The sequence below is a fragment of the Thermoflavimicrobium dichotomicum genome (assembly GCF_900114055.1).
Lineage (GTDB): Bacteria > Bacillota > Bacilli > Thermoactinomycetales > Thermoactinomycetaceae > Thermoflavimicrobium > Thermoflavimicrobium dichotomicum.
Window position 1 is genome coordinate 1 of the sequence record NZ_FORR01000025.1, and the last position, 42,109, is coordinate 42,109.

The 42,109-nt window shown below is 41.7% G+C and carries 55 protein-coding genes; 50 read left to right on the plus strand and 5 right to left on the minus strand.

Going from position 1 to position 42,109, the window contains the following annotated elements; all coding sequences use genetic code 11:
* Window positions 1-104: 104 nt before the first annotated feature.
* A complete protein-coding gene (locus BMZ78_RS16445; protein WP_093231497.1) occupies window positions 105-1,190 on the plus strand; it encodes an RNA-guided endonuclease InsQ/TnpB family protein in 1,086 nt (361 codons plus the stop codon).
* A gap of 90 nt (window positions 1,191-1,280) precedes the next feature.
* On the opposite strand, the gene BMZ78_RS16450 is transcribed toward BMZ78_RS16445, so the two are convergent.
* Window positions 1,281-2,822, minus strand: a complete 1,542-nt coding sequence (locus tag BMZ78_RS16450) for a recombinase family protein (protein ID WP_093231498.1) — start codon at window positions 2,820-2,822, stop codon at window positions 1,281-1,283.
* A gap of 75 nt (window positions 2,823-2,897) precedes the next feature.
* Here BMZ78_RS16450 and BMZ78_RS16455 point away from each other — a divergent pair, with 75 nt between their 5' ends.
* The 3 genes from BMZ78_RS16455 (at window position 2,898) to BMZ78_RS16465 (ending at window position 6,146) form a co-directional block, all read left to right on the plus strand.
* A complete protein-coding gene (locus BMZ78_RS16455) occupies window positions 2,898-3,098 on the plus strand; it encodes a hypothetical protein (protein WP_093231499.1) in 201 nt (66 codons plus the stop codon).
* Between the two features lie 287 nt (window positions 3,099-3,385).
* Complete coding sequence (locus BMZ78_RS19650; protein WP_425263946.1) at window positions 3,386-4,681, plus strand: hypothetical protein; 1,296 nt, start codon at window positions 3,386-3,388, stop codon at window positions 4,679-4,681.
* Between the two features lie 613 nt (window positions 4,682-5,294).
* Window positions 5,295-6,146 carry an ATP-dependent DNA ligase gene (locus BMZ78_RS16465; RefSeq protein WP_093231500.1) on the plus strand — a complete coding sequence of 284 codons (852 nt, stop codon included), beginning with the start codon at window positions 5,295-5,297 and terminating at the stop codon, window positions 6,144-6,146.
* Window positions 6,147-6,590: 444 nt separating this feature from the next.
* On the opposite strand, the gene BMZ78_RS16470 is transcribed toward BMZ78_RS16465, so the two are convergent.
* Window positions 6,591-7,955 (minus strand): helix-turn-helix domain-containing protein, encoded by a 1,365-nt coding sequence (locus tag BMZ78_RS16470; RefSeq protein ID WP_093231501.1) that lies wholly within the window; start codon window positions 7,953-7,955, stop codon window positions 6,591-6,593.
* Window positions 7,956-8,291: 336 nt separating this feature from the next.
* Between BMZ78_RS16470 and BMZ78_RS16475 the strand changes: the two genes are divergently transcribed.
* Window positions 8,292-8,612, plus strand: a complete 321-nt coding sequence (locus BMZ78_RS16475; protein ID WP_093231502.1) for a hypothetical protein — start codon at window positions 8,292-8,294, stop codon at window positions 8,610-8,612.
* Window positions 8,613-8,622: 10 nt separating this feature from the next.
* Here BMZ78_RS16475 and BMZ78_RS16480 read toward each other — a convergent pair whose 3' ends face one another.
* On the minus strand, window positions 8,623-9,003 hold the full coding sequence (locus tag BMZ78_RS16480; protein WP_093231503.1) for a helix-turn-helix domain-containing protein: 381 nt from the start codon (window positions 9,001-9,003) through the stop codon (window positions 8,623-8,625).
* 178 nt (window positions 9,004-9,181) lie between these two features.
* Here BMZ78_RS16480 and BMZ78_RS16485 point away from each other — a divergent pair, with 178 nt between their 5' ends.
* From BMZ78_RS16485 to BMZ78_RS16695, 45 genes are all read left to right on the plus strand, one after another.
* Complete coding sequence (locus BMZ78_RS16485; protein ID WP_425263947.1) at window positions 9,182-9,436, plus strand: helix-turn-helix transcriptional regulator; 255 nt, start codon at window positions 9,182-9,184, stop codon at window positions 9,434-9,436.
* Window positions 9,433-10,206, plus strand: a complete 774-nt coding sequence (locus tag BMZ78_RS16490; protein ID WP_093231504.1) for an ORF6N domain-containing protein — start codon at window positions 9,433-9,435, stop codon at window positions 10,204-10,206. Before BMZ78_RS16485 ends, BMZ78_RS16490 begins: the two co-directional genes overlap by 4 nt.
* Window positions 10,196-10,402: a hypothetical protein gene (locus BMZ78_RS16495; protein ID WP_093231505.1), complete on the plus strand. Its 207-nt coding sequence runs from the start codon at window positions 10,196-10,198 to the stop codon at window positions 10,400-10,402. Before BMZ78_RS16490 ends, BMZ78_RS16495 begins: the two co-directional genes overlap by 11 nt.
* A 92-nt stretch (window positions 10,403-10,494) precedes the next feature.
* Window positions 10,495-10,647 (plus strand): hypothetical protein, encoded by a 153-nt coding sequence (locus BMZ78_RS18905; RefSeq protein ID WP_175482527.1) that lies wholly within the window; start codon window positions 10,495-10,497, stop codon window positions 10,645-10,647.
* Window positions 10,648-10,712: 65 nt separating this feature from the next.
* On the plus strand, window positions 10,713-10,877 hold the full coding sequence (locus tag BMZ78_RS18910; RefSeq protein WP_175482528.1) for a hypothetical protein: 165 nt from the start codon (window positions 10,713-10,715) through the stop codon (window positions 10,875-10,877).
* A gap of 46 nt (window positions 10,878-10,923) precedes the next feature.
* Window positions 10,924-11,274 (plus strand): hypothetical protein, encoded by a 351-nt coding sequence (locus BMZ78_RS16500; RefSeq protein WP_093231506.1) that lies wholly within the window; start codon window positions 10,924-10,926, stop codon window positions 11,272-11,274.
* Window positions 11,274-11,819: a host-nuclease inhibitor Gam family protein gene (locus BMZ78_RS16505; protein WP_093231507.1), complete on the plus strand. Its 546-nt coding sequence runs from the start codon at window positions 11,274-11,276 to the stop codon at window positions 11,817-11,819. The genes BMZ78_RS16500 and BMZ78_RS16505 overlap by 1 nt, the downstream gene beginning before the upstream one ends.
* Complete coding sequence (locus tag BMZ78_RS16510; RefSeq protein WP_093231508.1) at window positions 11,819-12,667, plus strand: ERF family protein; 849 nt, start codon at window positions 11,819-11,821, stop codon at window positions 12,665-12,667. The genes BMZ78_RS16505 and BMZ78_RS16510 overlap by 1 nt, the downstream gene beginning before the upstream one ends.
* A 2-nt stretch (window positions 12,668-12,669) precedes the next feature.
* On the plus strand, window positions 12,670-12,864 hold the full coding sequence (locus tag BMZ78_RS16515; protein WP_093231509.1) for a hypothetical protein: 195 nt from the start codon (window positions 12,670-12,672) through the stop codon (window positions 12,862-12,864).
* A gap of 72 nt (window positions 12,865-12,936) precedes the next feature.
* Window positions 12,937-13,191: a hypothetical protein gene (locus BMZ78_RS16520; RefSeq protein ID WP_093231510.1), complete on the plus strand. Its 255-nt coding sequence runs from the start codon at window positions 12,937-12,939 to the stop codon at window positions 13,189-13,191.
* Window positions 13,178-13,396 carry a hypothetical protein gene (locus BMZ78_RS16525; RefSeq protein ID WP_093231511.1) on the plus strand — a complete coding sequence of 73 codons (219 nt, stop codon included), beginning with the start codon at window positions 13,178-13,180 and terminating at the stop codon, window positions 13,394-13,396. Before BMZ78_RS16520 ends, BMZ78_RS16525 begins: the two co-directional genes overlap by 14 nt.
* Complete coding sequence (locus BMZ78_RS16530; protein WP_093231512.1) at window positions 13,396-13,614, plus strand: hypothetical protein; 219 nt, start codon at window positions 13,396-13,398, stop codon at window positions 13,612-13,614. Before BMZ78_RS16525 ends, BMZ78_RS16530 begins: the two co-directional genes overlap by 1 nt.
* Window positions 13,615-13,905: 291 nt before the next feature.
* Window positions 13,906-14,631 carry a hypothetical protein gene (locus BMZ78_RS16535; RefSeq protein WP_139203351.1) on the plus strand — a complete coding sequence of 242 codons (726 nt, stop codon included), beginning with the start codon at window positions 13,906-13,908 and terminating at the stop codon, window positions 14,629-14,631.
* Window positions 14,516-15,391, plus strand: a complete 876-nt coding sequence (locus tag BMZ78_RS16540) for an ATP-binding protein (RefSeq protein ID WP_245739890.1) — start codon at window positions 14,516-14,518, stop codon at window positions 15,389-15,391. Before BMZ78_RS16535 ends, BMZ78_RS16540 begins: the two co-directional genes overlap by 116 nt.
* Entirely contained in the window at window positions 15,392-15,712 is a 321-nt protein-coding gene (locus BMZ78_RS16545) for a hypothetical protein (RefSeq protein ID WP_093231515.1), read from the plus strand. It begins immediately after the preceding gene.
* A 129-nt stretch (window positions 15,713-15,841) separates the two neighbouring features.
* Window positions 15,842-16,027, plus strand: a complete 186-nt coding sequence (locus BMZ78_RS16550) for a hypothetical protein (protein WP_093231516.1) — start codon at window positions 15,842-15,844, stop codon at window positions 16,025-16,027.
* Window positions 16,021-16,977 carry a 3'-5' exoribonuclease YhaM family protein gene (locus BMZ78_RS16555; RefSeq protein WP_093231517.1) on the plus strand — a complete coding sequence of 319 codons (957 nt, stop codon included), beginning with the start codon at window positions 16,021-16,023 and terminating at the stop codon, window positions 16,975-16,977. Before BMZ78_RS16550 ends, BMZ78_RS16555 begins: the two co-directional genes overlap by 7 nt.
* A 31-nt stretch (window positions 16,978-17,008) precedes the next feature.
* Window positions 17,009-17,410 carry an ArpU family phage packaging/lysis transcriptional regulator gene (locus tag BMZ78_RS16560; RefSeq protein ID WP_093231518.1) on the plus strand — a complete coding sequence of 134 codons (402 nt, stop codon included), beginning with the start codon at window positions 17,009-17,011 and terminating at the stop codon, window positions 17,408-17,410.
* Window positions 17,411-19,766: 2,356 nt separating this feature from the next.
* Window positions 19,767-20,276 carry a sigma factor-like helix-turn-helix DNA-binding protein gene (locus BMZ78_RS16570; RefSeq protein ID WP_093231520.1) on the plus strand — a complete coding sequence of 170 codons (510 nt, stop codon included), beginning with the start codon at window positions 19,767-19,769 and terminating at the stop codon, window positions 20,274-20,276.
* Window positions 20,277-20,332: 56 nt separating this feature from the next.
* Entirely contained in the window at window positions 20,333-21,133 is an 801-nt protein-coding gene (locus BMZ78_RS16575; RefSeq protein ID WP_093231521.1) for a hypothetical protein, read from the plus strand.
* A 443-nt stretch (window positions 21,134-21,576) separates the two neighbouring features.
* On the plus strand, window positions 21,577-21,981 hold the full coding sequence (locus tag BMZ78_RS16580; protein WP_093231522.1) for a hypothetical protein: 405 nt from the start codon (window positions 21,577-21,579) through the stop codon (window positions 21,979-21,981).
* 60 nt (window positions 21,982-22,041) lie between these two features.
* Window positions 22,042-22,275 carry a hypothetical protein gene (locus BMZ78_RS16585; RefSeq protein ID WP_093231523.1) on the plus strand — a complete coding sequence of 78 codons (234 nt, stop codon included), beginning with the start codon at window positions 22,042-22,044 and terminating at the stop codon, window positions 22,273-22,275.
* Between the two features lie 110 nt (window positions 22,276-22,385).
* The gene (locus BMZ78_RS16590) at window positions 22,386-22,601 is read left to right on the plus strand and encodes a hypothetical protein (RefSeq protein WP_093231524.1); all 216 of its coding nucleotides are present in this window, start codon (window positions 22,386-22,388) and stop codon (window positions 22,599-22,601) included.
* A 413-nt stretch (window positions 22,602-23,014) separates the two neighbouring features.
* The gene (locus BMZ78_RS16600) at window positions 23,015-23,380 is read left to right on the plus strand and encodes a phBC6A51 family helix-turn-helix protein (RefSeq protein ID WP_093231526.1); all 366 of its coding nucleotides are present in this window, start codon (window positions 23,015-23,017) and stop codon (window positions 23,378-23,380) included.
* A complete protein-coding gene (locus tag BMZ78_RS16605; RefSeq protein ID WP_093231527.1) occupies window positions 23,377-24,609 on the plus strand; it encodes a PBSX family phage terminase large subunit in 1,233 nt (410 codons plus the stop codon). The genes BMZ78_RS16600 and BMZ78_RS16605 overlap by 4 nt, the downstream gene beginning before the upstream one ends.
* Window positions 24,610-24,621: 12 nt before the next feature.
* Window positions 24,622-26,052 carry a phage portal protein gene (locus tag BMZ78_RS16610; protein WP_093231528.1) on the plus strand — a complete coding sequence of 477 codons (1,431 nt, stop codon included), beginning with the start codon at window positions 24,622-24,624 and terminating at the stop codon, window positions 26,050-26,052.
* Window positions 25,973-26,878 (plus strand): phage minor head protein, encoded by a 906-nt coding sequence (locus BMZ78_RS16615; protein ID WP_093231529.1) that lies wholly within the window; start codon window positions 25,973-25,975, stop codon window positions 26,876-26,878. Before BMZ78_RS16610 ends, BMZ78_RS16615 begins: the two co-directional genes overlap by 80 nt.
* A complete protein-coding gene (locus BMZ78_RS18915) occupies window positions 26,878-27,027 on the plus strand; it encodes a hypothetical protein (RefSeq protein WP_175482530.1) in 150 nt (49 codons plus the stop codon). Before BMZ78_RS16615 ends, BMZ78_RS18915 begins: the two co-directional genes overlap by 1 nt.
* A 50-nt stretch (window positions 27,028-27,077) precedes the next feature.
* Complete coding sequence (locus BMZ78_RS16620; protein ID WP_093231530.1) at window positions 27,078-27,719, plus strand: DUF4355 domain-containing protein; 642 nt, start codon at window positions 27,078-27,080, stop codon at window positions 27,717-27,719.
* Between the two features lie 15 nt (window positions 27,720-27,734).
* Complete coding sequence (locus BMZ78_RS16625; protein WP_093231531.1) at window positions 27,735-28,697, plus strand: major capsid protein; 963 nt, start codon at window positions 27,735-27,737, stop codon at window positions 28,695-28,697.
* Window positions 28,698-28,740: 43 nt separating this feature from the next.
* Entirely contained in the window at window positions 28,741-28,872 is a 132-nt protein-coding gene (locus BMZ78_RS19420) for a hypothetical protein (RefSeq protein ID WP_281244588.1), read from the plus strand.
* Between the two features lie 14 nt (window positions 28,873-28,886).
* Window positions 28,887-29,198 carry a head-tail connector protein gene (locus BMZ78_RS16630; protein WP_093231532.1) on the plus strand — a complete coding sequence of 104 codons (312 nt, stop codon included), beginning with the start codon at window positions 28,887-28,889 and terminating at the stop codon, window positions 29,196-29,198.
* Window positions 29,195-29,515 carry a phage head closure protein gene (locus tag BMZ78_RS16635; protein ID WP_093231547.1) on the plus strand — a complete coding sequence of 107 codons (321 nt, stop codon included), beginning with the start codon at window positions 29,195-29,197 and terminating at the stop codon, window positions 29,513-29,515. Before BMZ78_RS16630 ends, BMZ78_RS16635 begins: the two co-directional genes overlap by 4 nt.
* Complete coding sequence (locus tag BMZ78_RS16640; protein WP_175482531.1) at window positions 29,512-29,934, plus strand: HK97-gp10 family putative phage morphogenesis protein; 423 nt, start codon at window positions 29,512-29,514, stop codon at window positions 29,932-29,934. The genes BMZ78_RS16635 and BMZ78_RS16640 overlap by 4 nt, the downstream gene beginning before the upstream one ends.
* Window positions 29,931-30,305 (plus strand): tail completion protein gp17, encoded by a 375-nt coding sequence (gene gp17, locus BMZ78_RS16645; protein ID WP_093231534.1) that lies wholly within the window; start codon window positions 29,931-29,933, stop codon window positions 30,303-30,305. Before BMZ78_RS16640 ends, gp17 begins: the two co-directional genes overlap by 4 nt.
* Window position 30,306: 1 nt before the next feature.
* Window positions 30,307-30,894, plus strand: coding sequence for a hypothetical protein (locus tag BMZ78_RS16650; protein ID WP_093231535.1), 588 nt, complete (start codon window positions 30,307-30,309; stop codon window positions 30,892-30,894).
* Window positions 30,891-31,208: a hypothetical protein gene (locus tag BMZ78_RS16655; protein ID WP_093231536.1), complete on the plus strand. Its 318-nt coding sequence runs from the start codon at window positions 30,891-30,893 to the stop codon at window positions 31,206-31,208. The genes BMZ78_RS16650 and BMZ78_RS16655 overlap by 4 nt, the downstream gene beginning before the upstream one ends.
* Window positions 31,209-31,216: 8 nt before the next feature.
* The gene (locus tag BMZ78_RS16660; RefSeq protein WP_093231537.1) at window positions 31,217-31,489 is read left to right on the plus strand and encodes a hypothetical protein; all 273 of its coding nucleotides are present in this window, start codon (window positions 31,217-31,219) and stop codon (window positions 31,487-31,489) included.
* A 4-nt stretch (window positions 31,490-31,493) separates the two neighbouring features.
* The gene (locus BMZ78_RS16665; RefSeq protein ID WP_093231538.1) at window positions 31,494-33,776 is read left to right on the plus strand and encodes a phage tail protein; all 2,283 of its coding nucleotides are present in this window, start codon (window positions 31,494-31,496) and stop codon (window positions 33,774-33,776) included.
* Complete coding sequence (locus BMZ78_RS16670; protein ID WP_093231539.1) at window positions 33,773-36,244, plus strand: distal tail protein Dit; 2,472 nt, start codon at window positions 33,773-33,775, stop codon at window positions 36,242-36,244. The genes BMZ78_RS16665 and BMZ78_RS16670 overlap by 4 nt, the downstream gene beginning before the upstream one ends.
* A complete protein-coding gene (locus BMZ78_RS16675; protein WP_175482532.1) occupies window positions 36,241-38,655 on the plus strand; it encodes a phage tail protein in 2,415 nt (804 codons plus the stop codon). Before BMZ78_RS16670 ends, BMZ78_RS16675 begins: the two co-directional genes overlap by 4 nt.
* A gap of 21 nt (window positions 38,656-38,676) precedes the next feature.
* The gene (locus tag BMZ78_RS16680; protein WP_093231541.1) at window positions 38,677-38,982 is read left to right on the plus strand and encodes a hypothetical protein; all 306 of its coding nucleotides are present in this window, start codon (window positions 38,677-38,679) and stop codon (window positions 38,980-38,982) included.
* A 15-nt stretch (window positions 38,983-38,997) separates the two neighbouring features.
* On the plus strand, window positions 38,998-39,228 hold the full coding sequence (locus BMZ78_RS16685) for a hypothetical protein (protein WP_093231542.1): 231 nt from the start codon (window positions 38,998-39,000) through the stop codon (window positions 39,226-39,228).
* Window positions 39,229-39,281: 53 nt separating this feature from the next.
* Window positions 39,282-39,995 (plus strand): poly-gamma-glutamate hydrolase family protein, encoded by a 714-nt coding sequence (locus BMZ78_RS16690; protein ID WP_175482533.1) that lies wholly within the window; start codon window positions 39,282-39,284, stop codon window positions 39,993-39,995.
* A 51-nt stretch (window positions 39,996-40,046) separates the two neighbouring features.
* Complete coding sequence (locus BMZ78_RS16695) at window positions 40,047-41,273, plus strand: N-acetylmuramoyl-L-alanine amidase (RefSeq protein WP_093231544.1); 1,227 nt, start codon at window positions 40,047-40,049, stop codon at window positions 41,271-41,273.
* A gap of 148 nt (window positions 41,274-41,421) precedes the next feature.
* On the opposite strand, the gene BMZ78_RS16700 is transcribed toward BMZ78_RS16695, so the two are convergent.
* Complete coding sequence (locus BMZ78_RS16700) at window positions 41,422-41,679, minus strand: WGxxGxxG family protein (RefSeq protein ID WP_093231545.1); 258 nt, start codon at window positions 41,677-41,679, stop codon at window positions 41,422-41,424.
* A gap of 301 nt (window positions 41,680-41,980) precedes the next feature.
* The coding region (locus tag BMZ78_RS16705; protein ID WP_139203352.1) for a DUF3231 family protein at window positions 41,981-42,109 on the minus strand (129 nt) is incomplete at its 5' end.

Here is a 42,109-nt window from a genome sequence, read left to right on the forward strand (position 1 = left end):
AATGAATTAACCTTAAGTTCTTATCTGTTAAAAAAAACACCCTAGATTTTTGTACGTGAATATATTGTATAATTCAAGTGTAAAAACAAGGAGGTGAAAAACAAATGTTAAAAACATACAAGTTCAAGCTGGAACCAACAGTGCAACAGATAGAAATAATCGAACAGACACTATACCTATGCCGTTGGCTCTATAATTCGATGCTGGAACAGAGAAAGCTTGCCTACAAACTGCGGGATATTTCTTTGACTTTCTACACACAGAATAAAGAGTTACCGAAAGTAAAAGAAGAATTTCCAGAGTTTAAGCAAGTAAACGCACAAGTACTACAGGATGTTTGTCAACGACTTGATAAAACATTCAAATCGTTTTTCCGTCGCTTAAAAAATGGTGAAAAAGCTGGTTTTCCTCGCTTTAAAGGTAAGAACAGATATGATAGCATTACTTACCCACAACCTTATCCTAAAGGTGGTTTCAAGATCGAAGGGAAATATTTGAAACTATCAAAGATTGGTAATGTACGTATCAAGCTACATAGACAAATTGAAGGCAAGATTAAAACCTGTACCATCAAAAGGAAGAATGGCAAATACTATGCTTGCTTCGCTTGTGAGATTGAACCAGAACCACAAACGACAGAAAAGCAAGTAGGCGTTGATCTAGGCGTGAAACATCTTGCTATAACATCAGAAGGTGAATTCTTTGAACATCCCAAATACCTGCGTAAAGCAGAAAAGCGTCTAAAATACCTTCAACGGATGGTATCACGTAGAAAAAAAGGATCAAACCGTAGGCGTAAAGCTGTAGCCATGTTGGCGAAATGTCATGAGTATATAGCGAATCAAAGAAGAGATACAGCACATAAAATCAGCCGTTATCTAGTGAATCATTATGATTTAATCGCATTTGAAGACTTGAACATCAAAGGAATGGTAAAAAACCATCACCTAGCAAAAAGCATTGCGGATGCTGGTTGGAGGATGCTTATCCAATTCACTACTTACAAAGCAGAGTACGCTGGTAAGAAAGTGGTATTGGTTGATCCCCACAACACATCGCAAGCGTGTTCTGAATGTGGCCAAATAGTGAAAAAGACTCTAAATGAAAGAACCCATAAATGTCCTTGCGGCTATATAGCAGACAGAGACGTAAACGCCGCAAGGAACATCTTGAAAAAAGCACTTGCTTAATATCTCAGGCATGGAACATGCCTTCGTGGATGGGTGCAGGTTACTGCGCCAGATGAAACGAGAAGCTCGCCATTTCAATGGCGATGTAGTTCACAGTTTAGGGTGGATGACAAGTGTAAATTCATCGTTACGTTGGTGCTTTTCTTTTCTATATGTACAGTGATCCAAAATGCTTTTTAGCAAGGCATTTTTTTGTTTGGGATCGTCGAGCTTTGGATAGAGATCCAGAACATGCTCCACTCTGGGAATGATGTTGACTTGTGCTTGCTCTTTTAATCTTTCTTTTTCTAGATCTTGGAGAGCTTGTTCGATTTTTTCGCGAAGCTCGGTCATTCGGTTTGCGATATGTTTGGAGCGCTCCAGGAAAGTTTCTTCATCATAAATACCTCGTTCAAGCAAATCATGCAATCTCAATTTTTGTGATTCGAGATTTTTCAATTCTTGTTGGTGATTTTTAATTGTGACCTCTAACAATTCTATTTTGAAGTTATTTTGGGGCGGTGTGTCTGCAATGTCGAATTGCATCTTGTACTGATCCAACCAATCCCGCAATGATTCGAGCAAGCGTGCTTCTATATATTCGAATCGTGAACTTTTATTCGAGCAATATGCATTGTAACAAATTAAATGTGGTTTTTGTCTCCCGTAAGGTCGATAGATCATGGTTCCGCCGCACATATCGCATCGGATCAAACCGGCCAACGGATTTCTAATCCCGCGCTCGTGATAGTAGGGGACGTGGTATCTGGTCTTTAGTATTTCCTGGGCTTTTTGAAACAACTGTTCAGAGATAATAGCTTCGTGTTTTCCCTCTACATCAATCCATTCTGATCGTGGACGGGTCTCTGTTTCTCGCTTTTTTGATAAATCTGTTGGCTTTTTATATACTTTTTTTCTCCACTGAATTCTACCTGTATAGACTTCATTTTTTATGATATTGAGCACTAACATATCATTCCAGCGCTTGCCTGTATATGTACGGATCCCCAATTCATTAAGTTTATGTGCGATCTTGTTGGTTCCAAGTCTTTGATCAGGATCATCATGAGTATACCATTCGAAAATCATCCTTACTACCGGCGCTTGATCCGGATGGGGGATTAGGAAACGTCCATTTTTATCTTCGGCAATTTGATAGCCATATGGAGGGCGAGTGCCAATATAGTTTCCTTCCTCAATAGATCTAATTCTACCTCTTTGTAGCCGTCGATTGATTATTTTGTATTCCTTCCTGGCCATGAAGGCCTCAAATTCACTATATTCTTCATCAAACTCATCTTCCAGGTCGTACACTTTTCGTGGTGTGATAATCTTCGTCCGGGATCTCTTAAAGGTTTCAAGGATCAGCCCTTGTTCCTGCATATTTCCGCGTCCAAGCCGATCCATATCCATAACGAGAACGGCATCATATAGGCCAATTTCCACTTCCTTCAGTAGCTTCATCATTTCAGGTCTATGTATCAAGCTTTCACCGGATGCAATTTCTTCATAGATCTTCACAATATTCAATTTTTGTTGTTTGGCTACTTCCAGTAACATCTTTTTATGTTTGGTAAGTGTTTCACCTTCCCCGCGTGCCTCGGCTTCCAGATCAGCACGGCTTTTACGCAAATACATAGCTACTCTTTCCATAAATGATCCCTCCTTCTCTAAAATAATATGCTTGTCCGCTAATGATTCCTGCATAGGATTTAATGAGGTGATATCATGCAGGAGAGACGGGAGCATGTTCAATATGATAAAACTTATCGTATAGGGGGATCAATTGTTCATATAGTTGCGCCGAGGATCTCAGATGAGGAACGGGAAAAACGGTTGGAAGAAGTCGCTCGAGTCATCTGGATGCTCTTAGATCAGGTTGGGAAAACAAAGAAAGATGATTCTCAAGATGAGAAACCAGCTCCTTAGTAACGAAAGCAGTCCTGGAAACAGGGCTTTTTTGTTTGCATGAAAAAAGCCGATCTTCCCAGTCAGTTCAGTTTGGGAATCTCGGCTTTTTCTTTGACGACCATCCAATCACCTTTTTCAATTTTGAACAGGTGATGGGTTTTTAGTTTGGTTTTTATTGCAAGAGATTTTCCAATGTTCCATAGGGGCTTTTTGGAAGATGTGGTTGCCTTTAGCAATACCAATTTTGAATAAAGTTACAGTTTTAAGGGATGTTAATTAAAAAGAAAGGAAGGGTGAAGAAATTTATGAGCCATCCATATTTATGCCCGTCATGTCAAACTAACCGGACTCGTTTTGCAATTATTGACCAAACTCCCGTTTATGTAAAATTGGACCCACAGAGTGGAGAAATCGTTCAGCAGTATAAGGAAGATGAACTTGAACCACTCCATATGCCATACAATGGGAGCACACGCCATATTCATTGTGGAACATGTGGATTAACAGAAGATGAGCAAAGATTTATCTCAATGGCTCAATACTTCAAGAAAAATCGGCCTATATCACAACCTACAGCACAGCCTCAGGCATCTACTGGTCAACCTCAGGCAGCAAATCCTATTCAGCAATTTCGTGCACTGGGTCAGCCTCAAGAATCGAATCATACTGGTCAACCTCAGGCAGTAAATCCTATTCAGCAATTTCGTGCACTGGGTCAGCCTCAAGAATCGAATCATACTGGTCAACCTCAGGCAGCAAATTCTATTCAGCAATTTCGTGCACTGGGTCAGCCTCAAGAATCGAATCATACTGGTCAACCTCAGGCAGCAAATTCTATTCAGCAATTTCGTGCACTGGGTCAGCCTCAAGAATCGAATCATACTGGTCAACCTCAGGCAGCAAATTCTATTCAGCAATTTCGTGCACTGGGTCAGCCTCAAGAATCGAATCATACTGGTCAACCTCAGGCAGCAAATTCTATTCAGCAATTTCGTGCACTGGGTCAGCCTCAAGAATCGAATCATACTGGTCAACCTCAGGCAGTAAATCCTATTCAGCAATTTCGTGCACTGGGTCAGTCTCAAGAATCGAATCATACTGGTCAACCTCAGGCAGTAAATCCTATTCAGCAATTTCGTGCACTGGGTCAGTCTCAAGAATCGAATCATACTGGTCAACCTCAGGCAGTAAATCCTATTCAGCAATTTCGTGCACTGGGTCAGTCTCAAGAATCGAATCATACTGGTCAACCTCAGGCAGTAAATCCTATTCAGCAATTTCGTGCACTGGGTCAGCCTCAGGCATCTACTGGTCAACCTCAGGCAGTAAATCCTATTCAGCAATTTCGTGCACTGGGTCAGCCTCAGGCATCTACTGGTCAACCTCAGGCAGTAAATCCTATTCAGCAATTTCGTGCACTGGGTCAGCCTCAAGAATCGAATCATACTGGTCAACCTCAGGCAGTAAATCCTATTCAGCAATTTCGTGCACTAGGTCAGCCTCAAGAATCGAATCCTACTGTTCAATCTCAGGCAGTAAATCCTATTCAGCAATTTCGTGCACTAGGTCAGCCTCGTGAATTCACGCCACCTCTACACTAAAGAATCAGTTGAACTTACTGGATACAGCGCCCTATAAAACCGGGCGCTTTTTTAGTAGGCTAAACGTTAAATCCCCCAGCTCAGTGAGAAAAAGATAAGGGAGTTTTAACTAACACCGCGTGATGCGGCGCACTTGTGGGAGGGGAGCTTAGCGTGGTAAATCCGCGAAAAAACGGCGGGACCCCACTAGTCCTGCTGACCTAAATGGCAATAAGTATTCCAATCAAACTGATTTTTATTTTTACCAAATAACATTTAATTCTCCTTTCAACCGTAGCCGGCCGTTGCACGTTCTTCTGCTCGATCCCTCGCGCCAGAGCCACGGCACGGCCGGGCGGTTTATTTTTTAATTTTTTGCAAGTGATTTTTCGAATGATTTACGGCTGGCTGGCGATCCCTTCCCCTAATGCCTTTTTCGCTTGAATCTCTCTATCGGCCTGCATTAAGGCTGTGTAACAATCATCCAAAGACAAGCCAAACTCAAAAACAATTTTGGCTACTTGCTCAGGTTTCAAAGGTCAGGTGGCTTTTTGATTTTATAGGGGTCTTCTAGGAAACATCTGCCACCGAAGTTCTAACTCAACAATGATAGAATGATAGATAGGTGATGTAGATGTTTATAACTCCTATGTTACTTCAAAAAAGCGACAAAGCGTTTCATAACGCTGAATATATATCTGAAATGAAATACGATGGAATCCGGTTGATTTTATCGACTGTAGATGGGATCCACGCTTACACACGACATGAGACCCTCTGTACCAAGCAATTTCCTGAGCTTCAATCCGTTCATTTGCCATCAGACTCGATCTTGGACGGGGAGTTAATCGTGACGAATAAACATGGCCATCCTGATTTTGAATCCATCATAAAACGATTCCAGACCACAAATGAACGAAAGATCCAATCGTTTCAAGTGACTCTTCCAGTACAATACTGTGTCTTCGATATCCTTCGCTATGAAGGGAAGGACCTTACCAAGTTACCCTTAATTGAAAGAAAAGCGATTCTAGATGAAGTAATAGAAGATAACGAGGTTATCACAAGAGTTCCTTATATCGAAGGGAACGGGAAACAACTTTTTAACCTGGTTCAGCAGCAGGGATTAGAAGGTATCGTACTCAAGAAAAAGGATTCCATCTATGAAGTAGGTAAACGCTCATGGAACTGGCAAAAGGTCATCAATTATCAGCACTATGATGTGGTCATTACAGGCTATCGAAAAGGAGAATTTGGTCTACTGATTGGATTCGAGGATGGGAGACCAGCAGGACTGATTGAGTTTCCACCACCTCGAAATGTCAGAAAAGCCCTGTTTCCGATTATGAATCAGGCAAAGGTGAAGGAAGATGAGCGGTTTGTGTATGTCAGACCTAAGATTCGATGTCGGGTGAAATCGAGGGGACTCACTTCAAATGGGTTGATTCGGATTCCAGTTTTCAAGGAGTTCTTGTTTGCTTCATAAGGTTAAAAACACCTGGTCTCAATGATCAGGTGTTTTAATTAACAGACATGAAAGATACCAAGCAAGCTGCTTAAAGAATGGCATCTTGAAAACGCTTTTTAATTCTATCACTAAGCTTCCCAAAACGTCAGATATGGCGAAATGACATCTCGTATTTAAAAACGCTTAAAAATAAACAAATAACCTGTTGTCAATCAAGATAGTCGTTCATAAGATGTCATGTAAAAATAACCAACAAACTTGAATATATTTTGGTTTAATCCTTTGGAAAAAATTAAAAGCCGATCTTCCCATATTCAGTTTGGGATCTCGGCTTTTTTCCTTACCGGTTTAAGACCTTATGACATACTCTTTATGGACCGATGGGATCGCTGTAAGTAACAGGAGTATCAGGATCAACGGTAGATGTGTTATTCGCAAAGATTCCCGTCATGAAAAATAAAATCAAGACAAACGATACGCATTTTTTAAACATGATTGTATTTCCTCCTCTTTCATTTTTGACAGTATTTCATCTAATTTGATTCTCTTTTCCATATACATGACAAATTTTTTCTGTTCATTTTTGTAGCAACATTTTGCGAGTAAATGAACTATTTCCCTTTGAGTTTCTATTAACTCTTCATGTTGTTCGGCAATTAAAAGTGAATCTTCTAGGTATTCGATTGCTTTAAATTTATTATTTGTTTGCATTTCGAGTTTTCCCAAAGTCATGAGCGTTTTCATTATGTCCAGATTATTTTTGGATCCTTTCCCCAGCTCTATTGCTTTGTTTAATGCTTCTCTAGACAAAGAGTACTTTTTCAGCTGCATGTACAACTTGCCCAGTTGGGTGTAAGTGTTTATAAGCAGGCTTTTCGGTTGTACATTTCCTTCCATTTGCAAAGCAGTCAAAAAACAGCGCTCTGCGAAATTTAGTTTTTCCATCTCAAAATAGATATTGCCCAGAATCGACCACAGATCGAACGCCCGGCTGTGTTCTTTATTTAACTGTGCAATCTTGATTCCTGCTTTTGCGTAATTTTCGGCCTTTTTATATTCCTTAAACTTTAAGTAAATTTTGCTTTTAAGCTCGTAGATATGTAGCCTTGTTTTTAAGGTTTCAATTTCTCCTTTATTCCGCCATAAATATTGTAGTAAAGATAACGCCTCATCATTTTTCTCGAGCTTTTCAAGATAAATCGCTTTGTTAGCGATTAGCATAAACTTTAATTCTTTGCTTTCATCATCGCTGTCACCAATAGCATCTAACCCTTGCTCATTATACTCAAGAGCAGATTTCAGATCGTCTTGATAGTAATGGATCATCCCCAGGTAACAGTATGACATGGCTCTAAGCAAATGCAAATGTTGATCTTCTTCGCTTTCCTCTATTGCTTGAAGTAAGTGCTTTACTGCTTTGGGGTAATTTTTCTTTAAAAAGTAGCATTTTCCCTTATAATATGATATTTCTGCGAGCGCTTTTTTGGAGTAATCGCTTAAATCTAATCTTCTGATTTCTCTTAACGTCTGGTTTGGTCCGGCGTGGTCAATCGAACTGTTGATTGAAAAGAGCTCAAGTTTTATTTCCTCCTGCCTCACCTCCACCTCAGATTTGAGGTTTTTTATGTCTTCGATGGTTAAACCAAGTTTGGAAAGATAGCGCTCGATTTTTTTTGGCGAAACACTCGGATCGCCTCTTTCAATCCGGCTAATAGCACTTCGAGATAACCCTTTATCTACTAACTCATTACTTCTGTATCCTCGCTTCTTTCTATACTTTCTCAATATGTCCCCAAACTTGGTGATGTTTTTTTTAAGCTCCAACATCTTTGCGCCATCCCCTTTATGAAAAAAAATATCTTAAATTCGCTAGTGGTGCAAATTGTGAACTTTGCGTAATTCTCATAAAATCATGGGAATTTTACCAAAAGAGGATTATGTAAGTATATTTTTTGTGCATATTCCCACAGAATCCGTGAGAATTTCGCCAAAAACGCAAAATTTGCCAATCTATGAAAAAAAGTTTATCTTATAGTTAGTTATTACACACATAAAGAATATTCTGTTTTACCAATTGTTTACATAAAGAGAGTAAAATTTGATTAGGAATATTTGTTTGTGTCCGGGTTGATTGTGATAAAATAACATCGAAGAGGTGAGAAGATGAATTTATCAAAGTCTATAAAAAAGGCTAATTTTGATAAGAGAGGATCAATGATTCAGAGGATAAATGATTCTCACCTGGATAAAAGAGAAAAACCATCCGATGTTATGGATGGTGTTTTAGAGTCGGAAAGTGAAGGTTGTGAAAAGAATAACAAAATAGATTATCTTAGGGAATTGATGTTTGACATTGAAAACCTTCTTGGTTTGGAAGCAACATTGAATTGGTCAGTACTTAGCAATGAACTATCAAAAACAGAATATACTACTTCTTATGAACTACATATAGTACAAGAAAAAGTAAGAGATAGATTGTATTAACTAACTTGCATTAATTATTATTTGCCTTTTCTCCCTTTAGGATACGTTGTTTGATTAACTCTAAATAATCTATGAGAAATTCTGCTTGCTCTTCTGTGATCGGAACCCCATCTATATGGGGTTTTTCTTTGTCTGGATTTTGAAGTATTTCTTTTAGGTTAATACCAGTTTTACCTGATTTATTTTCTTTTGGTGTTGGATCGTCTGTACGTCCGAGCAAGTAGTCTGTGGTTACATTGTATAGATCTGCTAATTTTTGTAGCATCTCGGCATCTGGTTCACTTCTTCCATTCTCATAATGAGAATATCTAGCTCTAGATATACCTAGTTTATGAGCAATTTCATCTTGAGTTCTTTTTCCTCGAAGCATCTTTAATCTTTGACCTAGCATATTTAACTCACACCTTATTTGCACTTATTTGTTCTCGTTTGTACTTATTAGTAATTATAGATACAAAATTTATCAGTTAAAATACGTGATAAAAAATGTATCAAAAAACTATTGACGATAAATTTTTTATCGCTTATTATTTAATTAGTGATACAAAATGTATCGAGGAGGTGGTCAAGTGATTAGGAAGCGATTAGTACGAGAGAGAGTTAAAAAAGGTCTTACTCAAAAGCAAGTTGCTGAAATTCTTGGCATATCAGAAGTTTTCGTGAGAAAGATTGAAAAAGGAACTGCTAATCCTGGCCGGAAAACCATGCTTAAGTTTGAACTGTTATATGGTATAAGTGATCGTGAACTATTCCCAGATCTTTTTTATGTAGATGATGATACAATTTGTATCAAAACTAAATTCGCTTTGGAGGTAAGTAGATGACCCGAATTGTTCATCTGAACGTGTCAGACCGACAGCATGAGCTGATTGTTAAAGAGTTTCGTGGAAAAAGAGTAGTCACATTTAAGGATATTGATGCTCTGCACCAACGCCCAGAAGGAACTGCTAGGAAGCGTTTCAATGATAATAAAAAACGCTTTATTGAAGGCGAAGATTACTTCGTCCGAAATTCGGACGAAGCAAAAACTGAGTTTGGGATTGTAGCACCGAATGGTTTAGTTCTTCTTACTGAGTCAGGTTACTTGATGCTAGTCAAGTCTTTTACGGATGACCTAGCCTGGGAAGTGCAGCGGCAACTAGTGAATGTTTATTTCAGAGCTAAAGATCTAGCAGCTGATCTCCAAGCTAAACAGCTGGAGCTGGAGCAAGAAAAACTGAAATTGGCCAAGTCGGAGTTTCTTCTAAGAATCAGTGAGAAGTTTCCGAATCTATCGACCGAGTCGCACCAATTGCTTGCAGCCCAGGCGGCGAAAGAGCTCACTGGTCAGGATCTGCTTCCTTTACCAAAGGTTGAAAAAACTTATACAGCTGGTGAAATTGGTGCGATGTTCGGAAAGTCCGCAAATTATGTAGGTCGGTTAGCTAACAAGTACAATCTGAAAACGCCAGAATATGGCTACTATGTATTGGATAAAGCGAAGCACAACGCAAAACAAGTAGAGTCCTTCCGATACAACGAGAAGGGTCTTAAGCGATTGTCTGAACTCATGCAGGAAGAAACCGAGAAAAGAGGTCGATCTAATGATGAGTAAAACAGTGAATGTTTCTCTTTCAAAGAAAGAACTCGAAGATTTGGTTGCAGTCCTAGAGTTCAGTATAGACGACTTACTTTACGAACGTGGCAAGCACCCACAAATGTGGACGAACTGGGATGAACAATTTTTAAGTAGCGTCAACGATCTATATCAGCGATTTAAAGAGTTCTTAAAAGATGAGCAATTTAAATGATAACAATTCTTATCTACCAAAGAAGTACCGATTTGTAAAGAGCCAATATTTCTAATTAATCAAAGTTTCACAATTAGGGAGGAGCAACCAGGATGACACCTAAGACATACAAGCTCGGCAACACTACGGTGAAGATCATTCCACCTGAAATCTCGGAAGAAGAGCGTCAAAAACGATTGAAAGCGATTGAAGACACGATTCGGACTTTGTTGATTAACAAATACCTTAAAAAGGATGTGATCTAAGTGAATTACAACCCATTCTTGATCTCCGATGGAACAAAAATATCCACTTGAAAGGGGGTGATAGCGTGAAAGGTATCCGAATAGTTGGCTTTGTGGATCGTGGGACCCTAAAATTTCGGGTCTACCGAGACGGACAGTTGATCGGATTCATGACGCTGATGGGGCTACTGGAATGGTTTGAACAAATAGAAGAAGCCCACCAGCTGGCAACTGGTGAGCAACAAGCTTAAAAAACTTATCGGATTCATTCTACCAAACATTAAGGAGGAAATCAAAGTGGAACAATCCAGCCTGGTGCAAGAAATGCCGGTGGAGCAAATAGAGCAAGGCTTGCAAGTGTTGCGGGCTCTCTTGAAAGGCAAAGCAGTCGAAGAGGTTCAGGCAACGGAGTCGGAGCAAGTGAAAGGGGACAAGCAGGGGGCTACTCAGTCCCCGTCCCTGGATCCTGTCAAGTTTGGGGTAGTTGACCAGGATCATCTTGGATCCCAATTTTTCGGGGGCGAGATTGGAATCTCACCAATCAAGCCAGTCAAGTGGCACTATGACGATCAGTACCGTTTTGATCGTGATCATTCAATGTCCAGGGTACAGAGAACTTCATATTTCATCTACGGGGTGAGCGTATAATGGCTAAACAAATCAGCTTGGAAGAATTCCTGGAGCAGCAAGAGCAAGTCAATGAGCGTTTTGTGGTTGATAGTGATGAAAAAGCCAATTGGGTTCTCCGGAAGCTGAAACACTTGCAAAAGAAGAAGCAGGAAAACATTGCTCTAGCGGAAGCGGAGATTGCGAAAATAAATGCCTGGTTGGAGCATGTCAACGGCGATTTAGACAGTCAGATCCAATTTTTTGAGGATCATTTAGCGGAATATGCGGAACGGCTACGTCAGAAAGATTCAAAGTTCAAGAGTATGAAGCTTCCAAACGGTCGCTTCGGATTCCGCAAGCAACCAGCAAAATGGCACTATGACGAGAAGGTACTACTGAATCAGCTGAAAGAGAACGGGCGAAATGATCTGATACGAATCAAAGAAGAAATCGACAAGCAAGCAATCAAAAAGCAGTTCAAGGTGATTGATGGTCGCGTGATCGATCCGGAGACAGGCGAAGTGATCAATGGTGTCACAGTTGAAGAGCAAGGTGAAAAGCTCAAGATCGAGGTGAGCGAGTAATGAAAAGAAGCGAAAGTATCGCCAACTTAGCAGCGGCATTGTGTAAGTTTCAGGCCAATCTACCACCAATAAAAAAGAACAAGAAAGTCGAGGTTCAAACGGAGAAAGGAACATCATATAGTTACAGCTATGCTGATCTGGCCGAAATCGTTGAAACGATTAAGCCTATTTTAAAAGAATGCGGCCTGTGCTTTCGCCAGGAACCAGTCCAAGATTCAAATGGGAATATCATAGGGGTTTATACTGAGCTTTACCATGAGTCAGGAGAGTTTATTTTCAGTGAACCAGTGACCTTTGGGGCAGTTTCAACTAAACCACAAGGAGTTGGATCAATACTCACATATGCCCGACGTTATTCTCTTTGCCTGGCGTTGGGGATAGCAGCCGAAGAAGATGATGATGCAAACATAGCCCAAGATAATGAATTTACCAACAAGAAACAACCACAACAACAACCGCCAAGTAATCAACAGCAAACACAACAGCCCCAACAACGCAACCAACCACCACAGCAGAAACAACAGCAGGCACAGGCACAACAAACTCAGTATCGATCCGCACCACAACCGCAACAACAAACACCATATAAACCACTGAAAGGCATGGCAACAAAACCGCAAATAGGGAAAATCAAACAACTCACGGAAAAATGGCCTGATGAAGAATACCGCTTAATATTGACTTTCTTCACTGGAAAACAGAGTTCAACTGAACTAACCAAGCAGGAAGCCAGCGATTTTATTACCTTGTTACAACAGAAGCCAAAAGAAAAGCTGTTAGAAGAAATAAATAACACCCAGAATCTTTCATTCCCATGGGATGAAGAGGGGTATCCGGAGGTTGTCTAAAAATGGCAGTCAATCCTAAGTATCTTTCCCGGTACCAGCCAACCGCGGATGAACGATTGTATCAGCCGGAGCACTACCTAATGCAAATAAAACAAGTCCTCAACAGTGATTATCCTGCTGAGGACTTGAAGCAAGCAGTTCTTCAATTGGTAGAGATGGTTGAGTTTGAGATTAATGAACTGAAAGATCATTGCTAAATCAATTCGTTGCTGGGCGTTCCTGGCCAAAGGTTTCCGCCCAGCAACAATCCCCAAAAGGAGATGAGAAAATTGTATAACAATGAGCAAGAAAAAGCAATGTTGGAATTATTGCGCACACAACTGAAGGCAACGTGGTATTCTGTATACCTTTTGATTGGTCGTCAACCCGCCAGGAACGATCAATGGAAGTTTGACGGGAAAAATGTCTGGCTCAACGGGCAATTGATAGACAATCCGGATATTGTTGAACTCTTTAAGAATATCTCTCAACTCAAGAAAGAGATCAATTATTTGGAGGGAGGTGACGACAATGGCGCGGTATAAAGCGCGTCTGATTCTGTCACCTACCTTCGTAGATAAGAAAAAAGCCCTACGGTTAAACAAAGGGGATCAGGTAGAAATCAAGGGGCGTATTTACAACGTGGTGGATACCTTTGTGTGGGGCACAGTTCGGGTATACATGTTGGATGGCTTTGGTTTAGTTTACGAGGGCGAGCTGATCGCCTCGCCGATCGAGGGGGGACAGTAATGGGAGTTTACTTCGACTTAAAATTTGCTCCAAATTACTGTCCCAAATGCGGAAATAAAATTAGCTATCTTCGAAATCCCTATATGCTTCAAGACTATATGAATCAGGAGCCCCTGTCTTGCCTGGAATGTACCTTGGGATTCATTCAAGTGAAGCGCGAGCAGGTGGATCAAAAGGTCATGAAAGTGTTTGTAGCTTTTCATCCGAAAGAGAAATAGAATGGGCGGCCGCGCGTCGCCCTTCTAAGGGGAGTGGAATGAATGGCAGTATTCAGACAAATACATGTTGATTTTTGGCAGGATGCATTTGTATTAGACCTTACGCCGGAAGAAAAGTATTTTTATCTCTACCTTATGACCAATAGCAAAACAAGCCAATGCGGTATTTATGAGTTGCCACTCCGGATCATCGAAACGGAAACGGGTTATAACCGAGAAACTGTTGAGAAGCTGCTTCAACGGTTTATACAGTACGGAAAGATCTATTACGACGATTCTACAAAAGAGATCATGATCAAAAACTGGATCAAATACAACAAAATCAATAGTCCAAAGGTTAAATCCTGTATCCTTAAGGAACTGAAAAACGTCAAGAACCAAGATTTCGTGAAAGAGTTCTATAAGCTATGCGAACGGTACGGATACAGTATCGATACCCTATCTAAAGACTATAGGGAAGAAAAAGAAAAAGAAGAAGAAAAAGAAGAAGAAAAAGAAGAAGAAAAAGAAAAAACTAAACCCCCGAAAAAACGAAGCCGATCAAAGGAAAATCTCTGTTCTACAGAAGATGTCCAATCTTTTGTTGAAAGCCAACAGGCTTCCAACCCTTTAAATGGTGTTCCAAACAAACTGATAATCAAATACATTGACTGTTTAAGGCTTACTAGAAAAACAGCTCGGATATCTAAAAATATCCTGCTTAATCTTTGGGAGAAATGGCAAAAGTTCAGGCCATCAGTTGTCACTTATGCCATGTGGGTGCATGTACTGAAGCATGATGATAAGCGAGAAGAATATACCCTGGGGATTATGCGAAATACCAAAGAGCATCAAGCGAATAGAGAACTTATCATCTTAAAGAATAAAAATCATCAAGAGAGGGAGAGATTCAAAGATGGCAGTGCAAACAATGTCACCTTTGATGGCGGAAATCAAGAAACGGATCCAGATACTCAAACAGAAACAGAAATCGGCAATGGCTACTATGACCAATTCCCTGGACTCTTCGCAAACTAAATATAAGTGCGATAAGTGCAAGGATACAGGTTACATTATCAAGTCCTGGGAAGGTGGTGGACTTGCAGCAGAATGCAGTTGTTTGGAGATGAAACGCTTGATGAGACGTTTTAAGAGCGCCATGATCCCGGATGAGTTCAAGCAAGCTACATTCCAGGACTACAAGATCCGTTGTGAAGCACATGAAATTTTGCTAAATGCCGCTAAGAAGTATGTTGAAGAGTTTGACCAAATCAAAGGAACATCAGCCAATAGCCTGGGATTTATCGCCATTTTCGGTGAGCAAAGGATGAAGGAGATGCCAAAAGACCAGAGAGCAATCATGAAGAGGAAACACAACAACTATGGCCTGGGCAAAACTCACTTGCAAGTGGCAATTGCAAAAGAATTGCTCCGCAAAGGTGAGCAGGTTCTGATTGTAGCCGATGTAGCACTTATGGACGAGCTCATGAACCTTCGCCGGTCAGATAATCAGCAAACTTTTAATGAACGGATCCATCAGCTGATCACCGTCCCCGTATTGGTTTGGGATGACATTGGGAAAGCAAACCCGACAGAAGCAAAGCAATCGATGTATTTCCAGATTATCAACGAACGATACAGAGCGCAACGCCCGATCATCTACAGTTCAAACGAAGATGCTGAAACCTTGTCTGATCGGATTGGACCCGCGGCTACTTCTCGATTGCTTGGAATGTCAAAAGGTCGGATCTATCGGGTAGAAGGTCCGGACTATCGACTGACAGGGGAGGCGGAATAAATGGGAGCTATTAAAAAAACACAACCCGTGATCATCTGGAAAGAAACAGAGCCGAAGTCGAAACCAGGGATTGGGCCGCTACCGAGCGACGATGAAATTATTATTGCTTGCGAGGACGTGCCGATTGAGTTCAAATGGCACGGTAGAGATGTCCGGGAGTTTATCCATATGTGGGAACAGGGGCTTTCTCTTCTAGATATTGCGCGGTCGTGGGAGGATCGCAATCCGGATGATGTCATCTTTCTCTGGGAGCATGCGCTCTATAAAGGTTGGATCAAAGATCGGCCGGGTGGAATTTGGGGAAGGAGGCGGAAAGATTGAAGAGACGATCACCGTTGAGCAAATGAAAAAGACAGGGTGGAGCGAACATCCACTCTGTCACAGCTCAATACAGGCCTAACCAAATTGAAACATAAAATAGATGATTTTTCAAAGGGGAGGCTGCCTAAGTTGTGGTGGACTAAGGAATGGTGGGAAAAGAATATAAAGCTTGATCCGGATCCGCCATCACTGCCAAAGCATCCATGCGGTGGATGTGTCTGGCGGATGGGAAAGAAACATTGTATGCTCCCTCGGTGTGTGAAACAGGATGGTTGGAGCTATGAAAATAAAGAAAAGGAGAAATCAGCGTGTTAAAAGTCGGCGATCATGTGAATCACTGCTTTTTGGTGGTAGATTGTCAGGAGCTGAAAACAAAATACGGGAAGTTATACTTATCTCTTAATGTGAAAAATAGGTTGCTTGAATGTGGCGTAAAGATCTGGGACTGGGAATCTATCAAGTCTACTCTGTCCAAGCATCCAACAACCGGCTGTTTTGTAAAAATAACCGGTACTGTAGAGAGTTATCAGGGTATGATCCAGATAAAAACCGAACAGATTGAAGTGATAGAAGAGGGCGAAGTGGATCCGAGCGAGATTTATGCAACACCAGGTATCGCACTTGAGGAGATGGAGAACCGATTAAAGCAGTACCTGGGCATGATTAAAAATCCCGTCCTCAAAGATCTATGCCAAGCAGTAATTACTAACAAGGAGTTATATCAGTTGCTAATCACAAGACCAGCAGCCATAAGGAACCACCACGAAACATATCATGGATTGCTTAGTCATATTGTTTCCATGATGGGAGCTGCGGTTGCACTACAAGCTCATTATCACTTTCTATCACTGGATCTGCTATTGGCCGGGGCATTATTCCATGATCTAGGAAAGGTGGTAGAAATAAACGATATCAAAGAAGGCGGATATTCCACTAAGGGACGATTGCTGGGACATATGGATATTGGAACTGCATTGATTGATAGATTCGCAGAGAAAACGGGGCACAAAGGGAAAGAAGAAGTTGATTTGCTCAAACACTTGGTTCTATCCCACCACGGCAAGCTAGAATGGGGATCCCCGATTGAACCACGGATCCCCGAAGCGATGGCACTACATATGATCGATTATATGGATGCACAGTTCTACAACATATTCAAGCAATTGAAAGAGACCCCGCCTGGGGAGTGGACAAGCAATCGATCACAATCACTATTCAAACATAGCTTGTCACCGGTTGATCAATTGGATCACTACCACAAATAAGATTAACTAAGTATAAAAGGGGTGCAGGAGAATGGGACGGAAAAAATATCGGAAGCCAGACTATAGGAGAAAAGTCGAGAGATTGCTTAGACAGTATCCACTACTCAAGGTTGCGGTGGAACAGCTTGAAAAAGAATACCCCTCCTGCATCCCAATGTATGAGTTAGAGAGGGTGCAAGGAGGGGATCTATCCAATAGCACACAATCATATGCGACAAGACGGGCAGAAAAGAAAATATTATTAGAGCGGATCGAAAAGGCATTAGAAGTGCTGAATCTTGACGAGCGGTTCTTGATAGAAGAAAAATATTTTGATCTGAATTGTCCACCAGATGATATTATTTGTCATCGTTTAGGATGGAGCCAAAGAACATATTACCGTATCAAGCAACAAGCTATTGAAAAATTGGCGTTTGTGTTAGATCTGAAATGAAGTTTTTTCTTTATCTTGATTTGGCAACTTTTTGGCAGGAATATGGCAACAATTGTTCGGTATAACGTGTTAAGATGATAGTGTATCAAAAAACTATTGCTCGGTGATTCACCTTCTATTCAATAGCGCAGGTGCAATACCTCTTCCAGGGTTCGGCGTTAGACCGAACGACAGACGGTTGTCTGTTTGGTTTAGGGTTCGGGGGTAAGCCCGGACGATGTGACATATAAAAAGGGCTATCGGTTTATCCGAAGCCCTTTTTGCCTTATGCATAGAGTTCACTTTCGGATATGAAATCTGGATCTTTCAGAGGTTTGTGGAAAATCAGATACAGTTATTAGATTTTATAGTTGGAAATTCCATTTTATCCATAGAATTTCCAGAGATAAATTGGATGAATAGACGCAAAAAATCGTGTTTTTTGACAGATAGGGTGGTAAGTGTTATAATAATAAAATAAATGATTTGGCTAGTCACTTAGGATTTTCCACGAACCCCCCATGATTTTGCCCGTTCCAGAGGTTTATGGATGACGAAAAATCAAGGGATTTCAGGGACAAAAACTTTCAGAAACCAGTAATGACGGAGGGTTCCATTGAATCCATTTTGGAATTAGAACATAGACATTGACGGCTTGATGGAATACTGTGAAACGAAACACGTTCCATTGAATCCATTTTGGAATTAGAACATAGACATCCATAAGGTAGCCCCCAAAGTAACCGATCCAGCCGCATACGTTCCATTGAATCCATTTTGGAATTAGAACTTCCACTGGCAACTTTTTTCACAAAGTATGGCTTCACTACATTTGGAGTATCATTGAATCCATTTTGAATGGTTTGGTCAGATGTTCCCGATTTTCCACGAACCCCCCCATATTTTGCCCGTTCCAGAGGTTTATGGATCACGAAAAATCAAGGGGTTTCGGGGATAAAAACTCTCAGAAACCAGTAATGACGGAGGGTATCATTGAACCCATTTTGGAATTAGAACTTAAACCTGTTTATGCAGCTGCTAAAAGAAGAAATGAAAGTGATCGTTTCATTGTATCCATTTTGGAATTAGAACTTAGACTGAGGTGATATGTCCATAAGCATCTAAGCAAAAAGACCAGTATCATTGAATCCATATTGGAATAAACAAAAGGCAACGACTTGGTCTCAAGGACTCAGGCTCGTTGCCTTTTTTGGCTTTCTATTGTTTAGTTATAGAGTTCGTTTCGGGTATGAAATCTGGATCTTTTTGATGTATTCATCCGTTCCAGAGGTTTGTGGAAAATCAGATACATTTATTATATTTTATAGTTGGAAATTCCATTTTATCTAGATAATTTCCAGGTATAAATTGGATGAATAGATATAAAAGATTATGTTTTTTGACAAATGATGTGGTCGATGTTATAATAAAAAAATAAATAATTTGTCCATATGTTCTCGATTTTCCATGAACCCCCCATGATTTTGACCACTCCAGAGGTTTATGGATGACGAAAAATCAAGGGGTTTCGGGGTCAAAAACTCTCAGAAACCAGTAATGACGGAGGGTATCATTGAATCCATTTTGGAATTAGAACCAAGACCAGCGTAAACGCTCCAATATAGCCGCTTTTGGAAAAACGGTATCATTGAATCCATTTTGGAATTAGAACTTCCACGAGCCGTGATGACTTGGTATCTACCAATGCCAAAGTCATGCGTGGTATCATTGAATCCATTTTGAATGGTTTGGTCAGATGTTCCCGATTTTCCACGAACCCCCCATGATTTTGCCCGTTCCAGAGGTTTATGGATGACGAAAAATCAAGGGGTTTCGGGGTCAAAAACTCTCAGAAACCAGTAATGACGGAGGGTATCATTGAATCCATTTTGGAATAAACAAAAGGCAACGCCTTGGCTCATTGCCTTTTTTTGGCTTCCTATCGTTTAGTCATAGAGTTCGTTTTCGATGATAAATGTACATATCGTTGCCACCGCTGTTAGGCCATGACTTTTCGGCTGTGTGTCAGTGATCAGCGGGGCGGCGTTTTATGTGATACATACGTGTGATACGATGAATATTTATTGTCATGCATACATGTGATACATCCGCTACCTTTCGGTGGCGGATTTTCTTTTTACATAGATAGATCAATTTGGAGAAAGTTAATGCTTCAAATGTATTTCATATATCGTCCAGCCACTAGGGATTATCTACAGTTCTATGACCAAAAAGAACTACATACAGCTTGGGGACCGAAAGAGGTGCATCCGTAAAATAGAAATCCCCGATCTAAAAACCAGATCGGGGTAAGATCCAATTTCTTCGAATGGGTGTTCCTATCTCTAATATATTCAATAAATGGAGGTAGGACAAGGTGAAGGATCTTCTTAAAGGGTACAAGCGATCTTTACAACAAGTAAGAAAGGCAAAGAAAGAGATTGAAAATAAGGTTAGGAAATCAAGTGATGATTTAAATGATCTAAGTTTATTAAACAGTATGGAACGAGATCTTAGATGGACTATCGAATGGTTGGAGATGGGTCACCAACCTCCTAATAGAAGAGGAGTTGAACGGTTAGCTGGATATCAAAGAGAATATCCAATCGATCCAAGGGATATTGATTTCTACAGTTATGAATCTGTTTTTGACCATCAAGGAGATGTATCCATTGAGGACTGGGAAATGTTTAGAATAGAGAATGCTTTAAGTGTACTCTCGCCTTTGGAGAGAGAAGTATATGTAATGAGTAAAGGTTATTTATTATCATACTTAGAGATTGCGGTTATGTTGAATGTTGCAAAAGGAACTGTTCAAAAAATGATGGAAAGAGCAGAAAATAAAATAAAGAATCAAAAAGAAACTAGCCTATTCTTTGTTGGATAGGCTGGTTTTATTATATTTGTTAGGATAGAAATCAATCAAATTTAAGAAGGGATGCTATGATGAATGAGTTTGAAATGAGCTTATTTGAAAATGCATTAGACTCTATAGATCACGGTCTAGAACATTTTGACCAATATCAGCTAACCAATAGACTTAGAGATGCTAAACAATGCGTAATAAACCTTATATCTGGTATTGATTTATTAATCTTACAAGCAGTTGAAAAGAATCTAGGAGAAGATGAAATTTATAAAAAGAAAAAAAATGGGGAGCCAGATTATAATCGTACTATAGATCCAATAGACGGGCTGAAAAAGCTTAATATTTCAAAAAGTAGATATGGACCCGATGATCAGGAAAAGAGTTCATATTCGGACTTAAAACGCTTAAGGAATTTTGCGATACATCATTCTAAACAAAAGTATAAGATGGCATTCTTTGAGTTTGATGTATCGTATTTGGTACTTTATATGGTGCGTTTTACTAAGGAGTTTTTGAATTCAGATATTAGGATTTACTTACCTGAGCACACACAGGAGTTGATATTAGAACTAATTAAAGATAAAGACTGGTTTCAACTAGTTGAACGGGAAGAAATTCTAAGTAACTTTCGTTTTATGCAGTATGAAAGTATTACAGATGGTTGTCAGTCACCAGTATCTGTGGAGCCATGTCTAAATTGTCATGAATATATGATTAGTATCGATGAGAACTTGTTTAAGGTTGGATACTGTATTAATTGCTTTACTAAGTATCAAATGGCACGCTGTCTAAGATGTGATTGTTTAGTTCCTTCATATGATATGGAATTTTGCTTATGTGATTCATGTCAAGTTTATTTTAGGGATTATTATTGATTTTTTGTCTTACGAAAGCCACCTATAAGTGAAGGGATTTTTCCCTAATAAATCTATTACCCTTTACGATGCAATCACTCTATTGGATTGTGCATTTCCAACCTCATCGAAGATGCAAGGTTTCCATTTTAATAGGGATTCGGGGATAAGCCCGAAAGCCTGGCTATCGAGACGGTTTCCTAAAACGTCGCCACTGCTGTTAGGCCATGACCTCTGGGATTGTGTGTCAGTGATCAGCGGGGCGGCGTTCAATTGTAAATAACGAGAAGTGGGTATCATGAAAAAATAAAGGGGATTTACCTTTAAGAATAATTAGTAAAGAGTGGTTTAATTATGTATTACAATAAGTATATTTAGAGTAATAAGTGTATTTACATTTGCTAGAACCTAAATTAGAATTTATGTGTGTTATATTTTATTTAATATATGAAAGGTAAGATGTTATGAGGGTTTTTAATGTAAAGAAAGAACATATTTTATCGGCCTTTAACGCTGTAAAACATTTAAGCGATTCTGATAGGATTACTTTGCTTACTAATTTCGGATATGTTGTAGCATCGATAGCCGAAATAGAGGAATTAGACTTTAGTACTGAAGAAAATATAATAAACACTTTTAAAACTAAGAATGTAGATATGCTTTCTTTTATTGCTAATTTTAATCGAGAAATGATTAGACGAATTAGAGAAGAAGAAAATTGGGAAATTACAGACCGAGATAAGGTAATATATCTTAAAGATGCAATCATTTATTCGCACGATAGTAATCAAGTTGTAAACGTTCCTATGATGAGTTTATTTGTTGATCAAATAGTAGGAGTTATACCCGGAGAATTTAAAAAAGACTGATTAAAACAGCACCTATGCGGTGCTTTTTTTATTGGAGATGAGAAGAAAGGAAGAAGTATAGTGATTCATCTTTATTATATCTATCTGCCTGCTACTCGAGAGTACTTACAGTATTTTGATCAGTCAGGACCACATACAGTATGGGGGCAGTTGCAGTTTGCCCAACCGTTTATGAACCGTAAGCAAGCTGAAAGGATTGCAGAACTTATAAGTAAAGCAGATCAGATAACAACTCAAATTATCACTATTCGAGAAGCAGGGAGAAATACAGTTGAGTATGCAGGAGTGAGATGATCTTATGTGTGCCTATTGAGAAAAATGTATCAAAGAATACTTTGAACGAGAGAGGAAGCGCTGGCTTAGGAGAAGATTAGAAGGTAAGAGTAGACGAGGTGATGAGTAATATGAGTGAAAAAATCAAGGGACTAACAATCGCTTTTGAAAAGGATATTAGTCGTGAGGAAGCGGAATTTCTAAAGGCTATTCTTAGCATGTGCCGGGGTATTGCCAGCGTGACTCTTAAAGAAGTTAGTGCGGATGACTGGATTAATCGTGAGCAAATAAGATATGAATTCAAAAGCAAAATTTTGGAAATGATTAAGCCAGAGCAAGAGAAGTGAAAAATCGGGGGTATAAACATGGTTGAGGTATTTATTCAGCCAAAGGATTATGTGAGCTATGCGACAGGCTATCGAATATTTGCTTTCGGTGATCCGTGTACAAAATTTAGATACCGTCTAAGAGTTAATCCAGACAATATTAGGCGGGTAGATCGAACACCTAAAGGCGTGCTTTATGTGCTTAAGGTGTGTAAAACAGCCAAATAAAAAAGTCCCGAAATCGGGACTTATGTAAAGATATATAGAGAGAGTGAGAAAGTGGGGAGTGTCGGGTTGGAAGAAGATTACATATCCTCTTCTGCTTACATTTTATCCATAATAGCGGTCTTTTATTTGCGCAGAGAGAGGTGATGCTGTGCGCCGAGTAAGTGTTAATTTTTATTAAATTATGTTAACTACGGAGGTGATGTCATTTGCTAAGTCAGAAGCAAATAAAGGCTGCTAGGTTGCTGGCGGAAGGTGATCTGCAACAGCGGGAAATCGCCCGGCAGCTTAACATCACCCCACAGACTTTATCTCGTTGGAAACAAAATGAAAAGTTTATGGAGCTTGTTGAAGAGTTTTTAAATGAGATAGTCCAAGAACAATATAGCGATATAAAACGGCTTTCGCGGAAAGCAACAAAGACGCTGGATAAACTGTTAAACGCTCGAAGTGAAATGGTTCGATATCATGTGGCTAAGGACATTCTTGATAGGGTAGGTCTCAAACCTATTGAAACACCACAAAACAATAACACCAACATCATGATAAATATCAAGGGGTCTAGGGACCAATGATTGTAGATGTGGTAGTCAATCAGGTTTATCTTCCATTCTTGAAAGATGAAACCAGATACCAAATTTTCTTCGGCGGATCATCCAGCGGGAAAAGCTATTTTTTGGCTCAAAGAGCGGTTTTAGACGTTTTAGAAGGTCATAGAAATTATTTGATTGTGCGGAATGTCCTAAGAACCGTAAAAAAATCAGTATTCAACGAGGTTATCAAGTCGATCCGAAACATGGGGCTTTCGGATCTTTTTGTTATTAACCAATCAGATCTTGTCATTACCTACAAACCTACGCTTAAGCAGATTCTTTTTGCTGGGCTAGACGATCCAGAAAAGATTAAATCGATTACTCCGATTGATGGAGTCATTACAGATATATGGGTGGAGGAAGCAACGGAGACCAAATATGAAGCGATCAAGCAATTAGACAAACGCTTGCGCGGGCAATCGAAGGTAAAGAAACGCTTGACTCTCTCTTTCAACCCGATTCTCAAGACTCATTGGATTTACCGCGAATATTTTGGTGGTTGGGATGATACAAAGCGGTTTTATCGGGATGAAAACCTAATCATCCTGAAAACCACTTACAAGGACAATGACTTTTTAGAGCCCGATGATATTGCAGCACTGGAGAACGAGACAGACCGTTATTATTATGAGGTCTACACACTTGGGAACTGGGGCATTCTCGGGAATGTCATCTTTACAAACTGGGAAGTGCAGGATCTATCAGAGATCCGACAAACATTTGATAGATTCAACAATGGGTTAGACTTTGGCTTCGCTGAAGATCCGTCTGCGCTTGCTCATATGCACTATGACCGAAAGCGTAGCACTCTTTACATTTTGGATGAGCTATACGAACGAGAATTGACCAATGACCAATTGGCCAAGAAACTCAAACGAATGATCGGGGATCAGATAGTAGTTTGTGACAGTTCGGAGCCAAAGAGTATCAAAGAGCTTCGAAATTTTGGTGTTCGAGCGATCCCAGCGAAAAAGGGTAAGGATTCGGTCAACTTTGGAATCGATTGGCTCAAGCGTCAAAAGATTGTCATTGACATTCGATGCCATAACGCAAAAGAAGAGTTCCAAAAGTACAAATGGAAAGAGGACAAAGATGGGAATGTCTTGCCCGTGCCAGTGGATCGAGACAATCACTTGATCGATGCGATCCGCTATGGGTGCGAGGAATTGATGGATATGAAACCAAAACTCAAAGCAGCAATCCGTTTCTAAGGGGGTGAAAGAATGGATGATAGGGAACTCGAAAGGATCAACGGACAGGTCACAAGTCAGATCATCAAGGATCTGATCGCTGAGCATACACCAACAAGACAACGAATGATCAGCCTATACGAGCGATACAAAGCATCGATCGAAGGCGTGCCGATCTTCAGCCGCAAGGTTCCTGATTACGAAAAAGTCAACAACAAGCTGAACAATGACTTTTTTAGTGAAATTGTCGATACCAAAGTAGGCTATTTCATGGGGAAACCAATCGTTTATAGTGTGGATCGAGAAGCGCCAGAGTATGAGGTCGCAAACCAAACACTCCAGGACTTCAACATCCGAAATAATATAGAGGATCTAGACAGCGAAACGGCAAAGATGGCCGCGATTTGTGGATTAGGGGCTAGACTGCTCTATATCGACCGAGAAGGCAGTGAGCGGGTCATGAATGTGGATCCGTGGGAATGTATTTTCGTCTATGACAGGAGCATAAACGAGCCACAATATGCGCTACGATACTACACCATGAAAGTCCAAGAGGGTGACAGATTCCATGATCGAACTAGAGTTGAATGGTACGATCAGGAAAATGTCACATTTTTTATTGAGGATGGAAAAGGGATGTATATTCTCGACGAAACCGAGCCTAAGAATCCACTTCCTCATATGTTTGATGGTATTCCACTACTGGCTTTCCCGAACAACGAGGAACAGCAGGGAGACGTTGAAAAAGCTCTTTCCCTGATCGATGCCTATGACCGAACATTATCAGATGTAAATAGTGAAATCGAGGCTTTTCGTTTGGCTTATATGGTGTTCTACGGCTTTGAACCAGACAAAGAGACGATCGAACAAGCCAAGCAAACGGGAGCTTTTGGGATCAACAATCCAGAAGACGGGGCAAAAATCGAGTTCCTGACCAAGCAAATGAGCGATACCATTATCGAAAATCACCTGAACCGGTTGGAACAAAATATCTTACGTTTTGCCAAATCGGTGAACTTTGGCGATGAACAGTTTGCAGGGAATCTTTCCGGTGTGAGTATGCGTTTTAAGCTGTTTGCACTGGAAAGCAAGTGCATCACTGCCGAGCGGAAATTTACCGCCGCTTTGCGTCAACAATTCAAGCTACTGGCCAGCGCATGGCAGAAAAAAGGGATCCCAATCGATTACAAAAATATTTGGTTCCAGTTTAAACGGAATTTCCCACTTAATCTGCTCGATGAAGCCCAAACCAGCGCGACGCTCAAGGGTCTGGTTTCCGAGCGCACTCGATTGTCTTTGTTGTCTTTTATTGATGATGTGGAAGCCGAGATCATGGAAATGGAAAGAGATGCCCTAGACCTTGATATGGAGGGAGGTCTAGAGGATGAGATTCCAGGAGAATCAGCAGAAGATGGAGAAGCGGATGGATCGGATTCTGGCCAAGACGGAGAAGACGCTGCTTAAGGAATATAGGAATGCTTTAAAGAAAATCCGGGCTGAACTGGCTCAACTCTATGGCACTTTCCCCCTTACGGGTGCCAAGAGTTTGGAAGCAAGACGGCTTAGGAATCTGGAAATATTTATTTTGAATGAGATCAACCGGATCTATCGCAATAATCAATCGACGCTATACGATTCTTTATCTGAGATGTATAATATGACCGGTTGGGCGATTGAAATGGAAATAGGAGGGGCACAGATGGCATGGGGTGTGATCAATCCGGATGTGATCCGACGAGCGGTTATGGCTCCGATTGATAAGCTGACACTAAATGACCGGCTTGAAAGAAACCGGAGAAAAATTATTGCTGAAATCAAACACCAGCTGACGCAAGGTTTAATTATGGGGAATTCCTACGAGAAAATAGCACAACGAATAAAAAATGTTTTGGAGCAAGACGTAAGAAAAGCAAGGGTCATTGCTCGCACAGAGGGGCATCGAATCCGAAACACCGGCAAATTTGACAGTGCCAAACGAGCCGCCGAATTAGGGCTTGAGATGGTGAAGGTATGGGACGCAACCCTAGATCATCGGACCAGACCGGCACATCGCAAGCTCGATGGAAAAAAGGTCGGCGTGAACGAGAATTTTATCAGTCCTGCCGGTGGGATTGGTCCGGGACCAGGGATGATGAACCATCCAAAAGATGACATACAATGCAGATGTATATTCCGCTTAGAGTTCCCTGGATTCGAACCACAAAAAAGGCGGATCCGGGGCGAAGGAGTCCAACCATATACCACATACGAGCGATGGGCAAAGGCTCGTGGGTTTAAGGTGGGAATGTGATGATAAAGGAACAAATACTCGACGTTTACTGGGGCGCTATACGCGCGTTGATCCGGTTTGCACATAGAAAAGGCTGGATCATGGCCGAAGAAGGTCAAAAAATCACTTGGAAATCGGTTTATCGTTGGTGGAAAAACGCTAGGAAATAAACCTTGCACTCCCAGGCGCGTACTGGTGAGGGCACAAAGGAGGAACAAGAATGACCATTGATTTACAACAAATCCGTGAGTTTCTTACTCAGAACGCGGACAATGAAGAGGTTAGAGCTTTCCTTAATGAACTCAGAACCCCTTCATTGGACGACATAAAACGATTGGCCGAGGAAAACGAAGAAGTCAAAACATGGCTCCAAAGCGAAAAGGATCGCCACTTTTCCAAAGGACTGGAGACATGGAAACAAAAAACGCTTCCCTCGATCATCGAGGAAGAGATTAAAAAACGCTATCCGGAGGAGACACCGGAGCAACGAGAATTGAAAAAGCTCAGAGCGGAAATCGAGCAGATGAGAAGGGAGAAAGAGCGAGAAGCCTTGCGAGCAAAAGCAAAGGATCTCGCAATCGAGAAAAAACTCCCTTCCAACTTGGTCGATTTTTTTGTTGCCGATACCGAAGAAAAGACCCTGGAAAATCTCAACATTTTAGAGCAAGTGTGGACTCAATCGTTACAAAACGTTGTGGGTGAAACCTTTAAACAACACGGTCGAGAACCACACAAACCACAGCAAACCCAATCAATCGAAAATCCTTGGAGGAAAGAAACCTTTAACCTTACCAAGCAAGCTCAGATTCTCAAAGAAAATCCTGAGCTGGCAAAACAACTGATGAATCAAGCAAAGGAATAAAAAGGAGTGTTTTAAATGGCAGTTACTCGAATTGCTGATATCATTGTCCCCGAAGTATTTAACCCGTATGTGATCAATCGGACGATGGAATTAAGCGCACTAGTACAAAGTGGTATTATGCAAAATAGTGAAGAATTTGACCGGTTAGCAAGTGCCGCAGCCCGAACCGTAAACATGCCATTCTGGAACGATCTGACTGGAGATGATGAAGTTCTTACTGATAACGGCGCTCTGACTCCTGGAAAAATCACCGCTGGTCAAGATCAAGCTGTCATTTTGCGCCGTGGTCGTGCTTGGGGGGCAAATGATCTAGCAGCGAATCTCGCCGGTGATGATCCGATGCGTGCCATCGGTGACCTGGTTGCAAGCTACTGGGCACGGATGCTCCAAAAAGCATTGATCGCTACACTTGAGGGTGTATTCGCTTCTGCTTCAATGGCCAGCAATGTTCACGATATTTCTGGAGAAACCGGCGATGCCGCAACGATCTCTGGTGCCACCTTTATTGATGCAGTCCAAAAATTAGGTGACGCAAAAACTCAGCTATCTGGGGTTATGATACACTCGGCAGTTGAGGCAGCATTGGCCAAAAAAGAATTGATTCAATATATCAGACCATCTGAGGGATCGACCGAAGTACCGTTCTATATGGGCAAACGGGTTATTGTTGATGATTCTTTGCCGGTGAACGGTGGCGTATATACAACCTACATCTTTGGTCAAGGAGCGATCGCATACGGAAATGGAAACCCGGTTGGCTTTGTTGCGACCGAGACCGACCGTGACAGCCTGGCTGGTGAAGACTATCTCATCAACCGCAAAACCTATATCCTGCATCCTCGTGGGGTAGCGTTCACCTCTGCGGCTGTTACCGGATCCAGCCCGACCAATGCAGAGCTGGCGAATGGCGCAAACTGGAACCGTGTCTATGAGCCTAAACAAATTCGTATCGTGAAGTTTGTACACAAAATAGCATGAGGGGAGCATTGGCTCTCCTCTAATTCTTTTTTGGGGTGAGATCATGAGTGTCACTGCTTTTAATCGGAGACGTCGGGAGTTAGCAAAACAACAGGAAGAATCAAAAACCAAAGCACAGGAACAAGAAGAGCAAAAGCAAGAGGTAAAAGAGACCAAGCGCAAAGGCAAAAAATGAGGGGGTGAACGGGCGTGACGGTAGATGAAGTAAAGGCGCTGTTGCGGATCAGCGGGACACAGCATGATAGCTATCTGTCCGTGATCCTACCAATGGCAAAAGAGTTTGTTACCACCTACTGCAACCGTGAATTTAAAGATGATCAAGGGGCTGAGTCCTTTCCTGACGGTGTAAAAATCGCGATCGCCAAGATTTGCGAATTTCACATGAAGCAATCCGGAGTCCAAAGCGAGACCCTCGCGCGCCACAGCGTCACCTATTCCAACGAATATCCAAGCGAAATCAAAACAATCCTGAACAACTACCGGCGCCCGAAATTCGTATGAGTATCGAGCGCTTTTTTGTTCCTGGCTTTGAGTTGTGGCGATATACCGAATCATCGGATGAGTTGGGAAACCAGGTAAAAGTATGGTCGAAGGTTGCCGATCTCGTAGGAATCATGGATGCAGTCACCGGCACAGAGCAACAGGTTGCCAATGCTCCGCAGGTGACAGCTACCCATATGTTTTTCACCTATGCGGACACAAATATCAGGGAAAAAGATCGAATCCGGTACAAATGCAAAGAATACAATATTCTTTTCATCGACGATCCTATGAACTATGGTCGATTTCTTCAGGTATCCTTGGAGCTGATTCGATGAAATACCGTTCGAACGTCAAAAACATCATCAAAATATTGAATGAAAACGAGGAACGAGCACTCCATGCGGTTGGGATCCTCGTCCGAGGTGAAGCACAAACCAGAGCGCCAGTAGATGAGGGAAATCTTCGTGACAGCATCGATTATTTGGTGAACGACAGCAGAAAATCAGTGATCATCGGCGCGAGTGCAGCGTATGCGCCTTATGTGGAGTATGGGACACGGCCCCACTTCCCACCTCCTAACGCATTAAAAGGATGGGCCAAACGGCATGGAGCAGAGGGAGCAGAATTTTTGATTGCCCGAAGCATTTCAAAGAAAGGAACAAAAGCTCAACCCTTCTTAACTCCGGCTTTCGAAGATAACAAGCAGAACATAAAAAAATTGATCGCTCGTGAATTGGGGCGTAGATTGAAATGATCGAGTTGCAAAAGTTCATCGTATCCGAATTGAAAAAGATTCATCCGAGGGTTTACCAGGAATGGGCTCCGGAGGATGCAGTTTTTCCTTATGTCGTTTACAGATTTCCAACGAGCAATCCAAACGAACGGCGGGAGGATTTTATACTTGAGATTGATATTTGGGATCAACCTCCGGATGGTTCAACGGTTACACTTCAACAATTAGCCGATCAAATCGATTCATCACTCAATGGGGTTCGATATACCAGCGAAGATTGGAACACAAGAATCGATCGCATCAACCGGCTGATGATCCCGGATCCGGATGAAACGATCAGACGGAGACAATTGCGCTACGAGCTGAGAACCTTTGAGGCAGGAGGAATGTGAAATGGCAACGACTCATCAAACCCATGGGATAACCCGCCAAACCATCAAGAATATGCTTCTTGATGCTGGGGCGGTCTACGTCAATTATGGAGAAACTGATGAGCGGTTGATTGGAGCAACAAGTGGTGGAAATACCTTCACTGTTGAGCGTGAGATTAAAATTATTGAAATTGACGGGGCTCGCGGGAAAGTGAAAGGGGCTCGCCGGATCACTGAAGAAAATGCGGTGCTGACCATCAACTTGCTTGAAATGAGTGCCGAAAATTTTAAATTAATGCTGACAGCGGCTGATGTTTCTGATTGGCTAGATACGGATGGATCGACCGTCATTGGTAAAGTGATTAAGCCACGTGGGCAAATTTTAGATAGCGACTACGTGAAAAATATCGCCTTAGTTGCCACGGTTAGTGGTACGGATCAGCCATGCGTTATTATCTTGAAAAATGTATTGGCTGATGACGAACTAGAAATCGAATTAGAAGACAAAGAAGAAGGGAAACCAGAGGTTGCTCTTTCTGCACATTATGATCCTGAAAAGGTTACTGAACCTCCTTATGAAATTCGATATCCGGCGGTGAGTACTACATGAGACAATTAAAAACGAGTGATATTTTCCGTTTATCTTCGATCATCCGTAAATTGAATCTTAAAAAAGAGTTGGCCAGTCTTAATGCAGAGACTCCAGAAAAATTCGGTCTCCAACTCATTTTGCTTTTGTTCGAGAATCTGGATCAAGCGGAGGAGGAAATTTCCGCTTTCTTCGCGGATCTGGCCGGCAAGAAGCCGGAGGAATTCAAAGAAATGGATTTGGCGGAGCTTTCCCAATTCATTGAGGAGCTTCAAGAAGTTCAAGGTCTCAAGGATTTTTTTCGCTCGCTCTTTCAGACGGGGAAAGTGAGCTAACCGATCTATTGCTCAAACGATATAATTCAGGTTTCGCCCATCTGCTGGAAATGAATCTGGTGGATGGGCTTTCTCTTATTAATAAGGCGCTGGAAAAGGAAATGGAGGAAAGAGCCTGGGAGTTTTATTTGGCATTTTATCCTCATCAAGAAAATCCGAAGTCATTTGACCAGGTTCTAGCCGAAGTCAAGAGCAAACAAACCACGCCACAAACCAAGCTATCAAAAGAAGAAATTATCAGACGGGCTGAGGCTATCAAAAAAGCGGATCAAAGGAGGTGAGATCGTGGAACTCTTCAGGATGTTTGGGGAAGTCGCTTTAAAAGGTGGTAAAGCCGTTACCAGCAATTTGAAAGTAATTGATCTAGAAGCTGCAAGGGCTGCACGTTCACTGGAAGCCATCCCCGATAAAGTGGAAACCGAAGTTGATGTAGACACAGATAAAGCAGAAAGTAAGATCTCAAGATTAATGAATAGCTTTGGGACTATGCAAGCAGGGATGATGGCATTGGGGCCTGCTGTGATCCCGGTGATGGCTTCATTGGCGGGATTAGCCGGGGGTTTAGGTGCTTCCTTTGCTGCTGCCGGTGCCGGTGTAGCATCCTTTGCAGCCATTGCAGTTCCAGCACTTAAAGGGGTCTTTGATGCTTCGAAAGAGGTAGAAAAGATCAACGAAAAAATTGCAAAAGCGGACACTGCAAAGGAAAGAGCAAAAGCAATGAAAGAATTGCAAGCAGTTTATGGGGAGTTAACATCCCAAGAACGAAAAGCTCTAAAAGCCCTGCAGGACTTTAAATCATTTTGGAAATCATTTGTTAGATCTCTACAAAGTCCTATCTTGGATATTTTCATCAAAGGTCTGGGTACCTTAAAAACCACGCTCGAAAAACTGAGGCCAACTTTCGAACTCTCTATTGATGCTGTTTCTCAGTTGTTCGACAGTATGGATAAGGCCTTGAAAGGCCAGGAAATGCAGGATTTTTTTCACTGGCTGACTAGAAACGCAAGTTTGGCCATCTTAAACTTTGGAAAGGCATTTGGGAATGTCATGAGGGGAATCATGCACTTACTCATGGCATTCGAACCGGTTTCCCATGATATGCAAAATGGCTTGGTCGGATTGACAGAGAAATTCGCGAACTGGGCGGCAGGATTGAAACACTCGGAAGGATTCAAACAATTTATTGCATATGTTCAGGCGAACGGTCCCAAACTGATGAACATTATAGGTCAGATAGCGATTCTTATAGGCAAGCTTATTCAATCGATGGCTCCATTTGGACCAATTGTATTGGATGTCGTTAGTGCTCTATTGCAGTTCGTAAATTGGCTATTGAATCTTCATCCAGCAGTCGGGCCTGTTCTTATTGGTATACTCCAGCTGGCGGGGATTATGAGATTATTGGCTGGGCCAATTGGGTCTATCATTGGATTATTTAAAAGGATGGGTCCAGTTTTCAAAGCAATAGGAAATGGCTTTGTGACTTTTGGAAAATGGATTGCACAGTTAGGTCCTATCATTGTAAGACTGGCGACAGGAGCTTTTCGCCTATTGGTTCAAGGACTTCTTGGTATTATTCGTGTGCTAAATCTACTCAGAATTGCATTCATGACGAACCCATTCTTGTTGATCATTACTGCTGTTGTAGCCCTGGTTGCTATCATCATTTACAACTGGGATACTATCAAAGTTTATTTGATAGCAGCTTGGAACTATATTAAAGCAGTTGCCATTGTTGTATGGAATGCTATCAAAAGTTTCTTTATTAGCTTGTGGAATGGAATAAAATTGACTGCCATTGCATTATGGAATGCGATTAAAGCGTTCCTGGTCAGTTTATGGAATACAATCAAGTTTATGGCCATAAGTGTCTGGAATGGGTTGAAATCTGTTATTATTTCCATCTGGAATGTCATTAAATCTATGACTTTAACTGTCTGGAATGTTATTAAGTCATTTATTATTACAATTTGGAATGTGATCAAATCATTTGTAACCAGCGCGGTCAACGGCGTGAAAAATGTCATCACGAGAATTTGGAACGGGATAAAAAGTATTACTTTGAGCGTTTGGAATACAATTAAAAATGTTGTAGGCAATGCGATCACCGGGGCCTGGAATACAATAAAAGGTTTTGCTTCTCGTTTTCTCAGTGCGGGGAAAGGTCTGCTCGATGCATTTATTAACGGGATAAAGTCCGGTTTTTCAAGAGCAATTGGGGCAGTCAAAGAAGGATTAGCCAAAATACGCTCTTATCTCCCGTTCTCTCCAGCGAAAGAGGGACCTTTGAGTGATCTTGACAAATCCGGTGAGAGTTTCTTCCCGACTTTTGCTAGCCGGATGCACAAAGGATTGAGACCAGCACTGAATCAGGTTAGTGCCGGTATGGGACAAGTTCGATCATTAATTGGCAATCCGCCTCTCTCAGCTGGAGCAAATGGAACCACTTTAATTACAGGGAATACTTTTATCATTCGCGAGGAAGCTGATATTCAAAAAGTGGCAGAAAAGCTTTATCAAATACAGCAACGAAAATCGCGAACGGCAGCGAGAGGAGGCATTCTATGAGCAGGATGACCTCTTTTTATTTTAATGGGAAATCAAGCAGTGAATTTCCCTGGCTTTTAATCAATAGGGTGAATAACTCAATCTTGCCACCGATTGAAAATAAGATTGTTACAGTACCTGGAAAACCGGGTTTTTTTCATATGGGAAGGCAGATTGGACATCGAGAGGAAAAGATCAAGATCACTATTTTGGCAGATAGCAGGGAGGATCGGGAAGCAAAAAAGAGGATCTTAGCTCAATGGCTCAATACAGACACGCCACAGACTTTTTATTATTCGTATGAACAAGACAAAGAATACAAAGCGATCTTGGACGGTGAAACGGATCTTGAAAGAATCGTAACAGACGGGGAAGCAGAGTTGACATTTTTGATTCCGGATCCCCACGCTTACGGAGCAACCAAGAGCCAAACCGTTGCTGTAGTTGATACTAAGGAGGATACGGATGTTCAAAGCGAGTGGTCAAGCGGGACGCTGAATGGAGTGGTAGCAACAGCCAATGGCCTGCAACTCCAAAAGGAAGGTCAGGATTTCAGCCGAACCTTTGATTTTTCCACTGGTACAAAATCGGGAACAGTGGTCGCAAACGGAGCCTTGCAGCTCAAAAAAGGATTAGACATTCACAAAGTTGACACAACTGATGCCGATTGGAACACGAAAACAGGTGGATCAAACACCACAGGATCGAACGGAAATTTGGTTTTAACTGGGCTACCCAACTACACCTTCTTAGACCACATGGCTGATTTTGCTTCAACTGGATGGTCAACCACAACTTTAAAAAGTGGAATCTCCCAACAACCTGGGTATGTAAGGTTAGAGAAGACTGCAACGGGATCTGGCACCCAACAGGCGGTTTATCGACAAATGGCTGTCACGTTTCCCTGTACCATTGACATCCGAGTAAAAACAAATTCTTCACAAACAACCTTCTATGTGGCTGACTCTGCCAACCGCTACAACGTATACTTGCCAAATACGAATGATGTATGGAAATGGTTTCGGGTAGTAGCGACTCCAACTGATGCGAAACTTTACGAGTTTGGGAATAGTACACCGCTTGGCACATTTACATCGAGTTCTTATACATCGGGAGCACGGATAGGATTTATAGTTTTCGATAACAACTCAGGGACAGTTGAGATTGATGTGGTGTATCACGTCAACGCTGATCTGGGCACACCTCCAGCCAGCTGGACAGGTACCAGAATAAACCAAGTTTCCTTGGGTTCTGTTGTATCGGTTTTATCTTCTTCCCTAAACTATGAATGGTCCGCAGTTACGGCAACAACGGACCCAAACTCTCAATCAGTATTGGTTGAGGTACGAACCTTTGATGGAACTACATGGTCGCAATGGTTTCCGGTAGAAAGCGGACAAGCTATTCCAGGGTTGACCAAGGGGAGTACATGGGGGACAAACTCCAAACTCGAATATAAAATCTCGCTGATTACGACTGATCCCGGTTTTTCTCCCGCAGTTACTGACTTGAGCATCGATATCATTTCTGGCTATCAGCCGAATGGAACGTGGGAAAGTGAATCGGTCAGTTTATCTCAAGTGGGACGAGCGGCTTCAACGTTAATCGGTTGGGTCAATAAAAATATTCCAAGTGGAACCACAGCACGTTATTATACTGCTCTGTCGACAGACGGAGGCAACACTTGGGGATCGTGGCAGGAGGTTACCACAAGTGGAAGCTCTATACCTCAGATCAACTCTTCATTGAACTTGGCAACGGCATACGTCAAGTTCAAGGTAGAATTGAGCACAACAGATGTCGCTATAACTCCCGAAGTCACTTCTGTGACAACTCAGTTAACAACTGCCTACAAAACCACAGGCGAAAGAATCTCAACGGGTGTTTCGATCAACATTGAGGACATTTACGACACCTACATCGGATGGGACGTTTCCCCGAACGGATCACCGGATGTTGAAATCTATGTCCAGTTGGTGGATCAAGGGAATCAACCAACCCCTGGAGGATGGATTCAAGTCCTACAAAATCCCACTAAGATTCCAGGGATCACTCAAGGTTCCACCATCACGAATAAAAAGCTGTACACCAAGCAAGTGCTAAAAACATCCAATCCATCATCTACTCCGACCCTTCACCGTCTCCTTTGGTGGATCAAGCCATTCGAGGACAAAGTAATTGAATATGAAGGAACAGCCAAGGCTTATCCAAAAATCACAGTGACATTCAAACAGAATGTTTCCAACTTCTACGAGGTCTCTCATTTTGAAACAGGAAACAAGGTTTTAATAAACAGGTCGTTTAGCCCAAATGACGTGCTTGTAATTGACAACTCGACAGGAAAAGTGACGCTCAACGGTGTACTTGACATGGCTTCTGTTTCCATCGACAGTGATTTCTTCTACCTGAATCCTGGAACAAACACAATCAATGTAACACCCACTAGTGTTGCTGAGGTTGTGGCAGAATGGAGGGAGAGATTTATTTGAGGAGTCCAACACTTTATATCTTCAAAGATGAACAATTACAGTTGGTTATATCCAACGAGATCGAAAACAGCCTCCCACTCCTCTCCTGTCGATTAAAGGAAGCGATTAGCGGGGAGGTATCGCTTACCTTCTCAATCCCTAGCGATCACTCCGACTCACAATATATTCGGGAAGGTTGTTGGGTCGTTATTCGTGACATGGACGGTGTATGCCGTCCATTTGTCATTATTGAAGAAAATGAGGTTCATGACGAAAACTTAATTCGGGAGTTCACAACGGAAGAACTGGCAGTGAATGAGTTGAATGATGAAATTGTAACAGATGTCCGGCCACAAAATACGGATGCTAGGGATGCTTTAACCCGTATCCTCTCCAATGCTGGATCGAGATGGCAAGTTGGCATAGTGGACGATTTGGGGATTGCTAGCACTAACGTCTACTATGAGAGCGTCATGAGTGGAATACAGAAGATAATCGAGAAATGGGGTGGAGAAATCCGTTTCCGTGTCACGATGGACTCTCAAAACCGGATAACGGGTAGATATATAGATCTATTCAAGCAGTTGGGACGTAAGACAGGCAAACGCTTTGAGTACCGCAAGGATTTAACCAAAGTTGAGCGGTATGTCGATATGAAATCACTCAAGACAGCCCTGTTCGGCAGGGGCAAAGGTGAGGAAACTGACTCGGGCGAATATGGTCGGCGAATCACATTCAAAGATGTGGTTTGGTCAAAAGCAAAAGGAGATCCCACGGACAAGCCAGCCGGGCAGGAATGGGTTGGAGATCCCAATGCGTTGCAGCAGTGGGGACATTGGAACGATGACGGAACCCGTAGGCATCGATTTGGAGTATTCATTGATGAAGAGGAAACCGATCCCGCCAAATTGCTCAAAAAGACATGGGATCACTTGCAAACGATAAATAAACCCCATGTCACTTACAAAATGGACGTCATAGATTTGGAGTACGCTTCTGGTGGCGAATTGAAACACGAGGCAGTCCGATTGGGCGATAGTGTCTATGTGATCGATAAAAATTTTGCCCATGATATACGAGTTGAGGCAAGAGTGATTGAGATTGATCGAGACTTGCTTGACCCAACCCAAACAAAATTGGTGCTTGGAAACGTCATTGGCGACATCGGATCATTAGTAAAAAGGTTACAGGACGAATTAAGGAAGAAAGTCAGCGTAGGCGATCCGATCTCCTGGCTTGAGGGTGCTATTGAAACCGAAAACCTTCAATTTGAGAGAAGTGGAGCATACGTCTATATCAACAATGAAGACGGTATCTTGACAACCAACCGTCCAAAGAACGACATTGACAATCCGCCGGATTTGGCTGTACAGATCAGATCGGCCGGGGTGAGGATTGCTGCCGGACGGAACCCTGATGGATCTTACAGGTGGCGAACACTCTTGACCGGAAACGGTCTGATTGCAGATGCAATTGCAACAGGGAGAATTCGAACCGATTCGGTCGACATTGGCGATGATGCCGGACGGGTTTTAATATCTAAGGGAAATATCATCATCAAAGGTGGAAGTTTGGAGGTTTATTCGACATCTGATGCCTCGGACAACGGAGTGTTAATCAAAGGTAATCGAATCACAACCAATTTTATCAAGAATCCTAACTTTGATAATACACCGGGAGAAGAGTGGATTTTTAAAGAGGGATCACGATATAACTCATCCAAAAAGGTCATTGAACTTGATGGCTCCGAAACTCGAGATTATACAGGTGTTTCTCAGTATTTTGACGTTTACCATCCCCGAGCGACATTCCAGGCACTATTTAAAATAAACGTAACGATCGGATCGACTCCTGCAGCGGTTCGATTTTATTTTTGGAATTACGATAAAGACGGAAACAGATTAGCCGACAAAAGTTATACAGTCCCATTGCCTTTGTACCAAGATATCTACTTATTAAATCGGACTATTGATTTCCCAGTGGGAACAACACGTTCTAGGGTATATGTCCAAGGAGATTTTAAACGAGATGTAACCGCTGCGATGGAATTACACTGGGTGAAAGGTTTTTATGAGGAATATGTCACCCAACAGCAAATAGACATGATTCCAGTTGATGTCCACTCAGTCCAGGCAAAACCAGAAATCCAACAGTTCAACATCCGGTGGCAAAGCCCAGGTCTAGGTAGTGGAGTAGAGAGAAAAGTAGGTAGGATTTCATTCAACAGACGCTTTTCAACTCTCTCTTCCTCGGGTCGGATAGCCGTGGTGTTGACTCCAATTAACGTCGATTCCTCCTATTATGTAGCTCGTCCGGCCAACATTGCAGAGGATGGGTTTGATTTATGGGTCTATACCTTGCGATCCGTTGGATCTGGGGAAAGGGAAATTAATGGTCTTGCGTATCGCGTGGATTACTTGGCACATATATGATCCTGATTAGGAGGTGAGGAAATGAGCCCAACAGAAGAACAAGGAGCCGTCATTTCAGTGAAGGAGATTTACAATCAAATGCAAGAAATGAACAAATCTCTACAACGAATCGAGTCCCGTCTAGCTGTTTTTGAGGCGAAGATGGAATCTTTGAAAACAGTGGATGAACGCAGCATATTAGCAAAAGACTTGGCAGAGAATGCAATAAATCAATCTAATGAAGCTATTCGGCTAGCTGAAAAATTGGATAGTCATATAACCTGGATTTGGCGCACTATAATCATTGGAGCTGGTAGTGCGCTATTTTCTTTCTTTTTTCTAAAGTAGAGGGAGGTTAGATATATGAGTGGTAAAGAAGTTCTAAACAAATTAAGAGATCCGAAAACCTGGGGGCTAATGTTTGCATTTGTAAAGCTGCTGCTTGCTGGTTTTGGTATTAACATTACACCAGAGAAATGGCAACTCTACGAGCAAGTATTTAATGCTGCTTGTGGCGTAGCGGTGGCTTTAGGTATTTTTGTATATAATCCGGATGCAGGACAAGAGGATAACAAGCAACATATTGATATTTAAGCGTCAGTTTAATAGGCTGACGCTTTTTCTATTAAATTGAAAGGATGAAGACGATGCCAGAAGGACCAGACTATTACAATAGTTTCACACATTTATCACAAAACGAGATTGAGGGTAGCAGCTATCAGAGACGGTGGAAAAGACATGAATGGAAACATAATGGTGGATCAACTCCAACACCTGAACAAGAAACTATCATACTTGCAATTCATGGTGGCGGAATAGAAACGGGAACATCAGAATTGGCTTTGGCCACCGCTAGTATGGTAGAGGGATTCAATGGAGTCCCTGCAACAAGTGAAACCTATGATTATTACTTGTTTGAGGGTCTGTTAAGCTCAGGAAATGGAAGACTACATGTTACAGCATCGAATTTCGATGATCCTGTGGCGTTGGAGCTTGTACAAAATAGCACCAAATGTATCAGCTATCATGGATGTACCGATACTCAGCCAAACGAATCCACAGGCGAAGGATTCAAAGCAATCCTGATTGGCGGATTGGATTCCGACTTAAAGGAAAAGTGTAGAGCACGACTGGTTGAAGCAGGTTTCAATGCTTATATAACCAATCAGGAGATGCTTGACGGAGATATGCCGGAGAATATCGCCAACAAGACAAAAACAGGTGGATGTTGCCAATTTGAGATTACAACATCCCAACGTTCTGCATTTTTCACAAACAATACACGAGCAGGTAGAGCAAGTAGCACTACTGAGGAGTTTTGGCGGTTTGTCAATGCAGTCCGGCAGGCATTAAAAGATTAACCAAGTACTGGCTTCACCTGGCGCTTTTATTTTAGAGTGGGGGGCGATCGATTGGATCAATCATTTATTAATAAAATCGCATCATGGGCGATTAAATCGATGAAAGATCATGGCGTTTTGGCTTCGGTAACCCTCGCGCAAGCCGTTTTAGAATCTGATTGGGGAACGTCAGAACTTGCCGTTAAAGCCAATAACCTGTTTGGAATCAAGGCGAGTAATTGGAATGGAGAAACCTATGATGTATTTACTAAAGAGTATGAAGGCGGAAAAGTGGTCGTTATTAAAGATACTTTCCGCAAATATTCCAGTTGGGAAGAATCGGTCATCGATCACGGAAAGTTTTTACAAAAACCTTTATACCGAAAAGTAGTAGGAGAACAAGACTATAAAAAAGCTTGTATAGCGCTTGAAGAAGGTGGCTACTCCACCGATCCAAATTATGCCGAGAAGCTAATCAATATAATCGAAAGATATGATTTAACGAAATATGACAGCATGGAGGGCGATAATATGGCAGATGCAAGCAAATACCTTATTGCTCTAGATGACGGACATGGTATGGAAACTCCCGGCAAGCGTACCCCAGTGATGCCGGACGGCTACGTCATGAAGGAAAACGAGTTTAACCGTCGGGTGGTGGCTATCCTTGGTGAACACTTAACCCGTTGCGGATTTAAAGTCCTTTATACCGCACCTGGGGATACTGATGTGCCACTGGGCGAACGTTGCCGGAAAGCTAACGCTGCAAATGCTGACTTTTTCTTGAGTGTCCACGCCAACGCCTACAAAGGAACTGTATTCGGCGACTGGGGCGGAATTGAAACATATACTTGGCCATCTGGTGAAAGCTTGAGAATCGGGCGGATCCTCCATAAATATCTACTCCAAGGTACTAAACTTCGGGACCGTGGGGTAAAAGATGGATCTGGATTGTATGTCATCAACAGCACCAAAATGCCGGCGGTTTTGGTTGAATGTGCTTTCATGGACAATCTAGAAGAGGCTAAACTCTTGAGAAGCGAGGCATATCGCCAAGAATGTGCAGAAGAACTAGCCAAGGGTATTTGTGAAGCGTTCGGTGTCCCCTATGTTCCGCCGGGCAACCAGCAACCACAAGAGCCACAAAAGCCAATGTATGATCTTTATAAACTAGGCGAAACCAAGGACTTTTTCAGCAGCGCTTATCCGGAAAAGGTGGCAGAGAAGGTCCAGGAAGTTATGAACAGTGAAGGTGCCGGCGTTCTTGTCTTGAAGCGTGGCGAAAAATTGCCGTGGTAAATAAAGAAAGCTGGATGGATCCCTCTGTCCAGCTTTTTCATATAACAATAAAAACTCAGGGTGATAAATTCCTGAGTTGTGAAGAGTTTTTATCATCTTTTAACCAGTTGGATCTAGATTAAGCTCCTTTTGGACACGATTTTATTTATCACTCTCGGTTATCGCGACGGCGCAGACCTAAGAGTCCAAGCAGACCGGCCAATCCAATCCATCCCCAGTCGTAATCGTTATCTTTGGTACCCGTGGCAGTCCGACGGATGTTGTTCACCATACCGCGGCCCGTATTTTTATTGTTGTCATTAACTTGAACAACTTGACCAGTAATTTCCGCCGAAACATGTGGGACCTGAATAGCAAAGACAGTTAGCATTACGGTGGACACAAATAAAGCAATAAACTTTTTCATGGTGATACCTTCCCTTCGGTTATGTTTACCTTTAGAATTCCATCCTTTATATTTTTTCATACAGATGTTTGTATGGCTTTTTTCAATGTGATCTGAGGTTTATTTTTTATCGCTATATATACAACGCAAAAGTCTTTTTCCAGCAAGTGAAAGTGAACCAACAACTCGCTCAACAAGCGATGCAAATGCCCAATAAGAAAGCTCTTCTGAATTTAGTATTATCAATGATTTAATGTTATCTAGGTTAAATTAATATATAAAAAGGAATTACCTAGTTTTGGTAATTCCTTTTTATATATTCCTACCCTTCAATTTCTGTATTTGCATGAAGAGGTGGTGGAACTAGCCAACCTTTTTTCTTCATCAATTTTAACAATTTAGCTCCATATTGGGCTTCTTCCATATGAAACTGACCAAACAACATCGCAAT

What these genes read in the sequence shown, in the direction of transcription:
- BMZ78_RS16445 (WP_093231497.1), top strand. Translation starts at nt 105, where the DNA reads ATGTTAAAAACATACAAGTTCAAGCTGGAACCAACAGTGCAACAGATA.
- BMZ78_RS16450 (WP_093231498.1), bottom strand. Translation starts at nt 2,822, where the DNA reads ATGGAAAGAGTAGCTATGTATTTGCGTAAAAGCCGTGCTGATCTGGAA.
- BMZ78_RS16455 (WP_093231499.1), top strand. Translation starts at nt 2,898, where the DNA reads ATGCAGGAGAGACGGGAGCATGTTCAATATGATAAAACTTATCGTATA.
- BMZ78_RS19650 (WP_425263946.1), top strand. Translation starts at nt 3,386, where the DNA reads ATGAGCCATCCATATTTATGCCCGTCATGTCAAACTAACCGGACTCGT.
- BMZ78_RS16465 (WP_093231500.1), top strand. Translation starts at nt 5,295, where the DNA reads ATGTTTATAACTCCTATGTTACTTCAAAAAAGCGACAAAGCGTTTCAT.
- BMZ78_RS16470 (WP_093231501.1), bottom strand. Translation starts at nt 7,955, where the DNA reads ATGTTGGAGCTTAAAAAAAACATCACCAAGTTTGGGGACATATTGAGA.
- BMZ78_RS16475 (WP_093231502.1), top strand. Translation starts at nt 8,292, where the DNA reads ATGAATTTATCAAAGTCTATAAAAAAGGCTAATTTTGATAAGAGAGGA.
- BMZ78_RS16480 (WP_093231503.1), bottom strand. Translation starts at nt 9,003, where the DNA reads ATGCTAGGTCAAAGATTAAAGATGCTTCGAGGAAAAAGAACTCAAGAT.
- BMZ78_RS16490 (WP_093231504.1), top strand. Translation starts at nt 9,433, where the DNA reads ATGACCCGAATTGTTCATCTGAACGTGTCAGACCGACAGCATGAGCTG.
- BMZ78_RS16495 (WP_093231505.1), top strand. Translation starts at nt 10,196, where the DNA reads ATGATGAGTAAAACAGTGAATGTTTCTCTTTCAAAGAAAGAACTCGAA.
- BMZ78_RS18905 (WP_175482527.1), top strand. Translation starts at nt 10,495, where the DNA reads ATGACACCTAAGACATACAAGCTCGGCAACACTACGGTGAAGATCATT.
- BMZ78_RS16505 (WP_093231507.1), top strand. Translation starts at nt 11,274, where the DNA reads ATGGCTAAACAAATCAGCTTGGAAGAATTCCTGGAGCAGCAAGAGCAA.
- BMZ78_RS16510 (WP_093231508.1), top strand. Translation starts at nt 11,819, where the DNA reads ATGAAAAGAAGCGAAAGTATCGCCAACTTAGCAGCGGCATTGTGTAAG.
- BMZ78_RS16515 (WP_093231509.1), top strand. Translation starts at nt 12,670, where the DNA reads ATGGCAGTCAATCCTAAGTATCTTTCCCGGTACCAGCCAACCGCGGAT.
- BMZ78_RS16525 (WP_093231511.1), top strand. Translation starts at nt 13,178, where the DNA reads ATGGCGCGGTATAAAGCGCGTCTGATTCTGTCACCTACCTTCGTAGAT.
- BMZ78_RS16530 (WP_093231512.1), top strand. Translation starts at nt 13,396, where the DNA reads ATGGGAGTTTACTTCGACTTAAAATTTGCTCCAAATTACTGTCCCAAA.
- BMZ78_RS16535 (WP_139203351.1), top strand. Translation starts at nt 13,906, where the DNA reads ATGATCAAAAACTGGATCAAATACAACAAAATCAATAGTCCAAAGGTT.
- BMZ78_RS16545 (WP_093231515.1), top strand. Translation starts at nt 15,392, where the DNA reads ATGGGAGCTATTAAAAAAACACAACCCGTGATCATCTGGAAAGAAACA.
- BMZ78_RS16560 (WP_093231518.1), top strand. Translation starts at nt 17,009, where the DNA reads ATGGGACGGAAAAAATATCGGAAGCCAGACTATAGGAGAAAAGTCGAG.
- BMZ78_RS16575 (WP_093231521.1), top strand. Translation starts at nt 20,333, where the DNA reads ATGATGAATGAGTTTGAAATGAGCTTATTTGAAAATGCATTAGACTCT.
- BMZ78_RS16580 (WP_093231522.1), top strand. Translation starts at nt 21,577, where the DNA reads ATGAGGGTTTTTAATGTAAAGAAAGAACATATTTTATCGGCCTTTAAC.
- BMZ78_RS16590 (WP_093231524.1), top strand. Translation starts at nt 22,386, where the DNA reads ATGAGTGAAAAAATCAAGGGACTAACAATCGCTTTTGAAAAGGATATT.
- BMZ78_RS16605 (WP_093231527.1), top strand. Translation starts at nt 23,377, where the DNA reads ATGATTGTAGATGTGGTAGTCAATCAGGTTTATCTTCCATTCTTGAAA.
- BMZ78_RS16610 (WP_093231528.1), top strand. Translation starts at nt 24,622, where the DNA reads ATGGATGATAGGGAACTCGAAAGGATCAACGGACAGGTCACAAGTCAG.
- BMZ78_RS16615 (WP_093231529.1), top strand. Translation starts at nt 25,973, where the DNA reads ATGAGATTCCAGGAGAATCAGCAGAAGATGGAGAAGCGGATGGATCGG.
- BMZ78_RS18915 (WP_175482530.1), top strand. Translation starts at nt 26,878, where the DNA reads ATGATAAAGGAACAAATACTCGACGTTTACTGGGGCGCTATACGCGCG.
- BMZ78_RS16620 (WP_093231530.1), top strand. Translation starts at nt 27,078, where the DNA reads ATGACCATTGATTTACAACAAATCCGTGAGTTTCTTACTCAGAACGCG.
- BMZ78_RS16625 (WP_093231531.1), top strand. Translation starts at nt 27,735, where the DNA reads ATGGCAGTTACTCGAATTGCTGATATCATTGTCCCCGAAGTATTTAAC.
- BMZ78_RS19420 (WP_281244588.1), top strand. Translation starts at nt 28,741, where the DNA reads ATGAGTGTCACTGCTTTTAATCGGAGACGTCGGGAGTTAGCAAAACAA.
- BMZ78_RS16635 (WP_093231547.1), top strand. Translation starts at nt 29,195, where the DNA reads ATGAGTATCGAGCGCTTTTTTGTTCCTGGCTTTGAGTTGTGGCGATAT.
- BMZ78_RS16640 (WP_175482531.1), top strand. Translation starts at nt 29,512, where the DNA reads ATGAAATACCGTTCGAACGTCAAAAACATCATCAAAATATTGAATGAA.
- gp17 (WP_093231534.1), top strand. Translation starts at nt 29,931, where the DNA reads ATGATCGAGTTGCAAAAGTTCATCGTATCCGAATTGAAAAAGATTCAT.
- BMZ78_RS16650 (WP_093231535.1), top strand. Translation starts at nt 30,307, where the DNA reads ATGGCAACGACTCATCAAACCCATGGGATAACCCGCCAAACCATCAAG.
- BMZ78_RS16655 (WP_093231536.1), top strand. Translation starts at nt 30,891, where the DNA reads ATGAGACAATTAAAAACGAGTGATATTTTCCGTTTATCTTCGATCATC.
- BMZ78_RS16670 (WP_093231539.1), top strand. Translation starts at nt 33,773, where the DNA reads ATGAGCAGGATGACCTCTTTTTATTTTAATGGGAAATCAAGCAGTGAA.
- BMZ78_RS16680 (WP_093231541.1), top strand. Translation starts at nt 38,677, where the DNA reads ATGAGCCCAACAGAAGAACAAGGAGCCGTCATTTCAGTGAAGGAGATT.
- BMZ78_RS16685 (WP_093231542.1), top strand. Translation starts at nt 38,998, where the DNA reads ATGAGTGGTAAAGAAGTTCTAAACAAATTAAGAGATCCGAAAACCTGG.
- BMZ78_RS16690 (WP_175482533.1), top strand. Translation starts at nt 39,282, where the DNA reads ATGCCAGAAGGACCAGACTATTACAATAGTTTCACACATTTATCACAA.
- BMZ78_RS16700 (WP_093231545.1), bottom strand. Translation starts at nt 41,679, where the DNA reads ATGAAAAAGTTTATTGCTTTATTTGTGTCCACCGTAATGCTAACTGTC.